The organism is uncultured Methanofollis sp., assembly GCF_937919355.1.
Taxonomy (GTDB): Archaea; Halobacteriota; Methanomicrobia; order Methanomicrobiales; family Methanofollaceae; genus Methanofollis.
This window is the reverse complement of record NZ_CALFSA010000016.1, coordinates 1-47,187: the sequence shown is the minus strand read 5'-3', so window position 1 is coordinate 47,187 and position 47,187 is coordinate 1. Positions and strand designations below refer to the sequence as shown.

General features: G+C 60.1%; 44 protein-coding genes and 2 tRNA genes. 26 read left to right on the top strand and 20 right to left on the bottom strand.

All coding sequences use genetic code 11. From position 1 onward, the window contains the following. Positions 1–231 precede the first annotated feature (231 nt). Positions 232–909 carry a TrkA family potassium uptake protein gene (locus Q0520_RS01025; RefSeq protein ID WP_298665527.1) on the bottom strand — a complete coding sequence of 226 codons (678 nt, stop codon included), beginning with the start codon at positions 907–909 and terminating at the stop codon, positions 232–234. A 56-nt stretch (positions 910–965) separates the two neighbouring features. Here Q0520_RS01025 and rnhB point away from each other — a divergent pair, with 56 nt between their 5' ends. The 4 genes from rnhB (at position 966) to Q0520_RS01005 (ending at position 4,090) form a co-directional block, all read left to right on the top strand. Further along, entirely contained in the window at positions 966–1,607 is a 642-nt protein-coding gene (gene rnhB / locus Q0520_RS01020; RefSeq protein WP_298665524.1) for a ribonuclease HII, read from the top strand. Positions 1,608–1,806: 199 nt separating this feature from the next. Then, positions 1,807–3,111, top strand: coding sequence for a site-2 protease family protein (locus Q0520_RS01015; protein ID WP_298665522.1), 1,305 nt, complete (start codon positions 1,807–1,809; stop codon positions 3,109–3,111). Between the two features lie 105 nt (positions 3,112–3,216). Next, on the top strand, positions 3,217–3,705 hold the full coding sequence (locus Q0520_RS01010) for a hypothetical protein (RefSeq protein ID WP_298665520.1): 489 nt from the start codon (positions 3,217–3,219) through the stop codon (positions 3,703–3,705). Positions 3,706–3,877: 172 nt separating this feature from the next. Next, positions 3,878–4,090, top strand: coding sequence for a KTSC domain-containing protein (locus Q0520_RS01005; RefSeq protein ID WP_298665517.1), 213 nt, complete (start codon positions 3,878–3,880; stop codon positions 4,088–4,090). Between the two features lie 341 nt (positions 4,091–4,431). On the opposite strand, the gene Q0520_RS01000 is transcribed toward Q0520_RS01005, so the two are convergent. Continuing rightward, positions 4,432–5,505, bottom strand: a complete 1,074-nt coding sequence (locus Q0520_RS01000) for an SPFH domain-containing protein (protein ID WP_298665515.1) — start codon at positions 5,503–5,505, stop codon at positions 4,432–4,434. Position 5,506: 1 nt separating this feature from the next. Then, positions 5,507–5,965 (bottom strand): NfeD family protein, encoded by a 459-nt coding sequence (locus Q0520_RS00995; RefSeq protein ID WP_298665512.1) that lies wholly within the window; start codon positions 5,963–5,965, stop codon positions 5,507–5,509. 263 nt (positions 5,966–6,228) lie between these two features. Between Q0520_RS00995 and Q0520_RS00990 the strand changes: the two genes are divergently transcribed. Then, positions 6,229–6,942, top strand: coding sequence for a tetratricopeptide repeat protein (locus Q0520_RS00990; protein ID WP_342765220.1), 714 nt, complete (start codon positions 6,229–6,231; stop codon positions 6,940–6,942). Here Q0520_RS00990 and Q0520_RS00985 read toward each other — a convergent pair. The 6 genes from Q0520_RS00985 to Q0520_RS00960 form a co-directional block, all read right to left on the bottom strand. After that, positions 6,932–7,792, bottom strand: coding sequence for a DUF89 domain-containing protein (locus Q0520_RS00985; protein ID WP_298665506.1), 861 nt, complete (start codon positions 7,790–7,792; stop codon positions 6,932–6,934). The two genes, Q0520_RS00990 and Q0520_RS00985, sit on opposite strands and share 11 nt — an antisense overlap. A gap of 21 nt (positions 7,793–7,813) precedes the next feature. Further along, a tRNA-Pro gene (locus tag Q0520_RS00980) sits at positions 7,814–7,890 on the bottom strand. Between the two features lie 389 nt (positions 7,891–8,279). Further along, a complete protein-coding gene (locus Q0520_RS00975; protein ID WP_298665504.1) occupies positions 8,280–8,486 on the bottom strand; it encodes a hypothetical protein in 207 nt (68 codons plus the stop codon). 1 nt (position 8,487) lies between these two features. Then, positions 8,488–9,273 (bottom strand): cell division ATPase MinD, encoded by a 786-nt coding sequence (minD, locus tag Q0520_RS00970; RefSeq protein WP_298665501.1) that lies wholly within the window; start codon positions 9,271–9,273, stop codon positions 8,488–8,490. A 57-nt stretch (positions 9,274–9,330) separates the two neighbouring features. Beyond that, positions 9,331–9,924 (bottom strand): hypothetical protein, encoded by a 594-nt coding sequence (locus tag Q0520_RS00965; protein ID WP_298665499.1) that lies wholly within the window; start codon positions 9,922–9,924, stop codon positions 9,331–9,333. 7 nt (positions 9,925–9,931) lie between these two features. Beyond that, positions 9,932–10,828 carry a hypothetical protein gene (locus Q0520_RS00960; protein ID WP_298665496.1) on the bottom strand — a complete coding sequence of 299 codons (897 nt, stop codon included), beginning with the start codon at positions 10,826–10,828 and terminating at the stop codon, positions 9,932–9,934. Positions 10,829–11,301: 473 nt separating this feature from the next. Here Q0520_RS00960 and Q0520_RS00955 point away from each other — a divergent pair, with 473 nt between their 5' ends. Both Q0520_RS00955 and Q0520_RS00950 read left to right on the top strand, forming a co-directional pair. Beyond that, positions 11,302–11,679, top strand: coding sequence for a roadblock/LC7 domain-containing protein (locus Q0520_RS00955; protein ID WP_298665494.1), 378 nt, complete (start codon positions 11,302–11,304; stop codon positions 11,677–11,679). Beyond that, positions 11,679–12,308 (top strand): response regulator, encoded by a 630-nt coding sequence (locus Q0520_RS00950; protein WP_298665491.1) that lies wholly within the window; start codon positions 11,679–11,681, stop codon positions 12,306–12,308. Before Q0520_RS00955 ends, Q0520_RS00950 begins: the two co-directional genes overlap by 1 nt. A gap of 24 nt (positions 12,309–12,332) precedes the next feature. Here Q0520_RS00950 and Q0520_RS00945 read toward each other — a convergent pair whose 3' ends face one another. Further along, entirely contained in the window at positions 12,333–12,740 is a 408-nt protein-coding gene (locus Q0520_RS00945; RefSeq protein ID WP_298665488.1) for a phosphate-starvation-inducible PsiE family protein, read from the bottom strand. Positions 12,741–12,916: 176 nt separating this feature from the next. Here Q0520_RS00945 and Q0520_RS00940 point away from each other — a divergent pair. The 10 genes from Q0520_RS00940 to Q0520_RS00895 all read left to right on the top strand — a co-directional run bounded on the left by Q0520_RS00940 (position 12,917) and on the right by Q0520_RS00895 (position 22,744). Next, positions 12,917–12,990: transfer RNA gene (locus Q0520_RS00940), tRNA-Lys, on the top strand. Positions 12,991–13,065: 75 nt separating this feature from the next. Beyond that, complete coding sequence (locus Q0520_RS00935; protein WP_298665485.1) at positions 13,066–13,317, top strand: DNA-directed RNA polymerase subunit H; 252 nt, start codon at positions 13,066–13,068, stop codon at positions 13,315–13,317. 15 nt (positions 13,318–13,332) lie between these two features. After that, positions 13,333–14,898, top strand: coding sequence for a DNA-directed RNA polymerase subunit B'' (locus tag Q0520_RS00930; RefSeq protein WP_298665539.1), 1,566 nt, complete (start codon positions 13,333–13,335; stop codon positions 14,896–14,898). After that, complete coding sequence (rpoB, locus tag Q0520_RS00925) at positions 14,895–16,709, top strand: DNA-directed RNA polymerase subunit B (RefSeq protein WP_298665482.1); 1,815 nt, start codon at positions 14,895–14,897, stop codon at positions 16,707–16,709. Before Q0520_RS00930 ends, rpoB begins: the two co-directional genes overlap by 4 nt. 12 nt (positions 16,710–16,721) lie before the next feature. Next, a complete protein-coding gene (locus Q0520_RS00920) occupies positions 16,722–19,376 on the top strand; it encodes a DNA-directed RNA polymerase subunit A' (protein WP_298665479.1) in 2,655 nt (884 codons plus the stop codon). After that, on the top strand, positions 19,376–20,545 hold the full coding sequence (gene rpoA2, locus Q0520_RS00915) for a DNA-directed RNA polymerase subunit A'' (protein ID WP_298665476.1): 1,170 nt from the start codon (positions 19,376–19,378) through the stop codon (positions 20,543–20,545). Before Q0520_RS00920 ends, rpoA2 begins: the two co-directional genes overlap by 1 nt. Positions 20,546–20,547: 2 nt before the next feature. Continuing rightward, positions 20,548–20,838 (top strand): 50S ribosomal protein L30e, encoded by a 291-nt coding sequence (locus tag Q0520_RS00910; protein ID WP_298665473.1) that lies wholly within the window; start codon positions 20,548–20,550, stop codon positions 20,836–20,838. After that, positions 20,839–21,291, top strand: coding sequence for a NusA-like transcription termination signal-binding factor (locus Q0520_RS00905; RefSeq protein WP_298665469.1), 453 nt, complete (start codon positions 20,839–20,841; stop codon positions 21,289–21,291). It begins immediately after the preceding gene. Positions 21,292–21,366: 75 nt separating this feature from the next. After that, complete coding sequence (locus tag Q0520_RS00900) at positions 21,367–21,855, top strand: VOC family protein (RefSeq protein WP_298665467.1); 489 nt, start codon at positions 21,367–21,369, stop codon at positions 21,853–21,855. 361 nt (positions 21,856–22,216) lie between these two features. Then, positions 22,217–22,744 (top strand): DUF6141 family protein, encoded by a 528-nt coding sequence (locus Q0520_RS00895; protein ID WP_298665464.1) that lies wholly within the window; start codon positions 22,217–22,219, stop codon positions 22,742–22,744. A 734-nt stretch (positions 22,745–23,478) separates the two neighbouring features. On the opposite strand, the gene Q0520_RS00890 is transcribed toward Q0520_RS00895, so the two are convergent. Together Q0520_RS00890 and Q0520_RS00885 are read right to left on the bottom strand one after the other, a co-directional pair. After that, positions 23,479–24,414 carry a DUF475 domain-containing protein gene (locus tag Q0520_RS00890; RefSeq protein ID WP_298665536.1) on the bottom strand — a complete coding sequence of 312 codons (936 nt, stop codon included), beginning with the start codon at positions 24,412–24,414 and terminating at the stop codon, positions 23,479–23,481. Between the two features lie 129 nt (positions 24,415–24,543). Beyond that, positions 24,544–25,722: a PLP-dependent aminotransferase family protein gene (locus Q0520_RS00885; RefSeq protein WP_298665533.1), complete on the bottom strand. Its 1,179-nt coding sequence runs from the start codon at positions 25,720–25,722 to the stop codon at positions 24,544–24,546. Positions 25,723–25,896: 174 nt separating this feature from the next. Here Q0520_RS00885 and Q0520_RS00880 point away from each other — a divergent pair, with 174 nt between their 5' ends. Together Q0520_RS00880 and Q0520_RS00875 are read left to right on the top strand one after the other, a co-directional pair. Then, the gene (locus tag Q0520_RS00880) at positions 25,897–26,253 is read left to right on the top strand and encodes a protease inhibitor I42 family protein (protein ID WP_298665462.1); all 357 of its coding nucleotides are present in this window, start codon (positions 25,897–25,899) and stop codon (positions 26,251–26,253) included. A 121-nt stretch (positions 26,254–26,374) separates the two neighbouring features. Then, a complete protein-coding gene (locus tag Q0520_RS00875; RefSeq protein ID WP_298665460.1) occupies positions 26,375–27,160 on the top strand; it encodes a glucose 1-dehydrogenase in 786 nt (261 codons plus the stop codon). On the opposite strand, the gene Q0520_RS00870 is transcribed toward Q0520_RS00875, so the two are convergent. The 3 genes from Q0520_RS00870 to Q0520_RS00860 are packed head-to-tail and all read right to left on the bottom strand — an operon-like array spanning position 27,107 to position 30,290. After that, on the bottom strand, positions 27,107–27,859 hold the full coding sequence (locus tag Q0520_RS00870; protein WP_298665458.1) for an ABC transporter ATP-binding protein: 753 nt from the start codon (positions 27,857–27,859) through the stop codon (positions 27,107–27,109). The two genes, Q0520_RS00875 and Q0520_RS00870, sit on opposite strands and share 54 nt — an antisense overlap. 2 nt (positions 27,860–27,861) lie before the next feature. Further along, positions 27,862–29,094, bottom strand: coding sequence for an ABC transporter permease (locus tag Q0520_RS00865; protein WP_298665456.1), 1,233 nt, complete (start codon positions 29,092–29,094; stop codon positions 27,862–27,864). Next, the gene (locus Q0520_RS00860) at positions 29,064–30,290 is read right to left on the bottom strand and encodes a COG1361 S-layer family protein (RefSeq protein ID WP_298665453.1); all 1,227 of its coding nucleotides are present in this window, start codon (positions 30,288–30,290) and stop codon (positions 29,064–29,066) included. Before Q0520_RS00860 ends, Q0520_RS00865 begins: the two co-directional genes overlap by 31 nt. A 96-nt stretch (positions 30,291–30,386) precedes the next feature. Between Q0520_RS00860 and Q0520_RS00855 the strand changes: the two genes are divergently transcribed. From Q0520_RS00855 to Q0520_RS00835, 5 genes are all read left to right on the top strand, one after another. Continuing rightward, a complete protein-coding gene (locus Q0520_RS00855) occupies positions 30,387–31,313 on the top strand; it encodes a phosphatase PAP2 family protein (protein ID WP_298665450.1) in 927 nt (308 codons plus the stop codon). 160 nt (positions 31,314–31,473) lie between these two features. Further along, on the top strand, positions 31,474–32,202 hold the full coding sequence (locus Q0520_RS00850; protein ID WP_298665448.1) for a hypothetical protein: 729 nt from the start codon (positions 31,474–31,476) through the stop codon (positions 32,200–32,202). Next, complete coding sequence (locus Q0520_RS00845; protein ID WP_298665446.1) at positions 32,199–35,372, top strand: tubulin-like doman-containing protein; 3,174 nt, start codon at positions 32,199–32,201, stop codon at positions 35,370–35,372. The genes Q0520_RS00850 and Q0520_RS00845 overlap by 4 nt, the downstream gene beginning before the upstream one ends. Continuing rightward, positions 35,369–36,757, top strand: coding sequence for a hypothetical protein (locus Q0520_RS00840; RefSeq protein WP_298665444.1), 1,389 nt, complete (start codon positions 35,369–35,371; stop codon positions 36,755–36,757). The genes Q0520_RS00845 and Q0520_RS00840 overlap by 4 nt, the downstream gene beginning before the upstream one ends. Before the next feature lie 8 nt (positions 36,758–36,765). Continuing rightward, entirely contained in the window at positions 36,766–37,281 is a 516-nt protein-coding gene (locus Q0520_RS00835) for a hypothetical protein (RefSeq protein WP_298665443.1), read from the top strand. A gap of 15 nt (positions 37,282–37,296) precedes the next feature. On the opposite strand, the gene Q0520_RS00830 is transcribed toward Q0520_RS00835, so the two are convergent. The 4 genes from Q0520_RS00830 to Q0520_RS00815 form a co-directional block, all read right to left on the bottom strand. After that, positions 37,297–38,079 (bottom strand): response regulator, encoded by a 783-nt coding sequence (locus Q0520_RS00830; protein ID WP_298665440.1) that lies wholly within the window; start codon positions 38,077–38,079, stop codon positions 37,297–37,299. A 197-nt stretch (positions 38,080–38,276) separates the two neighbouring features. After that, complete coding sequence (locus tag Q0520_RS00825; protein WP_298665438.1) at positions 38,277–39,305, bottom strand: DUF1786 domain-containing protein; 1,029 nt, start codon at positions 39,303–39,305, stop codon at positions 38,277–38,279. 2 nt (positions 39,306–39,307) lie between these two features. Next, complete coding sequence (gene nrdD, locus Q0520_RS00820; protein WP_298665530.1) at positions 39,308–42,466, bottom strand: anaerobic ribonucleoside-triphosphate reductase; 3,159 nt, start codon at positions 42,464–42,466, stop codon at positions 39,308–39,310. Positions 42,467–42,789: 323 nt separating this feature from the next. Then, the gene (locus tag Q0520_RS00815; protein WP_298665436.1) at positions 42,790–43,062 is read right to left on the bottom strand and encodes a glutaredoxin family protein; all 273 of its coding nucleotides are present in this window, start codon (positions 43,060–43,062) and stop codon (positions 42,790–42,792) included. Between the two features lie 175 nt (positions 43,063–43,237). On the opposite strand from Q0520_RS00815, the gene thpR reads away from it, so the two are divergent. Together thpR and cca are read left to right on the top strand one after the other, a co-directional pair. Continuing rightward, complete coding sequence (gene thpR, locus Q0520_RS00810; protein WP_298665433.1) at positions 43,238–43,786, top strand: RNA 2',3'-cyclic phosphodiesterase; 549 nt, start codon at positions 43,238–43,240, stop codon at positions 43,784–43,786. Then, a complete protein-coding gene (gene cca / locus Q0520_RS00805) occupies positions 43,776–45,143 on the top strand; it encodes a CCA tRNA nucleotidyltransferase (protein WP_298665430.1) in 1,368 nt (455 codons plus the stop codon). Before thpR ends, cca begins: the two co-directional genes overlap by 11 nt. Positions 45,144–45,593: 450 nt before the next feature. Here the strand turns inward: cca and Q0520_RS00800 are convergent, their stop codons facing one another. Continuing rightward, positions 45,594–47,009 carry an MFS transporter gene (locus tag Q0520_RS00800; protein WP_298665427.1) on the bottom strand — a complete coding sequence of 472 codons (1,416 nt, stop codon included), beginning with the start codon at positions 47,007–47,009 and terminating at the stop codon, positions 45,594–45,596. Positions 47,010–47,187 lie beyond the last annotated feature (178 nt).

The following is a 47,187-nucleotide window of genomic DNA, read 5'->3' as shown; positions in this document are numbered from 1 at the left end:
TCTTCTCATGCTCGCTGGAACTCGCACAGCGAAGATCAGAGATCTTCTCATGCTCGCTGGAACTCGCACAGCGAAGATCAGAGATCTTCTCATGCTCACTTCGGTCGTTCCCAAAATCAGGATAGGAGCGGGAAAGAATGATCGGGAAAATGTTGAGGTCTGAGATTGCCGTTCCCGGCCTATCCTGAACCCAGGGGACCGGGGACGATAGTCCCCCGGAAGAGTGTGGATCTACAGAGCCGGTTCCTCTGACTTTTTCAACTGCCTGTTGAGGATTTCAAGGCACTCGGACTCAGCTTCCTTCTTGGTGAAGACAGTAATATTGTCGCCCGGCCGGATCTTCACCTGCCCGCTCGGGATGATCAGTTCGCCACCTGCACGGCGTATAGCGATGAAGACGAAGTTCTTCACCTCGAGTTCCCTGATCTCGTGATCGATGATCGGCGCCCCGTCCTCCGCGACGATCTCGAAGATGGTCCCACCAGGTATGGAGGCGAGTTGCTGCATGTTTGGGTTCTCTGCCCAGTAATACAGGCGGTTTGCCACGAGTTCGTCCGGGTTCTCGCTGATCTTCACGCCAACCTCCTTGAAGAGCGCCGAGTGCTCTTTCTGGTTCACGATGGAAACGACGTTGGGGACATTGTAGCGTTTTGCCAGCCAGCAGGTCATCAGGTTGACGGCGTCGTCGCCCGTGGTGGCGACAAGACTCTGCGCACGGTCGATACCAGCGTCGTCCAGAACAGAACTATCGGTGGAGTCGCCGGTGATCGCAAGCACATCATAGTGGTCCAAGATATCATTGCACTTCGACTCGTCCTGGTCGATAACGACGACAGAATCTCCACGATCTGCAGATATCGCCGTCAGGTTCCGCCCGATCCCTCCGAGGCCCACAATGACGAGGTACATCTACACCTGTTTGCCGCCCCTGCCTTGAAATATCTTGTGCATCCTACTCTCTTCCCATGATATGCGGCGTCGATGAGGCCGGGAAAGGTGCGGTCCTCGGTCCGATGGTGGTCGGGACTGTCGGGTGCGAGAAGGAGACCGACCTGCCAGACGGTGTACGGGACTCGAAGGCCCTCACCCGGCGGCAGAGGGAGAGGCTCTATGCCGAGATCACGGAGTCTTTCCCCTGGGGTGTGGTCGAGATACCGGCGGCCGAGATCGACCGCCTGCGGCAGGAGATGACGATGAACGTCCTGGTGGCACATGGGCATGCCGATGCTATCCGCACCCTCGCACCCCTCCCGCCGACCGCCTATGTCGACGCCTGCGACGTGAACGAGGAGCGATACGGTTCGACAGTCGCCGCACTCCTCGGTGGGGCCTGCACGGTCATCTCCCGCAACCACGGCGACGCCCTCTTCCCTGTCGTCTCCGCCGCCTCCATCGTCGCGAAGGTGACGCGGGACCGTGCGATCGAGGCGCTGCACGCCAAAGAGGGGGAGATCGGGAGCGGCTACCCCTCAGACCCGGCGACCATCGCGTACCTCAAAGGCTATATCACGAGCCACGGCATGCCTCCCGCATGCGCCCGGCAGAGCTGGGAGACGGTGGTGCGGCTGATGGACCGTCGGCGCCAGACGACGCTCGGCGATTTCTGATCCCATCAAAAAAAGAGTTGACATAATACCCTTTGGGCAGACCGGCACCGGCCTTTCCTCTAATTTATATATAATGTCACAATTACATCCAGATAGCCGGGATTACGACGCAATACCCGAATAAAGACCCGGGGAGCAGCAGTGCCGCCTTCACCGGCGAGAACCCTTATCTGGGTGCGGCAACCACACTTATTCTCAGATGGACTGGGTAACGATCCTCATACTTCTTCTCGGCATCTATATCCTGGCAGCTGCATACGTGAAGGCGACCGGGAAATTTGCTGATCATATCGACTTCTACGGCCCGATCATGATGATCAAGACGGAGAACGTCGGGGTCTTCGACTGGTTCAGGCCGTTCTCCCGAATACTCCGCGTCTACGGGACGGTCGGGGTCGTCATGGTGGTCATCTCGGCCGTGCTGATGACCCTCATGCTCGTCTTCGCCTTCAACATCACCCTCGTCACCCAGCCCGAGCCGACAGGGATCTACAAGCCGCAGAATATCCTCCTCCTCCCCGGCATCAACGAGTACGTCCCCTCGACCGTCGCGGTCTGGCTCGCCTTCTTCCTCACTCTCGTGATCCACGAGGCAGGCCACGGCATCCTCTGCAGGATCGAGGACATCAAGGTGAAGAGCGCCGGCCTCCTCTATGCTGTCATCCCGATCGGCGCCTTTGTCGAGCCCGACGAGCAGGACGCGGAGCGTGTCCACGGCTGGCCGAAGGCGAGGATGCTTGGCGCCGGGATCACGAACAACATCGTCATCGGCGGCATCTGTTTCGTGCTCTTCATCCTGGTCGTGGGGATGGCGACGCCCCTCAACACCCCGGCGGTCTACGGGGTCTATGAAGGGGGCCCGGCATATGGCGCGGGCGTGCCGACACCGAGCGTCATAACAGAGGTGAACGGCGTCCCGGTCACGACGCGGGATGAGGTGACGGCGGCCCTCGACACGACGGAGCCGGGTGACCGTCTCGCCCTCACCGTCGAGAAAGACGGCGTCAGGACAGACCACACCCTCAACCTCACGGCATGGCCCGAGGCGATCACCGGACAGGTGGGACCGAGGACATCAGGCTACATGGGGATCTACTACTATGACGCCGCAAGCGTGCAGGGCATGGTCGGGCAGATGTTCTCGCCGATCGGCTGGCTGCGCTTCGTCACCATCCCCTTCGACATGTCCATCGGCGGGCAGCAGTTGAAGGTGCTCGCCTTCGAAACCCCGGCCGCGGCCTACTACGAGGAGCCCTTCCCCTTCTTCTGGGGGGTCGTCCACTTCCTCTTCTGGTCGGCCTGGATCAACATTAATGTCGGGATCTTCAATGCCATCCCGATGGTGCCCCTCGACGGCGGCTACATCCTCAAGGAAGGGCTCGACCGTGTCCTCGAACCGCGGGGATGGGGCCGGTACGGGCAGGCGATCGTCACCTTCGTCTCCTGGATCCTCCTCTCCATGATGATCGGGTTGATCGCCCTGCCCTATCTCCTCCATATCTGAGGGATCCTTTTTTTTGCAAACAGGCATGAAACCCCCCCTTGAGAGGGAGGGACACATGCAAAGATACAAGAGAGAATCCATCAATCATCTCCACGAGGATCCTGAATGGACATCGTCGAAGGCTTTCTCTTCCTCGTGATACTCTTTGAACTCGTCGCCTGCCTCATAGGGCTCGTGCTGCTCGGGTGTGTCCATACACTTCTCACACGGACGGGCGATCGCCTTCACCGCCTCGGGATACTCGTCCTCGTCACCGTGGTCGGTTTTACCCTGCTCATGCAGACCGACGCCCCGACACTTCTTATCGGGGCGCTGGCATTCGGGGTGCCTGTGGCGGTGCTCGTCCCACCCTTCGTCGTCTCCAATCGATCAGGCGAGACGCCCGGCTTCAGACGCGTTCTCGCCTGCAACATTCAGGTCTCCGTCGTCGGATTTTTCTTCCCGTTTCTCCTCGTCTCTTCTGGCCTCTCGATGGTGCCGGCCATCTACTGGCACACACCTCTCTCCAACGGCGTGATCTACGCCTGCGTGATGGCGCTGAATATCGGCCTTGCAACTCTTCTGTATCGGTTCCTTGGATGGAAAGGGGCTTGATGGCGGAGGAGACCTGACCGGGAACCAGAACTGAAATTCACCCAAAAAAGAAGACTATATTGACTCATTCTCCCCGGCCTTTACCACCCCGGGGGACCGCACGCTCTGCCTGACGGCGTTCAAAAACCCGGAGTAGAACGTTATATCAACAGACACGCACCATAGCAGATCTATGTTGCGGCAGGCGATCACTTCCGGCACCATCCAGTCGGTCGGGTACAGTTCTCTCTCCGGCACCCTGGAGATCGAGTTCACAAACGGCTCTCTCTACCAGTATTCAGACGTCCCGGAGTCGGTCTACCGGGAATTGATGACGGCCTCTTCCCACGGGACCTACTTCAACGAGCATATCAAAGAGTGGTACCGCACGAGAAAGATCCGATAAGAGGCAGGAAATATTCTGGAAACCGGAAAAATAGTTTTTGTACCAGAATAAGATCACGGGGCCTTTGAGACAGACCACGTCTTCAACCCCTCAATCGTCTCGCCGCTCTCCACCTCTTTTTCGCGGCGTTTACTCCTGTAATCTTTGACAACGCAATTGTTCTGGCCCTCATCAACCTCACCTCGACGTCAGCGGAACAGGAGGGGTTCGCATCTTTGTTGTGGAATTTTGTTGTGGAATTTCTCCCGCTACCCTGCCTCATGGATGACCATGTTGACAGCAATGGTGCGAGAGGGAAAAATGGGAATAGGTCCCGGAAATATTTCCAGACCCAAAAAAGATTAGAGTACCTCTTTCTTCCCGGCCTTCAGGTCCTCGACAGACTCCTCTTTCTCAAGTTTCTGTTCAAGGATTTCGAGGAGCTTTGAGACCTCCTCGGGCTTCGGGACCTCGCCAAGGATCGATGCGTCGATCTCCCCGACCTCTGCAGCGCCCTCCTCCTCCGGCATCTCGTCAGTCGCCCCGAGGAAACGTGCGCTCTGCTTGATGAGGCTCGACACCTCGAAGGGGAAGATGATCTTCGTCGCCTGCCCATCGGCCATCTGCTTCAGGGCGTCGAGGGAGAGGACGGTGATCGCCTTCTTGTCAAGAGGCCGGGAACCGAGGGAGAGGATGCGCAGTCCCTGGGCCTCGCCCTGCGCCTGGAGGATCTTCGAGAGACGTTCACCCTCGGCGCGGAGGACCTTGCTCTGTCTTTCGCCCTCGGCCTGGAGGATCATGGACTGCCTCTCCCCCTCGGCCCGGAGGATAGCCGAGCGCTTGTCGCCCTCCGCCCGGAGGATGGCCGCACGCCTCTCACGCTCCGCGGACGTCTGTTCGGTCATCGCCTGCTTCACCGCACCGACAGGGTCGACCTCCTTGATCTCCACGCGCTCGACCTTCACGCCCCACTGGTCGGTCTCCCGGTCCAGGATATCACGCAGTTTTGTGTTGATCAGGTCGCGGTTGTAGAGCACCTCGTCGAGTTCCATGTCGCCGATGATACCGCGAAGGCTGGTCTGGGCAAGGGCAACCGTTGCCATCCGGTAGTTCGCCACCTCGAAGAAGGCCTTCTCCGGGTCGACCACGCGGGTATACACGATGGCGTCGACATTCGTGGGGGAGTTGTCCTTCGTGATCACTTCCTGTGACGGGACGTCCATCACCTGTGTTCTGAGGTCGATCTTCTCGACGACCGTGATCAGGGGGACGACCCAGCGGAAACCGGGGTTGAGCCTTCCGATATATTTACCAAGCCTGATCTGAAGGCCCTGCTCATAGGGCTGGATGATCACGACGCCACGCGCCACGATGTAGATGATCACGAGGATCAGGAAGACCGTGATCAAGCTGTTGAGAACCTCTGCAAGTACCATGTCATTTCACCTCGTCGACAACGACGTGCACGCCCTCGGAACGGACGACGACAACCCTCGCTCCCTCCCTGAGGGGGCCGGAAACCGACTTCGCACTCCACTCGGTGCCGGCGATCAGGACCTTCCCTCCAATGGAGTCGGGGTCCACGGCCCTGACCACCCGCCCTTCGAGGCCGACGACCGAGTCACGACTGATCGTCGTCGGCTTTTCCTGCGGGGTGATCTGTGAGTAGAGCCAGACCGTGACGGCAGCGGTGATAAGGGCGGTCACCACGCCGACAACGACACCGAGGGTCGAACCGAAGACATCCACGCCGAGCACAAAGAGGACGCCGAGGATGATCATCACGGTCCCGGGGACGGCAACGAAGAAGCCGGGATTGGTGGCTTCGATGACGAGCAGGAGGGCCCCCAGCACGATAAGAATCCAGCCAAGGGAGATGCCGAGTACAGCGTCCATACGAAGAATACGGGGAGGCAGCATATAAACGTGTCTGGATGGGCGCAGAGTTCAGATCATGAAAATACTTATCTGAAGGCGTTTTTGGGCAACGGTGATCTCCTGATCAGGACTGGTGGAACAGTTCATCCGGAGAATACCATTCTATTCCAGTGGATTCCACGAATTTTAGAAAATATTACGAATTTACATCAATAGATATACTGGATCAGTAGAAATTTATAAATATAATTATACGTATTTGATCTCTCGTCGTACTGATCATGACCACCATGCACGAAATACCCAGACAGAAAAGATATGCTCTCGGTTGGTACAACGAGGGAGTCACACACCTTTCCATGCACGAATACAAGGAAGCCCTCTCTTTCTTCGACCGGGCACTCAGAGTGGTGCCCGACCACCCGGACTTTCTTGTCGGGAAGGGAGAGGTGATGATGGCGACAGGTCAGTACAGAGAGGCGTACCAGCACTTCCTTGCGGCCGCAACGCGGGAACCCGAGAACCTGAAGGCTCTTGTCCTCCTGGGGAGTTCACTCCTCAGACTGGACATGCCCGGACCCGCCGACGAGGCCTTCCTTGCAGCCCTCACACTCAACAGGTACGACGGCGAGGCCTGGTTCGGTCACGGTGTGGCGCTCTACCACCTCGGCAAGAAGGAGGAGGCGCGGGAAGCCTTCTGGCAGGCCCTGCGAAAAAAACCGGGCCAGCCTGAACTGATGTATTACCTCGCAAAAACGGCCAGGAACGACAGGGAGGCGCTCGGATTTCTGATCCGCGGATGCCGCCTCGACCCGGAGAACATCGACCTCCTCCATGAGATGGCCGAACGACTCATCGCAGTCGGCCACTACAAGGAAGCCACAGCCTTCTGCAAACGCGCTGAGGCACAGTGTCCGGATAATCCAGAGACAGAGGACCTCATCAGGCGGTGCATGGAAGGGATGATCAGGGAGAAAAACGACGTCAGTCCCTGAGCACTGCCACCTTCGAGCCCTTCGGGACGCCCACGATCTGTGCGATCGTCTCGCACTTGACGGCCATCAGGAAGGCGGTCGGCGGGAGATCATCATATTCGGTGAGGGCCTCGTAGTTTGCCATCCCCTTTGCAATGACAAGACTGCATCTTCCGAGGGCATCTGCAACATCGTCGGGGATAAGGGAGAGGTTCACCCCGAGTTCACGCTCACCGCAGGTCGTCGCGGTCACGCGGTCGACGACGGTGTCGAGGCCAAGGGCAAGGGCGTCCTCCATGGTGGCATCGTTGAGGATGGGAGCGCCGCGGACGACGACAGTCACCTTCGCACCCCGTGTCTTCAGGTACCTGAGGAGGAGACGGTCGAATACGATCTCCCCGCAGTTGTCGGTGAAATAGACGACGTCACGACAGAGCGGAAGGATCCTGTCGGTGTCGTCGACTGCAAGGCCTTTCGGGAACTCTTCCCCGAAGAAAGAGAGGAAATCACTGGTCACCTGGTGAGACTGGACGCCGTAGTCGAAGGTGTTGCCGATCACGGCGGCGGTGACATAGTCCCTGAACGTATGGAGGGCGGGCGCAACCTTTTCGGCGGCATGGAGTGCGTCCCTGCTGTTCTGCTTCTTGAGGTCCCGGTAGGGGTCGTCGACACCGATCAGGTCGTACGCACACCGGTGGACGGCACTTGCAAGCACCGATGCCGGGACCTCCGGGTCGTCCTTCCTCGCGGCGAGCATGGCCGTCGCCGCACGCCGCACCCTCTCGACCGCACCGGGGTCGTCGAGCACAAGCCCGGCCTCATATCCCACGCGGGAGAGAAGGCATTCAGTACACCGTGGCTGAAATTTCATAAAAAAACACCAAGAACAAGGTGGTGGGGTCACCGCGATTTGAACGCGGGTCAGAAGACCCCCAGTCTCCTAGGATGGCCAGGCTACCCTATGACCCCAACCGACTCTATACGTTTGGACGTCACGCTATATCTACTCTTCCGTCCTGAACACCCAAATGCAGGCCAGAGAGCGGTGAGAGGATCGACTCGCAGGCAGGGCGCAGGAGGGGGGGATTGGAGGAGACGAGGGTACTTCGTCGTTCCCTGAGGACACAGCAATACGGGAAAAGCAGTGCAGAGTATGGGCGAAATTTGTGGAAGGTTTTACCTCAGGACCATCAGAAAAGATTTTCTCATGCTCCCTTCATTCGCATCCCATCACCAGGATAAGGGGTGGATGGCAGTCTCTTCAGAATGTGAGGTCAAGACAGACGTGCGACAATGACCTCCCCCTGAAGCATTCTCATACAAGATATTTCAACAGATCCGAAAAAAGTAAATTGGGGTCAGATACGCAACTGCTTGAACTTCTCCACGTTCTTGGTGAGCGCTTCAAGTTCGTTGTCCGTGATCTTCATCCTGCTGCCCAGGGCGTCGACTTCTTTCAGCAGTTGCTGGATTCTGACGTACATGACATACATGATGAAGAGCTGGATGACAATCACGCAGCCCAGAATAATGAGGAGGATGCCTCCCATGTCGAATGGTTCCATTTTACCGATTCCCCCGGAATAGTGTTCTTGCTAGACGATCGATGAATCCTTCACGCGTTACAGCAACATCTTCGTGATACTCACAGCCGGCGAGTTCCGCAGCGATCTTCTTGATCGCACGCGCCGCACCCGACGTCGGGTGCTTGATCACCACTGGCATCTTGTACGCCGCCGATTCTCTGACAAAAGTGTCCTCGGGGATAACGCCCAGTGAGGTGACACCCAGAGACTTTTCGATCTTGTGCTCGACGAAATCAAGGTTGTCCCTGCCGGCCCTGTTGATGATCGCATGCTGTACATGACCGCCGACCAGTTCGGTGAGGATCTTGGTCTTCAGCGCATCGACGATGGAGGAGAGTTCGGGGTTGACAACCAGGATCACTTCGTCGGCAACTGCAAGCGGGACCACGCCGTCCCTGCTGATGCCAGCCGGCGCGTCGATCAGCAGGAAATCACACCGGTCAACAAGGTCATGCATCACTTCCCGCAGGCGGTCTGGATTTGAATCCTGGAATCCCTGGAGAGAGATGCCGCTCGGCACCACCTTCAGACCGGCGGGACCGTCATAGATCGCCTCGTCAATACTCGCTTTTCCAGCAAGTACCTCATGGAGGGTCACCGGCACATTCTCCAGTCCAAGCAGGATACCGATATTCGCCATCCCTACGTCGGCATCAAGAATATAGGTCTCTTTGCCAAGCTGGGCAAGTGCAGTACCGAGATTAACCGTGAAAGTCGTTTTTCCCGTCCCGCCCTTACCCGATGCTATCGTGTATGCTCGTATCATCTCATTCCTCGTATCACGTTTCGGTTCGACACTCTCTGTCCGACCTCCACACAATCCTCAGAGCCACTTTCTCAGAATGGACACCGCATCGCTCTCCATGTCTTTGACCCATGCATCGGGGATGTTGTGCTCGGTCCTGAGGATGCCGACAAGGTTCGAGCCCTTGTGCTGGATACCAAAGAGCATCACCTTCGGATCGTCGGGAAGTTTCCCCTCGGTGAAGAGGTAACTATACTTTGCCGCATCAGCAGACGCATCGTCCTCCGAGGAGGCGACCACGAGACCGTCATCGGTGGCAACCGTGAACGCATCCAGATAGTACTTCTCGCACATTGCCTGCATGCTCCCCGCAATATCGGCGCGCCCCTCAAAGAGGTCAAGGTTCAGGGGAGGTTTCTCCCATTCAACCTCACGGGACCGCTGGATATGCTTGAAGAGCTGGAACATGTCCACCGAGGTCTGCGCCGTCCCGCCAACGATGTTCCGCAGCTGGGTATACTGCTGCCTTTCCTGCGAATCCTTTCGTATCGCCACCAGTTGCTCCTGGACTCTCACCAGGTAGAGGACACACCCGGCAACACCCACACCAATCAGTGCAAGGAGGACGACAATGATTTGTCCCAGTGCAATGAATATCGTTCCGTCATCCATGTGACAATCACGCTTCCTTTTCCTTTTTTTCATTGACCAGATGCCCGAGCTGGAGACGGTCCAGTATCGAGACATAACTGGTCTTCAAGTTTGCAGCCATCTCCGCAGTGTCGATCGCATCAAGTGCGCTGAGGTCTCTCATGAGGGCATCATTCCCTACGGAGGGGGAAGCATCGGCAGCACCCTTCTGGTCCTCCCGCACCGCGGCCGGAGAGGGGCCAGCGGTCCCTGCCGTACCACCTTTGCGGGGCGGCGGGAACCGGTTCTTCATGGCAGGTGCCTCCGCACCTTTCTGAACCCGGGGTAGGCGGGTCTCTGGCCGGGGTGCGCTTTCAACGCGGTACTCCCCGTTGAACTCAATGGAGAGGGCGATCTGCTGGGGTGTGAGGGTGTAGAGACCGACATCCCCCGGAACGCTCAGGGCCTTCGCCTTCTCCAGAGCGGCTGAGCCGCGTTCCCCGCCATACCCGGCAAGGATACAGCTCCCGCCCGAAAAAACGAGGGTGAAACTGACCGAGGCAACTGTAAAGAGGCCATAACCCGTGAATGCGCGCTTCTTCAGGGACTCAAGGACCTCTGCGGTCGCCACATCCTTTTTCATCTCGAAAAGTTCTCCCCGGGGAACGACAAGGCGTTCTTTCCCGGGAGACGCCTTCGGCGGTTGTACCTTTCCGATGTTCCGTACGGCCTGCACCTCCTCACCCTTTGGAGGGGCCCGGGCTGAAACCCGGGCATTTGTGTTGAATTCATCTGCAAGTCGAAGTTGCTGACGGGTGAGGAGATAGAGCCCAATCTCTGCTTTCTCCTCTCCCATCGACTGAACCGCCTGCCATGCAGCGGCGCCCAGAAGGCTCTGGTACTCTGCGAGTATGCAGGTACCTTCGGAGAACACAAGAGAGATCATGCCGCCTCCGTGACTCACCATCGCATACCCGCTGAATGATGTATCCCGGATCTCTGTAAGAACAGCAGATATAGCGGTATCTCGTCTGATTGTAGAGAAGGTACCTCTCGGAATATCCATTAATATGGTTTAGTGTTTGTGAATATTATAACTCTATGTTAATTACACAAAATCGGCAGCTTGATAAATAATTGCAGGAAGGTATTGAAGTTGGCATAAAGATATAGCGATATCACATGCGGTAGGAAATACACCAGATTATGAAAACCACGCAATAAGGGCAAATTTAAACATCGCCCCTGCGAGATGGGCAGAATATCCCGCAAGGGCATATAGACAGGAAAAAAAATCAAAATGTTCGGGGCCTTTCGACCAGAACCTCATAAAAAGTCTATATCAATGAGATTACTCATTATCAGGCGCAAGAGAAACCAAAATATGATATATAAGATAAAGTAAGGTACACGGTGGGCATGACTGAACATCAGGGATTAAAGGAGAGAATAAATTCGTTCATCAGGGAGATCATGGAGGTCAGGGGCGTTTCGGCCTGCGTGCTCGCTTCCCGTGACGGGATCCTGATGGGCAAATCGTTCGCATCGGGAGAGGTATCTGTACCTTCCTTCGCTGCCATGAGCGCAACCATGCTGGCGTCGGCCGAGGCCGCAGCGAGCATATCACATATCCAGCCCCCGCAGAAGGTGCTGGTCACATCGGACGACGCCTCGGTTCTTGTCATGAGCGCCGGAGACAGGACGCTTCTTGCGGCCATACTCGACCCCACGGCAGACACAGAGGCAGTTTACAAGTTATTCACCAAGATCGCAGCTGAGATAGCGGAGGTACTGTAATGTACACGGTCCTGGTGGTAGACGACAGTCCGTTCGTCGTGGATGTCTTCGTCACCATGCTGGAACGGGGCGGTTACCAGTCGATCGCCGCATATGGCGGTGAGGAGGCCCTCGAGATCCTCACCACCGTCACCCCGGACCTCATCCTTCTTGACATCATGATGGAGCCGATGGACGGCTGGGAGACACTGGAGAATATCAAGATCAACCCGAAGACGCGTGACATACCGGTCTTGATGCTGACCGCAAAACAGCTCACTCCCGACGAGGCAGAAGGCTACGGATCCTATATCGAGGACTACATCCTAAAGCCCATCACCCACCGGGAACTCTACGATGCTATTGAGCGCGTGCTCAAGCGCCGTGAGATGATCAGGGACGACGTCGAGAGGGCAAAGGAAGTCGGACTCGACCGGCGCCTTATCGACGAATACGCGCGACTTGCAAAAGGCGTCGACGTGAACAACCGCCTCCTTCGCATACTTGAAACGACCTACAGCATTAACGACAGCACAGCAAGCGAGAAAGTCTCCCTTGCGATCAAGAACATGGAAAACAGCATCAAGTTCCAGCAGGAACGCCTTGCTCAGATCAAGGCCGAGATCGACGCCCATCAACAGAAAAAATAATTTGTTCCTCAGATGCCCGATCCTTTAAGGGCACTCTTCCTCTTTTCCAATCAGGACCACCGCAATCGTGAGCACCGCAATGACCGCCACCGTCCCTGCAACATCGATGATATCGGTCGGTTCAAGACCATAGACAAGCACCTTCCGCACCATCGCAGTGAGGCCCGCAATAAGGATCGGCCGCACCTGCAGACGGTTGGTCCGGAAATACGCGGTCACCGTCTCCAGGATCTCGATGATGATGATGGTGACAAGGAGGGCGTGGAGCACCGTGAGGATGCTGTCGGTCATCGGTACATCTGCCTTCAGGATATCCACAAACTGGAGGGCCACATCATAAAATGAGACCAGGGCAAGGAGGGCGAGTACAATAGCGATAAAGAGGTAGATCACATGGTTGACCCGCGTAATAGCGTTGATCGCCCACTGCATCTGTGGATTCTCATCAGGAGTAACGACCATCACAGATTCGTCTGAATCGTAGCAGTTAAATCTTATCATGACGCATAGAAAAAGCACCCCAGACATTCTCCTGTGACCGGACGGTCCCGACGGGGCCGAAAATTATATTAACTCAGGCATCATTGTAATAATGCCGTCTGCGTACGGGGCCCATAGCTCAGTTAGGTAGAGCGCCTGGCTTTTAACCAGGTGGTCGGGGGTTCAAATCCCTCTAGGCCCGCTGCCATGGCGCAGTCTGTGGTTTTTATGTGGTGATACATCTGAATTTAACTCTTTCTTGTCTGGGGGATTGAAGATGAGCACCAAGTTTAATGTTCTAGATCATGAAATGGTGCCGGATCATCAGAAGATGACCGATAGTGAGATTGCAGAACTCCTTTCCCACTATCAGATCACACTCGAACAACTTCCGCGTATCTACAGCGATGACCCGGCCGCCAAGGCCATAGGGGCAAAAATCGGGGATGTCATCAAGATTGTGAGAAAAAGCCAGACGGCTGGCCTCGCCGACTCGTATCGTAACGTGGTAAAGAGGCCAAAGAAGTGATCGGGGGCGATAGATCTGTTAGATAGAAGCGTTATATCGAGGGCATATTTCTCGGGAGAGCACGTCGCCCGTCACCAGCTGGACTCGTTCAACAATTTCCTTGAACACAACCTCCAGAAAGTGGTGGACGAACAGCGGATCATCGAGACCGACATTGAAAACAGGGGCAAGAACAGCGAGGCGGTCTGGGTCGAACTCGGCACGATCCGGATCCTGAAACCGATCGTCCGCGAGGCCGACGGTTCGAAGAGCATCCTCTACCCTGCAGAGGCGCGCCTGCGCAACCTCACCTATGCCGCACCTATAGAACTCGACATGACCCTCGTGCAGGGTGACATCAGGGGTGACCCGGTTACCACCGAGATCGGGCAGTTGCCCGTCATGATCGGGTCGGTCGCCTGTAACCTTGCAGAGCTTTCCGACAGCGAGCGGGTCGCCCACGGCGAGGACCCCTTCGACCCGGGCGGCTACTTCGTTGTGAACGGTTCCGAGCGGGTGCTCATGACTCTCGAGGACCTTGCCTCGAACAAGATCATGACCGAGTACACAGAGAGGTACAACGAGCGGATCTACGTGGCAAAGGTCTTCTCACAGTACAGGGGTTACCGTGCCCTTGTCGTCGTCGAGAAGAACAAGAAGAACCTGCTCGAAGTCTCCTTCCCATCAGTCGCCGGTCACCTCAAATTCGCCGATCTGATGCGTGCCCTCGGTCTCGGGAGTGACCGTGAGATCGTCGAGGCCGTTTCCACCGACGAGGAGATCCTCACTTACATGATGCAGAACCTCGAAGAGAGCGAGTGCGACTCGGTCGAGAGCGGCATCATGTACGTCGGTAAGAAACTCGCGCCGAACCAGACGAAAGAATACCAGAGGAGACGGGCCGAGTTCGTCATCGACAACTACCTCCTGCCCCACCTCAACTACCTCATGCCCGAGAACCTCAAGGAAGGCGATGAGGGCTATGAAGAGACAGTCACCGGCGTGCGCCTTGCGAAGGCACACTTCCTCGGCCGCATGGCAGAGGCCTGCTTCGACCTCGTGCTCGGCCGCCGGAAGATCGACGACAAGGACCATTACTCGAACAAGAGGCTGAAACTTGCAGGCGACCTGATGGAAGACCTCTTCCGTATCTCCCTCAACAGGTTGACCCGCGATATCAAGTACCAGCTCGAACGCGCCAGCATGCGCCACCGTGACCTCTCGATCAGCACGGCCGTGCGGGCCGACGTCCTGACCGAGCGCCTCCTCCACCCCCTTGCTACTGGTAACTGGGTCGGCGGACGGACAGGTGTCTCGCAACTCCTTGACCGGACAGACCGTATGAGCGTCCTCTCGCACCTGCGGCGTGTCATCTCGCCCCTTTCCCGGTCCCAGCCCCACTTCGAGGCCCGTGACCTGCACCCCACTCAGTGGGGCCGGATCTGCCCGTCGGAAACCCCGGAAGGCCCGAACTGTGGTCTTGTGAAGAACTTCGCACAAATGGTAGAAATTTCAAAAGGCTATGACAGCACTGAAGACATCAAGAATATCTTCTACAACCTCGGCGTGGAGCCGCTGATCATCGGGAGGGAACGCCGATGAAAAAGTCACGCGTATTCCTTGACGGGTCCCTTATCGGACTCGTCGAAAACCCGAAAGAGATCGTGGAAAAGGCGCGGGCCATGCGGCGTCACGGTGCAATTTCCTCAGAGGTGAACATCGCTTTCGAGGAGTTCAACGGCGACGTCGTCATCAACACCGACCGCGGCCGGGCAAGAAGACCTCTGATCGTCGTCAAGGACGGCAAACCCCTGATCACCAGTGCCGACATCGCCCAGCTCGCCGCTGGTGAGATTGCCTTCGACGACCTCGTCAGGAGGGGCTTCATCGAGTTTATCGACGCAGAAGAGGAGGAAAACCTCTACATTGCAATTAACGAAGCCGACCTGACCCCCGAACATACCCACCTTGAGATCGACCCATCCCTGATCCTGGGCATCGGTGCGGCACATGTACCTTTCCCGGAGCACAACGCATCGCCCCGTGTCACCATGGGTGCGGGCATGGTCAAGCAGGCCCTTGGATTTGCCACGGCCAACATGAAATTGCGGCCTGACACAAGGGGCAACCAGCTCCACTACTGCCAGAAGCCGATGGTCTACACCCAGGCCTCGGACCTGATCGGTTCCGACGACCGTCCTGCCGGCCAGAACTTCGTCGTCGGCATTCTCTCCTACGAGGGCTACAACATTGAAGATGCCCTCATCTTCAACAAGGCCTCGATCGACCGCGGCCTCGGGCGCTCCCACTTCTTCAGGACCTACGAAGGCGAAGAAAGGCGCTACCCGGGCGGTCAGGTGGACAGGATCGAGATCCCGGACGAAGAAGTCTCGGGCGCACATGGTGCCGAGTATTACCAGAACCTCGACGACGACGGGATCATCAACCCCGAGACGGTCGTCAAGGAGAAGGATGTCCTTATCGGGAAGACCTCACCGCCCCGTTTCCTCGAAGAACCGAGCGGAGAACTGATCTCAGTCGAGAAGAGGCGTGACACCTCGGTGACGATGCGGAGCAACGAGCACGGCATCGTGGACACCGTGATCATCACCGAGGGCGAGAACTCCTCGCGCCTCGTGAAAGTCCGGACCCGCGACCTCCGTGTGCCCGAAGTCGGCGACAAGTTCGCATCCAGGCACGGGCAGAAGGGTGTCATCGGCTGGATCGTCCCTCAGGAGGACATGCCCTTCAATGAGATGGGCATCGCCCCCGACCTCATCATCAACCCCCACGCCATCCCGTCCCGTATGACTGTCGGGCATATGCTCGAAATGCTCGGTGGCAAGGTGGGCGCCCTCGAAGGGCGGCGGATCGACTCCACTGCCTTCAAGGGTGCGAAGGAAGAAGACCTCCGCCATGCCCTGAAACAGTACGGCTTCTCGCACACCGGCCGTGAAGTGATGTACGACGGTTACACCGGCAAACAGTTCCACGCGGACATCTATGTCGGCGTGATCTACTACCAGAAACTGTACCACATGGTCTCGTCGAAGATGCACGCACGGTCCCGCGGCCCGATCCAGGTGCTCACCCGCCAGCCGACCGAAGGACGTGCCCGTGAAGGCGGTCTCCGTTTCGGTGAGATGGAGCGTGATGTGATGACCGGTCACGGCGCCGCGATGGCACTCAAAGAGCGCCTGCTCGACGAGTCCGACAAGGTGAACCAGTACGTCTGCGCCCGCTGTGGCATGGTGGCAATGCTCGACAAGAAGAGAAATGTCACCCGGTGCCTGAACTGTGGTAGCGAGACCGACATCTACTCCGTGGAGATGAGTTACGCGTTCAAACTCCTCCTCGACGAGATGAAGAGCATGGGCATCGCGCCGCGGCTGCGGCTTGAAGATATGGTATAAGGGGGGACAGATATGACAAGCCCGAAGAGAATTGGAAGAATCGAGTTCGGCATCCTCTCGCCCAAGGAGATCCGCCAGATGAGCGTGCGGAAGATCATCTGGGCCGACACCTATGACGACGACGGTTACCCGTACTCGCAGGGGTTGATGGACCTCCACCTCGGCGTCATTGACCCGGGGATGCGGTGCAAGACCTGTGGACAGAAGGCAAGCGACTGTCCCGGGCACTTCGGTCACATCGAACTCGCAAAGCCGGTGATCCACGTCGGCTACACGAGACTGATCAGGAAACTCCTCCGCGTGACCTGCCGGAGTTGTGGCAGGCTCCTCCTCTCCCCCGATGAGATCACGAAGATCGTTGGGACAGAAGAGGACGAGAGCGGTGAACTGGTCACCGAGAAAGACATCAAGAAGGAACGGGTCTGCCCGTACTGCGGCGAACAGCAGTTGAAGGTCAACTTCGAGAAGCCGACAACCTTCTCCGAGGTCGTCGTCACCACCGACGCACAGGGGAAGGAGAAGAAGGAGGAACACAAGCTGACGCCGGCCGACATCCGCGCCCGTCTTGAGCGTATCCCGAGCGATGACCTGAAACTCCTCGGCATCGACCCTGACGTAGCACGGCCCGAGTGGACGATCCTCACCGTGCTCCCTGTGCCACCGGTAACCATGCGCCCGTCGATCATCCTGGAAAACGGCCAGCGCTCCGAGGACGACCTGACCCACAAACTCGTGGACATTATCAGGATCAACCAGCGCTTCAAGGAGAACCAGGACGCCGGCGCACCACAGTTGATCATCGAGGACCTCTGGGAACTTCTTCAGTACCACGTCACCACCTATCTCGACAACGAGGTGGCAGGGTGCCCGCCGGCACGCCACCGCTCGGGTCGCCCGTTAAAGACTCTCTCCCAGAGACTGAAGGGTAAGGACGGCCGTTTCCGTGGCTCTCTCTCAGGCAAACGTGTGAACTTCTCGGCCCGTACCGTCATCTCGCCGAACCCCTTCCTCAGCGTGAACGAGGTCGGCATCCCCATGGCGATCGCAAACGAGATGACCATCCCGGTGCGGGTGACCACCCAGAACATCGACGTCGCCCGCTTCTACGTGCGGAACGGCACCAGCAGGAAGGCTCTCACCGATCCGCCCGGCGCGAACTACGTGATCAGGGCAGACGAACGGCGCATCCGTATCTCCGACGAGAACAAGGACGACGTCGCCGACCAGCTTGAAGTGGGCTGGACCGTGGAAAGGCAGATGCGGGACGGGGATATCGTGCTCTTCAACAGACAGCCGTCCCTGCACCGGATGTCGATCATGGGCCACCACATCAAGATCATGGACGGGAAGACCTTCAGGTTGAACCCGGCCGTCTGCCCGCCGTACAACGCCGACTTCGACGGTGACGAAATGAACCTGCACGTGCCGCAGACCGAGGAGGCAATGGCCGAGGTCGAGATCCTGGTCAATGTGCAGGAGAACATCCTCTCGCCCCGTTTCGGAGGCCCGATCATCGGCGGCATCCACGACCACATCTCAGGCATCTTCCTCCTGACCCATGGCGTGCGCTGGTTCACGAAGTCCGAAGCTCTCTACCTCCTCAGGCACACGGGTGTCGAGCACATGCCGGAGCCTGGCAAGGTCGAGAACGGTGTGCCTTACTGGAGCAACAAACAGGTCTTTTCCGTGATCCTCCCGGACGGCATCAACATGATCTTCAAGGCGTCGTCCTGCCAGCACTGCGAGACCTGTAAGAAGGAACTCTGTGACCGTGACACCTACGTAAAAGTCAGGGACGGCGAACTTATCACCGGCACCATCGATAAAAAGGCGATCGGTGCATTCGACGGTGAGATCGTGAACAGGATCATCCGCCAGTACTCGCAGAAGAGAGCGGCGCAGTTCATCAACGAGGTGACCCGCCTCTCGATCAGGTCCATCATGTTCGACGGGTTCTCCTTCGCCATCGACGACGAAGACCTGTCCAAGACTGATTACGGCCAGATCAACGAGGTGCTCGACAACGCCGAGCGCGACGTCCGCCGCCGTATCCAGATCTACGAGGAGGGTCAGCTCGAACCGATGCCAGGTCGTACCGAGGAGGAGACCCTGGAGATGCAGATCATGCAGGTGCTCGGCAAGGCCCGTGACAGCACCGGTGAGATCGCATCCCGCCACCTCGGTCTCTCAAACTCGGCAGTGGTGATGGCCGTCTCCGGTGCCCGTGGTTCTATCCTGAACCTGACCCAGATGGCTGGTTGTGTTGGACAGCAGTCAGTCCGTGGCGAGCGTATTGTCCGTGGGTACGACCAGCGTACCCTCCCGCACTTCAAGAGGGGCGACCGCGGCGCACCGGCACACGGTTTCGTCAGGTCGTCGTACAAGAAAGGCCTCAACCCGACCGAGTTCTTCTTCCACGCCATCGGCGGCCGTGAAGGTCTCGTCGATACCGCAGTCCGTACGTCCCAGAGCGGGTACCTGCAGAGACGGATGATCAACGCCCTGCAGGACCTGAAGGTAGAATATGACAGGTCTGTCAGGACGACCGGAGGCCGTATCCTCCAGTTCCAGTACGGGGAGGACGGCACCGACCCGACAAAGAGCAGTTACGGTGAACCTGTGGACGTGAAAGGCGTGATCGAGAACGTGCTCAAGGAGGAGGTCTGATGGACGAATCAATGCTGGCCGCGATCCACGCGGCCGAACTCCCGGAAAGGACAAAAGATGAACTGATCAAGGACCTCGACGGGAAGGAAGTCACCGCAGAGCAGTTTGCAGCGATCATGAAGGGTATGCAGCACGAGTATGAGCGGACCCGGATCGAGCCCTGCGAGGCCTGCGGTATTGTGGCCGCCCAGTCCCTGGGCGAGCCCGGCACCCAGATGACGATGCGTACTTTCCACTACGCCGGTGTGGCCGAGATCAACGTTACTCTCGGTCTGCCCCGTCTCATCGAGATCATGGACGCCAGGAAGGAACCCTCGACCCCGACGATGACGATCCACCTGGAGCCCGAGTACTCGGTTGACAGGGACAAGGCACGTGAAGTCTCCTGGCAGATCGAAGCGGCACCCCTCCACGAGTTCGGCGACATCATCACTGACATGGCGAACATGCGGGTGGAGATGCACATCAAAAAGGAGGTCTGCGACAAGAGGAAGATCGCCATGAGCGAGATCATGGAGAGAGCGCCGCAGAAGATCCGGGACCGCCGTCACTACCGCGACTTCGAGTCCGAAGGGAACGCCGCAGACGGGACGATCATCTTCACCCCCAAGAACGAGACGTACCAGAACCTCTTCCAGCTTGCCGATCATGTCAGGAACGTGATCGTGCAGGGTATCGACGACATCGAGCGGGTGGTTGTCAGGAAGGAAGGAGGAGAGTATATACTTTATACTGAAGGATCCAACCTAAAGGATGTGTTCGAGGTCGAGGGTGTCGACACCACCCGTACCCGCACCAACAATATCAACGAGATCTCCCAGATCCTCGGGATCGAGGCCGCCAGAAATGCGATCATCGACGAGATGAAGAGCACGCTCGGGGAGCAGGGTATCTCGGTTGACGTGCGGCATATCATGCTCATCGCTGACATGATGTGCATGGACGGAGAGGTCAAACAGATCGGCCGTCACGGTATCGCGGGCGAGAAGGAGAGTGTCCTCTCCCGTGCCGCCTTCGAAGTGACTGTCAACCACCTCCTCGACGCCGCGGTCGCAAGAGAATCTGATATTCTCAACGGCGTGACCGAGAACGTCATCGTCGGTCAGCCGATCCAGCTCGGAACAGGGGATATCAGGTTAATTGCAAAACCCTTAAACCAGGAGAATTAATTATGGACTTTAACGAGTCTTTGAGAAGAGCCATCAAAACCGGCAAGGTCTTCCTTGGACAGAACGCAACTGAAGAGTGTGTCAAGGCCGGTAAGGCCCAGCTTGTCGTCATCGCCAAAAACTGCCCCGCAGCATTCAAAGAGGCCATGCTGGCCAACGAGAGCGTTGCAAGTTACGTGTACAGCAATTCAGGTGTCGAACTCGGAAAGGCCTGCGGTAAGCCATTTGTCGTCAGTGCGCTTGCAGTCGTCGAACCCGGCGACTCAGATATCCTCAGCATCAAGAGGGCCTAGATGGCAGAAATTAAACTCACCGAAGACTGCATGCAGTTGATCTCCAAGTTCGAGAACATGACCGGCGCGGGCAGCCGGGACTGCATCATCGACGAGAGGAACGACCGCATCATCTTCGTCATCAATCCTGGCGACATGGGGCTTGCGATCGGGAAGAAGGGAGCGACGATCAAGAAGGCCTCCGAGGCCTTCGGCAAGAGGATCGAGGTCGTCGAGTACTCGAATGACCCCGAGCAGTTCCTGAAGAACTGCTTCCTCCCGGCGCAGGTCACCTCAATCACCTTCTCCACGAACGAGGATGGAGAGAAGGTCGCCCTCGTCGACGTGAAGCCCGATGACCGCGGTCTTGCAATTGGCAAGGAAGGAAAGAACATTTTCAAGGCAAAGAAACTCGCCGGCCGGCAGCATGACATCGCCGATGTGCAACTCGTCCAGGACGACGAGGGTTTCTAAACCTTTCTTTTTTTGGCAATTCGTCCTCCGCGATATATCGAATACCTTTTATCCTGCGGCGCAGATATCCTCGCCATGAATATAACCTTCAGGAGCACGGTCCTCTTTGTCGGGGACATGGAGAGAGCGAAGGCCTTCTATATCGACGTCCTCGGGCAGGAGATAGAACTGGACATCGGCGTGAATGTTGGGTTTGTCGGCGGGCTTGCCCTCTGGGACCTTGCCTACGTGAACAACCTGCTGTACGCGGGGAAGATGCCGCAGGGCGAGGTGCCGGCACCGCAGATAGAGGTCTACTTCGAGACGGCGGAGATCGAGGAGATGGCCGGGCGGGTCGCAGATGCGGGTGTCCGGCTCCTCCACCCTCTGAAAGAGCAACCATGGGCCCAGCGCGTGGTCCGGTTCTTCGACCCCGACGGTCACCTGGTCGAGGTGGCCGAACCGATGCCAGCGGTGGTCGCACGCCTCGCGGCGGAGGGGTTGTCCGATGCCGGGATCAGCGAGAGGACGACTCTCCCCCCGCAGGTCGTGGCGGCGATGCTGGGACGCGAGTGCTGCGACTGAGGCACCTCAAGCGTTGAGAGGCGGGTTACGGCGGCGGGTCCGCACGATAGTGAGGGTACAGAGACCGGAGACGGGCAAAAATCGACACTGGCGACGATAGCGCGTGATGTCACTGCCGGTTCCCGGGGACTCCCCTCAGGACTGATCGGGCCGGGGCTTTTCTGCGGGGGAGGTCTGGGGAGTATTGCGGGAGGCTGGTTGCTCGCGCAGGGGACGTACCAGACAATCTGGATGGCTTTCGGTGGTGCCCTCTGTGCCTTAACCTCGCCACCGCGAAGGTGAGGCCTGAATGAATAACCGGCATTCTTCTCCACGAGTATCATCATATATCCCCCGAAGACGACACTATTGAGAGATTTATATGGAAAGCGACGTCGACAAAGTCCCGGTCATCTTCAGGGAGAGGCAGCACTTCACCCAGGTCTGGCTCTGGGCAGTCCTCGCTCTCATTGCAGGAATCGCCTGGTGGGGGGCGGTGCAGCAGTTGCTCCTTGGCATCCCCTTCGGGAACAACCCGGCGCCCGACTGGGGGATGGCCGTCATCACCATCGTCTTCGGCACGCTCTTCCCCCTCTTCTTCGCCGTCCTTCACCTCACCGTCGAGGTGCGGGTCGACGGGATCGCCTACCGTTACTTCCCCCTCCACCTCAGGTTCAGGGTGATCCCCGCGGGGGAGATCGTCCGCCTGGAGGCCTGCACATACAGTCCCATGAAAGAGTTCGGCGGATGGGGCATCAGGCGGGGCGCCGGAGGCTGGCGGGCCTATACGACCGGGGGCGACCGCGGGGTGCGGGTGTACCTCAGGGACGGGAGGAAGGTCCTCTTCGGAAGCCGCGACCCGGAGGGTTTTGTCGCGGCGGCAAGGGCGTCGCAGGGGAGGCGGACGTAAGAGAATGGCCCTCATGGATGGTCAGGAAAATTTTTGATCGCCGACAACCCTGAACAAAATATTTCCGGGCTTTGTAGAATCGCTCATGAAACGAAGTTTCAGGCGGTTCTTTGAAAACCACCTTGGTGGTTTTCATGGTAAACTCTCACTTTTTCCGGGTACGAACGTGACTCAACCGCCTTCCTTCATCTTCGCGCGGGGGGATCCTCGAAGGTCTTCGACCTTCTCTAGCGCCCTCCGGTCACACCTCGAAGGTCTTCGACCCGCTGCACATCGAAGATGTGCGTGAACGGGAAATGCTTTGCATTTCCCGTATTCTCATGCTCCCTCCGGTCACACCTCTCTCGACTCCCTTCGGTTGTCCCTGGAATTGCGATAGGGCAGGGAAGGCGAAATCAACAATCGTGAGAGGGGGTTACCATCCCCGGTTCTATCCTGATGCGGGGAACGAGCGGTAGCGAGTTCGAGAAAGCCAGAGGCTTTCGAGGGACCGGGGAGAGGGAGCGATAGCGACCGTGAGAAATACGGGAAAATCGAAGATTTTCCTGTTCTGGCAAATCTCTGATTTACCGTTGACCGTGAGGTTTTCGAGTGACGACCAGAGGGAGTCGAGAAGACAGAGTCTTCAAGGCAGCCCCCCGGCAGAGGCACTCCGGAACAGGATTTCTTCAGAGAAAGAACGGCGACGAATGCCCGCCATGAAGGAGAGAGGGGGAGAGTCCTCCCGCAGTACCTCACTGCCCGTGCCGCAGGTCCATGTAGCGGGCGAACTTGATCGACTTGTAGAGGAAGTAGCCGACGACGCCGAAGGTGACCACCGGCGACACAAACGACGGGACGGGGACGCCGAAGGAGTGGAGGACCATGATCGCACCCAGACAGAGGATGGAATACATCGCACCGTTCTTGAGGAAGACGTAGCGCTTGATGTGTTCTATGTTCCTGATGGTGAGTTCACGCACCACAAAGGCGCCGAGACCGTTACCGATGATGATGAGGGGGACGGAGAGAGTGAACGCGAAGGCACCGAGGACGCCGTCGATGGAGAAGGTGGCGTCGATCACCTCAAGGTAGCAGAGTTTGCTGAAGTCAGAGAGATGCTGCTCCTTGAGCTGCTGTTCCTTCATGTCGGCGTTCATCCTGAAGCCCTGGACGATGAAGAAGGCCGTCGAGCCCACGACAGCGCCGAAGGCCATGAGGGGGCGTGTTTCGAGGGCGAACCAGACGAGGACTGCGAGGGTCACCGAGACGGCGGCGTAGAACCAGACCCCTTTCTCCGCAAAGTAGCGCTCGCCCCTGAGGCCGAACTCCTTGGGCTCCAGAAAGAGCCAGTGGAGGAAGAGAAAGAGGAGGAAGGTGCCGCCGCCGATGAGGAGAATGGGCGCCGAGTCATTGATCGATGCAATGACTGCCGGGTCATCGGAGAATGTGGCTGTCAGGGCACCGATCGGGCCGAGAGACGGGGTCGCCGCCCAGACAATGAGCCAGGGCATGATACCCCGCACCACAAAGACCGCAAAGAGGAGGCCCCAGACGAGGAACCACCGCCGCGCCCTCTCCCCCATCGTGCTGAGCACCTCAGCGTTGATGATGGCATTGTCGATCGACGATATCGTCTCAAAGAGGCAGAGACCGGCGATCGTGAGGAGAATGGCGAAGAGATCGAACATTGCCACATATCATTGACGTCATATTTTAAAGTCTTTGAGGGGGAGGTGGAGGAGCACCCTCAAAGACCTGCGGCTATCTCATGCCTGCTACCGGCGGAAAAAGTGGTGAATAGCAGGACAACCGTGCCTTCACACGCACGAGGCGATAACGCCCTTCAGCCTGGCCATCCCCTCGGCGATGCTTTCATCGTCGACGCAGGAGAAGTTCAGGCGGATGGTGTGCTCCCCGCCGCCGTTTGCGTAGAAGGGGACGCCCGGCAGGACGGCGACGCCTTTCCTGATCCCTTCATGGAAGACGTCCATCGCCGAGACGCCGTCGGGGAGGGAGACGAGCAGGAACATCCCCCCCTGTGGTGTCGTGTGGGTGACGCCGGCGGGGAAACCGTCGTCGAGGAGGTCGCACATGAGGCGGCAGCGCCTCCCGTACACCGCGGAGATCCGGCTGACATGCGCGTCGAGGTCGGTCTCTGTCAGGTAGCGGTGGAGGACCATCTGGCAGAGGAAGTTGGAGTGGAGGTCGGCCGCCTGCTTCGCCACATTGAACTGTTTCAGGACAGGTGCCGGGGCGAGTATCCACCCGATACGCATGCCCGGCGAGACTGTCTTCGAGAACGAACCGGAGAGCACGGCACCGTCGGGGAGGTATTTCTTCACCGGGAGGCGCGGGCGTCTGTCGAAGAAGAGTTCTCCAAAGGCGTCGTCCTCGTAGAAGACCGTGCCCGTCCCCTCGAGGATATCGGCGATCGCCTTCCTCTTCTCCTGTGAGTAGGTGAGGCCCGAGGGGTTCTGGGAGTTCGGGACACCGTAGAAGTATTTGGGAGCGTGCTCCCTGACGAGCGCCTCGAAGGCTTCGAGGTCAGGGCCGTCCTCTTCGAGGGGGACGGCACGGACCTGCGGTTCGTAGAGGGAGAAGGCCTCGATTGCGCCGAGGTACCCCGGTCCTTCCACCCCGGCGGTGTCGCCGGGGTTGAGGAAGATCTTCGCCATCAGGTCGAGGCACTGCTGCGAACCATTCACGATCTGGATCTCAGACGCCTCTGCCGGGATGCCGAGGCGTTTTCTGTAGCGTGCGGCGATGAACTCACGCAGGGGGAGGTAACCGTCTGTCGTCGAGTACTGGAGGGCGATCGCCCCCTCCTCCTCCATCACCTCGGAGGCCGCTTTTCCGATCCCCTCCACGTCGATGAGAGAGGGGTCGGGCAGCCCTCCGGCAAAGGAGATGACGCCGGGGACGCCAGAGACCCGGAAGAGTTCTTCGATAAACGATTCAGGGGCATGATACATACGGTCTGCAAAACGGTATTCCATCACAGTTCCGACCTTCTGGTGTGTCTCCGGCGTACCGAAAGAGGAGGGGGCCGGAGCGTCCGCGACCGCCCTCTTCAGGACGGTGCAGAATATACAGGTCTGGTTTGTGTACAGGGGGCAAAAACCTATCCCGGTGCCGCAAGTGTTATGACCGCGGCAGACAGATGCCGGGCGATGAAGTCCGGGACCGTCATCGTCCTCCTTGCACTTGCCGCCTGCATCGTGGGATGCACCGGCACCCCTGACACCGTGAGGGTGGGAGAGAAGGAGAACGGGACGACTGTCAGCGTCGGCGAAGGAGGGCGGGTGATCGTCGCCCTCCCGTACGACACCGTCGAGAAGTACGAGTGGAGGACTGACATGAGCGACGGCCTCGTCGTCACCGACGAGAAGACGGCGGCGGGGACGCAGGAGTGGACGGTCGAACCTCTGGGACCGGGGACGTACACCTTCAGGGCCCTGTGGGTGAGGGTCGGGGCACCTGACGCTGCGGCAGAGAAGACGTTCACCCTGACGATACGGGCGGTATGATACGCTGCCGGCGTCTTCCCCCGGATCAGATGAGGGAGAAGGCGGCGGATACGCGTACCCCCTCATGGCAGCAGGCGCCGCAAAGCAGATGAATGAAGAGAGTGAGGAGGGGGGGACAGATATGGGCGCAAGATACGGGGAGTTCAGGGACCGGGTCGCCCTCATTACCGGGGGGAGTTCGGGTATCGGGCGGGCCACGGCGGCCGCCTTCGCCGCGGAAGGTGCCAGGGTCGTGATCGGGAGTCGTCATAAGGAGACAGGTGAGCAGGCGGTGGCGACGGTCCGGGACGCCGGTGGCGAGGCGCTCTGGGTAGAGGCCGATGTCTCCAGAGACGAGGACGTCGAGAGGCTCGTCGCCGCCACGGTGGAAACATTCGGCGGGATCGACTACGCCTTCAATGCCGCCGGAGTCGCCGGCGCAATACAGTTCATCCCCATGCAGAGCGGTGGCGACTTCGACAGCACCGTCGGGACGAACTTCAGGGGTGTCTTCCTCTCCCTGAAGTACGAGATCCCGGCAATGGTCCAGCACGGTGGCGGGGCGATCGTGAACATCTCGGCTGTCTCCGCCATCCTCGGGTCACCGGGGGCCTCGATCTATGCGGCGACGAAGAGCGCCAACCTCGCCCTCACCCGTGCCGCCGCCCTCGAATTCGCGAGTTCGGGCATCAGGGTCAATGCCGTCTGCCCGGGCGTCATCCAGACAGAGGGGCTCGACCGGGCGTGGCAGACAATACCGGGCGTCTCCATCACGCAGGCAAAGATGCGGGCGATGCAGGAGATCCCGGCCGGGCGCTTCGGGCGTCCCGAGGAGGTGGCCGCCGCAGTTCTCTGGCTCTGCTCGGACGCCGCCTCATACATCACCGGGCAGGCGATCGTCGTCGACGGCGGTCTCTCGATCCGGTGACGCCCTCCGTCTTTTTTTCGTCCTGCACGGTTCTTCCCTCTCGACCAGGCCGTCGCGGAGATAGATCACCCGGCAGAAATACCTGATATGCCAGTCTTCATGCGTCACCATCACGATCGTCTGCCCGAACTCTTCGTTCAGGCGGGCAAAGAGGTCCAGGATCGTCGTCGAGGTCGCCGAGTCGAGGTTCGCGCAGGGCTCGTCGGCGAAGAGGATGGCCGGTCTGTTCACCAGGGCCCGCGCAATCGCCACCCTCTGCTGTTCGCCGCCGGAGAGTTCGGCCGGGCGGTGGTCCATCCGCCCCTCCAGTCCAACGTCCCTGAGAACTTCCCTGCTCAGGCCGAGGCACTCCTCGCGGGGCACGCCTCGCACCAGACAGGGGAGGACCACGTTCTCCTCCACCGTCAGTTCCGGGATGAGGGCGTAGTCCTGGAAGACGTAGCCAAGTCTGTTCAGCCGGAAACGCGTCTTCTCCCTCCCGGAGAGGGCGAGGACGTCTGTCCCGTCGATCTCGATCGTGCCCGCGGTCGGGACGTCGAGGAGGCCCATCGCGTGGAGGAGGGTGGACTTCCCCGACCCGCTGGCTCCCATGATCCCGACGAACTCCCCCCCCTCGATGGTGAAGGAGACGCCCCGCAGGGCGCGGACAGGCACCGCCCCGAGCATGTAGGTCCGGGCAAGGTCGCGGGCAACGATCATGCCTACCCCCTCACGGCGTCCAGGATCGGTTCCTGCGCCGTCTTCCATGCCGGGATATAACCGGAGACAAGAGAGACGGCAAAGAGTCCTGCAATGCTCCGGGAGATCTGCCCGGCTTCGAGCACCGGACTGACGGCGCCGCCCGGGAAGATGAGCGGGTTTGCAGTGAGGTACAGGGTGAGGAGAGCGGTAAAGACGAGACCGACGGCCGTCCCGAGAGAGGCGATGACCGCCACCTGGATCACGTAGGAGTTGATGATGATCCTCTCGTCGATCCCGATAGCCTTGAGGATCCCTATCTGCTTGCGCTTGCCCACCGTGCTGATGAAGATGACGATGAAGACGACGACGACGGCGATGACGAGGGAGACCAGGGTCGAGATCGCATTGATGATGTCGAAGCTCTGGATGGCGTCGGTCACGAAGCCCTGCGCCTTCTCCTCGTAGGTCTTGATCGTCTCCTGGACACCGAAACTCATGAGGGCGACCTTCATCTCCTCCTCGTTCCCCTCCTCCACGGTGCGGACCAGGATCTGGTTGGCCTGGTCCGAGATGCCGAGGACGTCCTCCATCTCGCCGGTGGTGACATACGCCTGCCTGTCGGCCTGGACCGCCATCGTCTCGATGATGCCCTTCACCCGCATATCCCGCGTCTCCCCGTTCGTGAAGGTGACGAGCACGGAGTCGCCGACCTTCACGCCGCCGAGGGACTCGATCCTGTCCTTCGACTCGTCCTCCTCACCGGCAAGGAGAACGCCGAGGACGATCTGGTCCCTGTCCCCGTCAGAGAGGAAGTCGCCCGATGTAACGGCGGTATGGAGAGCGGTCACCTCCTTCTCATACTGCGGCGTGAAGGCGACGACTGTGCCGGGGATCGCCTTTCCCCTGTAGGTGAAGGTGGCGCCGATCTGGATATGGGGGGACGACCCTGCGACGCCGGGGATGCGGTCGATCTTCCTCTTCAGGGCGGCGACGTCGTCGATATAGAGGTCATTCTCCTTCGGTTCGATGACCAGGTTGCCGTAGGTGTAATCGATCGACTGCCTGTTGAAGATCTCGACGACCCCGGAGATGATGGAGGGGAGAAAGACGAGGTTCACGAAGACCAGGGCGATGATCATGACGGTGAGGACGAAGGTCCCCCTGTTCCCCCGCCTGATCGACCGGGACGCAAGGAAGAGGGAGACGCCGATGTCCGACACCCTTATCCCCCCTCCTTCCTCCGCCGTAGCCACCAGACGGCCACGACGACGGCCGCGATCAGCACGACCACCCCGACGATGAGTGCCGTCCTGTCGGGCGCCTCGACGGAGATGCTGAGGTCTTCGGTCATGGTGTGCGCACCTCTGTCGTCGCGCCACTCAACGGTGAGAGCGTACGGCCTGTCGCCGGCCTCGCCTGCCCGGAGGTTGAAGACGGCGGGGGCGTCGTTGTCAGGCTCGATCGTCCCGACAAAGGCTTCTTTCGTCCCCTCGAAGGGGAGGTCGACTGTCGCCCGCACCGAGGTGGCGTCGTCGGTGCCGGTGTTCTCGATCCTGAAGACCAGGGTGAAGGGACTGCCGGCAGAGGGCCGCACCGGGTCGGTGGAGAGGGAGGCGATCCCCATCTCTGCCTGCCCTGTCACCTGCACGCCGACCGACTCAGTCCTGGCGACCTTCACGGAGTCGGGCGTGACGTAGGTTAGTGAGACCGGGACCACCTGCAGGCCCGTCGGCGTCTTCCTGTCTGTCGCAAAGGAGAGGTTGAAACGCACCGCGTCACCGGGTTCGAGTTGCTTGACATAGTAGTGTTCTGGGGAGAGGGAGACGATGGACGTCGTGTTGGACGGCGAGACCTGCACGGAGAGGTCGTTTGCCCGTGAGAGTCCGGTATTTTCGAGGAGGAGGGAGAGGGAGAAGGTCTCGCCGGGCACCACCCGATCGGGTGCGGTCCGCACGACGGAGATGGCGGGCTGTGCAATGAGGGCATACCGGGAGTTCACGTTCACGGGGACGGGATATTTGACACCTTGCGCACCCCTGACCCTGATCCAGACCTCGGGGAAGTAGAGGCCCTCCTCTTCAGGTGCCTGCACAAGGAAGGTGAGGGTAACGGACTGACCCGGCCCGACCTCGCCGACGTCCCCGTAGTCTCCGGAGATCACCGTCAGGCCGTCCCCCTTGAGGTAGACGCTCTCGACATAGGCGTTGATGGCGGTGCTCTTCGTCTCGGTCCTGGTCCCGCTCGCACCGCCAGTGTAGGTGTCGGTCTCTGTCATCGTCGCCTGTCTTGCGGTGTTCGTGAGGTTCACCTGGATCGTGCCCTGCCCGCCGGGCATGAGCACCTCCGGTGTGACGGTGTAGCCGGTGACGACCACGGTCGGGTCGCCGGCGACGGCATGGGTTGTCAACAGCAGGAGCAAGACGACCGCAACGATAACAGGTACTCTCAAAAATTCCCCCGCCCCCCGCATGGGCAGGGCGGACATATAGGGATTGCGACGCCGGGGGAAGCACTATAGCCGATCCCCTCCAAGGGAGGAGGGACCATGGACCCGGCGACAGCAGAGATCGGATGGGTCGTCCTGGCGCAGGCATATCTTGGCGGCCTCGAACCCCTGATGCACGCCGCCTCGGCGCTCAGCGTACCCTTTTTCTTCTTCGTGACCGCGGCGGTCTGGTGGTGCGCAAACCCGCGGGCAGGCCTGAGGCTCGGCCTTCTCCTCGCCGTCTCCGGTGGGGTCAATGCCGCCGCAAAACTCTTCTTCCACACGCCGCGGCCGTACTGGTTGAGCACGGATGTGCAGGCCCATGCCACCGAATCCTCCTTCTCCATGCCCTCGGGCCATGCCCAGAATGCCGTCTGTTTCTGGGGGTACGCGGCCACCCTCGTGCGGGAGAGGTGGTTTTCTGCCGCCGCAGTCGGCATCGTCGTCCTCACCGGGATCTCGCGCGTCGTCCTCGGGGTCCACTTTCCAAGCGACGTCATTGTCGGGTGGGTCCTCGGGGCCGCGGTCCTCCTCCTCTTTCTCGCCCTCGAAGGCCCTGCTGAAGCATGGGCCGGGAAATTTTCCCCGGCGAAGCAGGCAGGGCTTGCATGCGCCGGGTCTCTCCTCCTCCTTGCACCGTCGGTAGTCGCCCTCCTCCTGGGGCCGGCCCCGGGGGTCGTGACGGCCGCAGGTCCCTGGGACCTCTCGAATGCCCTTTATGCATCCGGCGCCGTCCTCGGCATCGGCGCCGGGGCGGCGTGGGAGGGGGGGAGGTTCGCGGCCGGAGGCGGTCTCCGGCAGCGGGCGGCGCGGTTGGCCGCCGGGTATGGCGGTGCGGCCCTCATCTGGGCCATAACGATCCCTCTCACGGCGGCCGCACCCGGACCGGCGACATCGGTCGTCGTCTACCTCCAGGCCGCGGCCCTCGGCCTCTGGATCTCGGCCGCCGCCCCCCGCCTCTTCGCCCGCATCGGTATTGCAGGGTAGGGCGGTCTGCAGAAGATTTTCAACAGCCTCAAGCAGGCAGATCTCCGGAAAACGAAGGAATGATCCCTGATACATGAGAGAGAATCCGGCGCGGGGAGAGAAATGATTTAATCCATGATGCTCCTTTCACGGGTATGTTCTGGATGGGGGGGTATGTACCATGACGGCACGAGCGGTCACCACAGGAGCACACCTGCTTCTTCTCGTGGCCCTGCTCTGCATGCCGGCGGGGGTAACGGGTCTACAGGTCGGCGTCGAGGAGGCGCCACCCGACACCGTGACAGAGGGGGAGGTCGTCGACTTCACGATGACACTCTCGGGCATCCCCCCCGCCGCCGACACTGTCATCGTCGACACCGACCTTGTACAGCAGGGAGACACGCCCCTCCTCTCGCCGTCTGGAGGGGGGAACGCCACCAACACCACGCCCGCCACCCTTGCCGTGCCGACAGGGGGAGACGGCCTTTCCATCCGCATCCACGGCCAGGCCCCGACGGTCACGAAGGTCACCCAGTGCGGCGCCGTGACCCTCACCACCTACGACCCGAAAAGGAGCGGCTATGCCTATTACCGGGTGCGGTTCACCGATGACAGGGGGCGTCCCCTGGCGGAGAGCGACACCAGACTCTTTTCCATCGCAGTCGACGCCGTGGACGAGTTCAGGGCCAAACTGAACCAGATATCAGATCCCTTCATGAGGACGTACCTCCAGGACCTCTTCGAGAAGGGCCTTGTCAATGAAGCGAACGCCCTTGCCGACTACGAAATTTCACGCGGCGCAGGGGTGCCGCTCATCTGGACGGTCGGCGGGATCGTCCTCACCGCCGTCCTGGCCCTGATCGCCGGGATATGGATAGGCGGACGGGAATCAGGGGGGAATGAAGAATGAACGGGGCACAACCTTCAGGACCGCCCCTCCAGTTGCCGACAGACCTGACGATCTGCGGACTCGGAGGGTGCGGAAAGAAACTTGTCGGGGAGATCTGCAGGCAGGAATGGTTCCTGCAGCACTATTCCCTGGGCGGCAGGCACCTCTCCGTCTACACGATGGACACCGACGCCAACGAGAGGTATCAGGACGAAAAGCAGCGCGACGAGGTGCTCGGCAGAGTGGAGTCCTTCGGCGGGCGGGGCAACGTCGAATACGAAGCCCTGTACCTCCCGAACCTGGCAAACATCAGTCAGGTCTCCGACCTTGCCGGCCTCGACATCGCCGAGAAGATCAAGGCCACCAAGTCCGAACCGGGGACGAGGGTCTGGTGGCTGAACGACCCGTCCGAGAAAGGTCTGCACTTCGACGAACTCAGGACGATCGACCCCTTCGTCACCGACGACTTCGGCGGCGGGGTGCACAGGCGCCGGGCGATCTCCAAGGCGATCTTCTACAAGGTGATCAACGAGGGCCAGGCCGGCGGCTTTCCCATGTTCTCGACGATGGGGACGACCGCCATCGTCGTCGGCCTCGGCGGCGGGACAGGGTCGGGCATGTTCATCGACCTCGCCCGTTATATCAGGGGGCAGAGGGGCGAGACCGCTCAGATCTGGCTCTTCGTCGTCCTCCCGACCACCGTCGAGGGGGAGAAGGAGCAGTTGAACGCCGCCGTCGCCCTGACAGAACTCGAATACCTCAACCAGACCGAACGCCTCTTCAACTACATCGTGCTCACCTCCCTCGGCCCGACAGGGTACAAAAAGGGAGAGGAGGCCCGTGAGGAGGTGCACGAGTTCGACGCCGTCTTCCCGTACATCTTCACGAACTTCCTCCACCTCGAAAAGGGGGACATCAACATCGGGGACGCCAAAAAACCGTATTCATCGTTCATCCTCGCCGACGCACATATCATCACCTATCCTGTCGAGGCGCTGCGGACCTTCAAAGACCAGTACGAGGTGATCATCGGCGAGATGGAGGAGATCACCGCAAGCAGGAAACGGCTGAACCTGGCGGTCGGGGACCTCCTTGACGAGATCGGGCGGACGAAAGAGGCCCCGCCGACAAGGAGCGACTTCGACTACATCAAAAAGGAGTTCGGCACCATCGAGAAGGTCTGGCGGAACGAGATCGGCAGACTTCTTGACTACCAGACTAACATCGCCGTCGAGTTCTTCATCGAGAACAACATCCCCGCGGAACTCCGCCTGGACATGGTCAGGACATTCGACGACCTTGTCGGGTTCATCTCGCGGGTCAAGAACTTCGCCCAGGCGGTCAAGGAGGAGGAACTGAAGGACGACATCGACAGAAAACTCTTCAGGATCCTGCCCGAGGCCTTCCAGGCCCTGGAGACGACGGCGCGGACCTTCAAGAGGATCGCGGCTATCGAGGACGAGGCGATGCATGCCGCCCTGATGGAGACCCTGAAAGGGAGGGAGGAGGTCGCACCCTATATCCGCGACCTCGCCGCCCGACGGAAGGAGGTGCAGGAGGAGATCCACCTCCTCGACGCGGAGATGCAGGAGAAACAGGGCGACCTTGACCGGATGAACGCCCGCAGGGAGAGCATGGAGAAATCAGCAGACCAGACACTCTCCGGGACAGACATCCTCCTCGACCAGTACGTCACCCTGAAAGAGAAGGTCCAGGCGGTCGAAGGGCCGGAAAAAGGGTTGCAGGAGGCGATCAACAGGGGCATCACGGCCCTCAGGAAAGGGGAGGTGAAGGCCGCGGACAGGGACACCTGGCTCCGGGCCGCGGGGGTCTCCGATGTCCAGCGCGACATCGCCGCCGTCGCCCACGACATCGACGAGAACCTCTCCGGCCTCGCTGACATTGTCGAGGCGGTCGCCCTCTATTACTACCACGACATGCGGGTCAGGAGGATCGAGGCAGGCGGCATCGGGTCGAAGATCATCGGGATCATCAACAAAAAACCGGCACGGGAGAAGAAGAAATACGACGCTCTCCGGAGGGAGAACGAGGAGTTCATCAAGGCGAACGCACGCTACTGGAACCTCAGGATCGACGCCCCCTTCGACCTCTACCTCCCCCCTGACTTCATCAGTTCGAGTCTCAGGAAGAGGGCCGACGAGTTCAGGAAAAAGATCACCGATGCAGTCTTTGCACACGTCCCTGTCGACGACCCCGCAGGGATTGTGGAGATCTTCGAGAGAGGCGACCGCGGCACGATCCGCACCGCCCTCAGGGAGCGCCTTGTCGCCGGTCTCCTCGCACAGGAGCAGTTTTCGGAGAAATACTCGGGGCAGGAAGGGGAGGTGCTGGAGATCAAGAGGCGTCTCGACGCGAAGAAGATGTTCCAGAACGCCCTGATACGCACGGAGGAGGTGGCCGACGGCACATTCCCGCACCGCCGGGACATCAACAGGCACTACAAGGTCTTCTTCTCGACGGTCGTGCGCGTCAACGAGCAGAAGAGCCACGACACCATGACCAAAAAGGGGATGTACATGACGAGGTTCGGGGAGATCAACCCGCGTATTCTCTCCCTGATCCGCGAGGACTCTTCCCTCCGCGACCTGGACTGGGACGACAACGGACGGCGGGAACTGGACAAACTCATCGCCGAGATAACGGCGACCTACAAGCACCTCATCGACAACTACAAACTGGGCATCCACAACCTGATGATCCCGATCAGCGCCACAGAGAGGTGGAACTTCGGGAAGGCGGGGTTGGTGATAGCAACGCCATCTGACTATATCGCACGGACTATCGCCAGTGCCCGTGTCGGCGACCAGATGACCCGCGAGATCAACGAGACTCTCGCCCTGCGGAACATCAACGACTCGCGCCTGGTCACGCACGGCCACGCACGCCCATGGGAGGTCGCCCTCACCTTCGTCGTCGCCGCCGGGTTCCTGGACAATATCTCGCCCCTCATCGCCGGCGGGGGGTACTGGGAGATCTACGAGAAGAACAGGGACAACATCCTCCACCATGTCCTCAGGATGCACGAAGGTGAATATATCACGAGAAAAGCGATCCTGGACCTGAAAGACGCGGGCAAAATGTCGAACCAGGAGAAGAAAGGGGAGAATATATCGGGCACGGTCCTGGGGATGTACACGATCCGGGGGATCAGGGAGGCGCTCCCCAGATGAGGGTGCGCTACAGGGACAGGTTGATCCGGGAGGGGGCCATCGCCGCAGTCGGTCTCGCACTCTCGGGGGCGCTGTTCCTGGTCGTCCCTCTCGCCCTCGCCGGGCCCCTGCCACCCCTCCTGTCATACGCCCTCGGCATCCTCCTCGGCTTTCTCGTCCCGGCATCCTGCGGCCTCCTGATCGAGGAGAGGTCCAGGAAAGGAGGAGAGATCGTCCTTGCGATTGTGGTACCCGTCGCCGTCGCACACTTCGCCGGGGCACCGGCGGCCGCGGCCGTCGCCGCTGGAATGCTCGCCGGCGTGACGGCAACGGCACTCTCCTTCTTCCAGAACCGCTTCGACACCCTTGCCGACGCCGTCCGCCTCACAGCAAAAATCCTCCTGGTCACCCTTGGGGTGTCAGTCCTCCTCCTTGCGTCGTGGGACCGGGCCCTCCTGACGGCCGGCGGGATAGCCATCCTCCTCGCCCTCGGCATCCTTGTGGGGTGGGGTGTCAGGGGTACCGGGGCCTCAGATATCGTCATCCTCGGCCCAACCGGGTCGGGGAAGACCCTTCTTTTCCTCGCCCTGTACACTCTCTTCGTGGGCGAGTTCGCCGGCAGGCGGCAGGAGGTGATACTCGGGCCAGACGAGGAGGCGATGCGGCTCGAAGACCTCCTTTCGGGTCTGGAAGGGGGGCGCCTCCCGAAACCCACAGGGGAGGAGGACCTGGCCTTCTACCTCCTGTCAGGAAAGAAATATGGTTTCGTCCCCATCGAGGCAGGAGTCATCGACTATGCCGGGCGGTACACGACCATGCTCGACCCGGCGCACTATGCAGAGGCCGTCGCCAGGGTCGCCGCCGCAAGCGGGGCCGACGAGGAGAGTGTCAGGGCAAGGTTTGGGAGTTTCAGGTACCTCAAACGGTTGAAGGAGGAGCATGCCGACGCCCTCGCCGGTGTCATGGACGCCGTCGTCGCCGCCTGCCTGTACCGCCGCATGGAGACGGCCGGGAAGATCCTCTTCCTCATCGACGGCGACTATATCGTCGACTTCCACGGGCGGGGGAGGGAGGCGCTGACACACCTCTTCGGTCACTACTCGCGGTTGATGGACCTCTTCGGGGGTGACCGGGCATACGGGTTTGTCGTGACAAAGACCGACAGGGTCAGGCGTATCAAGGACGTCGAAGAGACATCGGAGGAGGCGGCGCGGACCGAGAGGGAGATCTACGACTTCCTCCTCGGGGTCAGCACATTCCACGAGATCCACAACCGCGCTCTCTCTGTCCCGGTCTCCTTCTTTGCGGTCAGTGTCGACGCAATGCTGGAACCCGGAGAGGGGAGGGACGCCCTCCGCCAGATCTATCCCTGGAGGGTGGGTGAGGTCGTGAGGTTCGGGTTCTGAGGGAGGAGATGAAAAGAAGAACAGAGACCGCCGTCGCCATCCTCTTCGGGGTGCTCCTCCTCGCCGCAACCCTGGCCACCGCCCCGCCATGGGGAGGAGGAGGCACCGTAGATGATACACCGGGGCCGTCGACGCCGACACCTCTCCCCACGCCGGCGATGCTTTCAGCCGGCGAGGTCTTCAGGTACACATCGGACGACTTTGAGAACCGGACCTTCACCGTGCCGGTGGACCTGACGACGCCGCCGATGGAGATCGAGTACACCGTGCAGCCGCGGCTGGTCGCCCGGACAGGGGACTCATCCCGCCTCTCCCCCTCGCCGGACTCCTGGTTCGTCGTCAGGGTCTTCGACGGCGAGGGCGACCTTGTCGCAGAGGACGGGTATGGCCTGCCGGCAGGGGAGAAGGGGTCATTCGGCCAGAAAGAAAAAGGAAGCATAACCGTCTACGCGTCAGGGCGGTACACCGTCGACATCAGGTTCAACGAGATGATCGTGGACGTCATCGCCACGCTGGGGGCGTGACGTACACACAGGATCTCAGACCGCGACGGTGCCGAAGACCTGCTCCAAGCGGACCACATATCCGATCACGGCACTCTCCCTGTTCTTCACCATGCGGACCGAGATTTTTGCATTCCTGGACTTCCCGCCGGAAGACTGGACCGCCACCAGATGGGTCTGGTTCAGCATGGCAGTGTGCGTGATGTCCTGGGAATAGGTCAGACTGCTGAATCGGTTGCCCGCCTGCCTGTCCCGCATCTGAAGGACACCCGGGAGAGGTTTCAGGAAAGAAATCCCGTACTCCCTGCCGGTGAGGTGCTCGGCATAGCGGTTCATAAAGATCACCCTGCCGCGAACATCAACGATGATATATCCCTCATCTCCGCTCAGGAGAGAGAGGAACTTCTCCTTCCCCTTCTGGAGGGCGGGGTTGGCGGCACAGTACGCATTGAAGGCCACCTCGATGGTGGCATAGAGGCCGTCCTTTGTGAAGGGCTTGACCACGTAGCCAAACGGATCCGCACCTTTCGCCCGCTCAATGACTTCAAAATCAGTATTTCCGGTCAGGAACACAACAGGGGTGTAGAAAAAATGGTAGACATAGTCTGCGGCATCGATACCGTCGAACTCGGTGCCAAGATAGATGTCCATGAGGACGAGGTCAGGGACTGTCTCTGTAATCTGCCTGAAGGCGTCCGTGACCGTCGAGACCTGGCCGGCGACGTCATATCCCAGTCTCCCGAGCATCATTGCCGTAAAGCCGGAGAGGATGGCATCGTCTTCAACGACCAGAATTTTCTTTTTTGCGCACAACATCATAGGAGGGGACTCGAAAAATCCGTATAGTCATAGGATATTCACCTATTGCACAATATACAGTTTTCGATGTTATGGTTGAGAATATGTCATTTCAAAAGTTCCAGAAACAAAAAATAACCGTAAATGTTGTGATATCCGGGAAAGAACACGAAAAATTGGAAAATAGTAGAGGAATGAGTTCTGCAGAGGGGGGAGGATCAGATCCCGCCCCGTCTCTTCTTCCAGACCTCCAGGAGACCGAAGCACCCGGTGAGCATCATGTCGCCGAAGGGCGACGCCTGATAGGCGTCGGGGAGGAGGCGCTTCCTGTTCGGCCCTGTGACGGCGACCGGTGTCGCACCCGTCGCCTCCCTGACCGCGGCGCCGTGCCCGCCGTCATCGAAGATCTCCTGGTTCGTCAGGGTGCCGTCCTGGAGTTTCCTGATGTAGAGTTTCAGTTTCTCCGGGTCGAGAGAGGAGGTGTGGTGCTCGAAGATGCCAGAGACACGGCCGCCCTTCAGGGTGAAGGCGAGGGTGTGGCCGTTGCCGGCGTTCACGAGCGTGACACCCGTCTCCGCCATCTCCGCGACCCTCGGGTCAAGGAGGGTGCCGATCGCCGCCACAGGTCCTGTGTCGGTGACGAGGGCACCGGGGGCACCTTCAAGGACCGCCTGTATCCGGGACATCGAGGGGTGCGGCGGGTCCGGGGCGAGGGCGAAGAGGTCCCAGTCCCCCTTCTCCAGAAGGTCCAGGAAGACCGCAAAGCGGTGGACGCGGTTGGAGGTCTTCGGCGCGAAACCGTGGTCCTGCACGGCGATCGCGATCCTTTCGGGATAGGGCACGCCGAAGAGGGAGAGGGCCGACCGGAGTTCTTTCTCCATATAGTCGGCAGTCCGCACCGTCACCGCGTCTGCCGGCGCCGTGTCGGTGATGGCGACACCGAGCGCCCGCACGCGGTCGGGGTCGTCGTGGATGGTGAGCGCCGCCGCAGGGGTGGCGCTGACAGGGACGCCAGCAACAAGGGCCTTCTGCACCGCCGTGACGGTCCCGCCGCCGCCCATGCACCTGCCTTCCAGGTGGACGGGACGGCCGGAGCGTGCTGCCTCGCGTATGGCGTTGCCGACGACGACCGTCGGGGAGGGGAGGACGAGTTTGACCGAATTCTCGGTCGGTTGGTCGGGGTCGTAGAGGAGGACGTCCTGCGTCCCCCGTCCCACATCGATCGCAAGAATGCGGCGGTCGCTCATCCTCACGCTCCCAGTTTCCCCTTTGTCAGCGGTTCGCCGTGGTACTCCCTGAAGCGCTTCAGGGAGACGGTCAGGTCGCGGGTGAAGGCGAAGTAGCCGATCTGCGTCTTTTTGCAGAGGTTCATTGCCATGTCATAGAGGCCGCGGGGGTCTGGCCGCGCCTCGCCGAGCCAGATGTGGAAGATGTTGCCGCCGTCGACGATCGGGAAGAAGACGTGCTCGATCTCCATCCTCTTTGTGAGGGGGACGTCGGCGCCCGGTGCAACATGGGTGCCGTTCGTGTAATAGACCGGAAGGTCGCGGGTGTTCCCGCACTCTGCGACGGCCGTCTCGACGTCGCCCTGCATCACAGCCAGGGCCGCATCCCTGAAGCGGTCGTCGAGCATGTCGGCGACGGCGAAGCGCTGGCCCGTCGTCTCCGCAGGCGTCCGGGCGAGGGCGATGGTCATCCCGGTCTTCTCCGAGATCTCGCGGGCATGGAGTTCCATCTCCGTCATCGCACGGACGGCGAGTTTGAATGCCCTCTTGCTCTCGTGGATCTGCTGGCCCGTGTGGTGCTGGACCATCTCGTTCACACCGACGACGCCGATGGTGTAGACAAGACTGTCCAGGTCGACGGCCACCGCACCCCTCTCGCCGGTGTTCGGGTCTTTCGGCCTCTGCATCGCAAAGGGCATCCGGCCGTTCGTCCGGATCGTCTCCATCCACCGTCTCTTGATCGTGAAGACCTCGGCGGCGACGTCCATCAGGGCCCTCAGTTCGGCGAAAAGGCGCTCGTCGTTGCCTTCAGCCTTGAAAGCGGCCCGCGGGCAGTTGACCGAGACGACCTGCCAGGAGCCCATCGAGAAGTGCTTTGAATCCCTGAAATAGAGTTTGTCCTCGAAGGAGGCGTCCTTCTCGATGGTGGAAGAGAACTGGTAGGCGCAGCAGTTGCCGGTGACGATGCCGAGGACGCTCGCGAACGAATGAGTCCCCTCGACCTCGACGAGGTCATAGACATAGCCGTCGTAGTCCTCGGCGGTGATCTTCCCCACCCTGAGAGGGCAGACAGCGGCGGCAGTGCTTGAGGGTTTCTGGAGGAGGGCGGTGCTGACGCTGGCAGAGCCGCCCTCTGTCCCGTACTGAGATGAAAAGGCGGTCGCAGCCGCAAATCTCTTGGCCTGGTCCTGTGAGGGGATCTGACAGGTGTAGGCGGTGAAGGAATTGACCTCGCCGGTCTGCGAGTTCTTTGCGGTCCCGGTACTCTCGCCATAGTTCATCTGGACGCCGAGCCGCGTGGCGAGGAGGACGAGGCGCCGGGCCGCACCTGGTGAGAGGAATATCTTTCTGGACCCGACGGTGCAGATGTTCCCAATGTCGTCACCGGCACATGCCGCACCAAGGTACTCACCGACAAGGGCGGACGGGAGGTTGAATGCGAGGTCAGGGACGGACCTGTCCTGTGTATTCTTCCCGCACCCAAGCGCCTCCATCAGGAGGTAGAGGAGTTTGCTGCTGACGACGACGTCTGTTATGGTCTCTCCGTCTGAGAGCCGCGGCTCAAAGCCGATCTCCCTGATAGAGGAGACAGCGTCTGCGATCCGGGATTCCTCCTTCCTCTCGAAGGATAACCTGACAATATAACGCCTGTCTGTATGGTCGCTGCGCCCTCTGGCAAGGTAATAGCCCAGGAACCGGGCGAGGGCCGGGGTCACCGGCAGGAGCTGGGGGAGAATGGGACGCTTTGCATGGGCGATCCTGACCGATCCGTCCTTCACCACAACGCCTTCTGTACCGGCAAAGAGGGAGGCAAGGTCGACCGTGGCGACATCGGGAATGTCACCGGGGAGAGTGGTCAGCACAGGGAGATGGTCGCCGGCGGCAAGGTCGCCTGCCCTTCCCCTGATATACCGACCGTCCTTCAGGAGATAGACCGGGTGGTCGGGGGTCACCCGCAGACGCCGACCTGATTCGAGGACGATGGAGAGGACCTTCCCCGTGTACCTCTTCCTCATCACACCCAGGAACTCGCGGGGCGAGGCCTCAAGGGTGGTGAAGTCCACCGAGGGCGCCTTCCAGGGGAGGGGTGCAAACTCGGTGCCCGTGTGGTCGACCTGCCTGCCGTTCTTCCGCGCAAGAGCGAAGAGGTCGTCGAGACGACGCACCCGCATCCGGCCCTCTGTGTCGACGACCGGGACGAGTTCGTCGCCAGGGAGGCACTGGTAGCACGAGATCCCCTTCCCGGCCCCGCGGTACGGCGGCAACTGGTTGTCGTAGTAGGGCGTCCCGAACTTGGAGGCGAGTTCAAAGGTGAGCAGGTAGAGGTCGCGGTACGTCGGCAGGTCGGGGTGTTGCCTGTTGAACTCCTTGTCCTCCTCCATGAAGTCGGGCTCGATGGAGATCTCGGGCTTCGGGAAGGAGAAGGGTTTGCCCCAGTAGTCGCCCTCGAGCATCACCTCTATCAGGGCCTTGAAGAGGAGGCGGACCTCGCGCTCGAACTCGCCGTAGGTCCGGAGAGGGGCCTGGGTGCCGTCCCAGACCTTCCCCTTGTACACGCAGGGCTTGTCCCGCCAGAGGGTCGGGACGCCCGGCGAGAGCTGTACCGAGGAGAAGACGAGTTGTCCGCCGCGGGCGACCATCATCTGGGTCATCTCGTAGACGAACATCTGCATCAACTGCTTCATCTCGTCGTACTCCATGCCCTCGAAGTACGGGGACATGAAGGTGAGGAAGTTGTAGTAGCCCTGGCCACCGGCAAAGTTCGTCTGCGCACTCCCGAGGGCCTTGACCGCGTGGAGGACGGCGACCTCGGCGCGTTTCGCCGGACCGGCGACCGATGCCTTCGTGCCGTTGCCGTCGGGCATCAGCCCGTAGTAGAAGAAGTACCGGAGGTCCCAATCTTGACAAAACGGCCGCGATCCAAAGTATTCGAGGTCGTGGATATGGAGGTCGCCCGCCAGGTGGCGGTCGGCGAGTTCCGGGGGGAGCTGGAGGAGGTACTGCTCCTTCGAGATCTTGTCGGCCTTCTTCTTGTGCGAGGTCTCGGCATTCTCCTGGAGGTTGGCGTTGTCGTGGGCCTCGAAACCGCGGCCGACGTCGATGAGGTGGGCGTCGAAGACCGGGGTGCCGACGCGGGTGCAGACGTTCCTGTACTGGACCATCCCCTTCTCCAGGAAGGTCATATTCACGATCTCGCGGATCAGGGGGCCGGAGAGGGAGCGGAGGCCCAGTTTCCTGATCCTCTCCTCGACCTCCTTTGCGATCTCCGCAGCCTGCTCGGGCGTCGCCCCGGCATAGCCGTAGAAGTTCTCGACAAGTTTCGTCTCCTTCTCGATCTGGGCGATGATCTTCGACCTGTCCCACTCGAATATGTGGCCCTCAGACGACCTGACCTTGGGGAGAGGGGGGAGGAAGACGCCGTCAAGGGTTGCCTGGCGGGACGGCGAAGATCCGGGGTTGCCCTTTCCGGACGTGCCGGGGCCCTGCCTCTTCTGTGTCTCCACCGTCACTCACCCGAGGCAATCCGGTCGACGACGTCCTCACGCAGCAGACCCTTCTCGAAGAGGTCTGAAGAGGTGTAAAAATCGTCTTCGCCGCGCTGCAGGACAGGCGCTTCGCTCACAAAGACACCGTTCACCCGGAGTTCGGTGAGGGACTCGGCCGAGGACATGTCCTCCTCGACAAAGGGATAGCCCCGTGCCGTGAGATAGTCCTTCAGGAGTTCGCAGTGCGGACAGCATTCAAGAGTATATACGATGAGTTGTGGATAATCAGCCATGAAAACACTACTCCCACGATCCTGGTTCAGGCGATCGGTTCAGCCCGTATAGTATCGGGACGATCCCATATGGATTGATCCCACAGGATGGAAAGACCTTCACTGTCAGAGGGAATCAAGGTTATGATTTGTGCGATGGTGCTTTGTAGCATGGTTGCGATATAGTGGAGATACTATGGTGCGGGCTTTTGTCGCGATCGAACTCTCCGACGAGGTCAGGGAGGGCCTGCGCGCCGCGCAGGACCGGCTCCGCATGAGCACGGCCAGGTTGAGCCTGGTGGACCCGGCGCTGGCGCACATCACGCTCAAGTTCCTCGGCGAGGTGGAGGAGGAGCGGATCGGAGCCGTGAAGGACGCCCTGCGCAGGGTGAAGGGGAGAGCATATGCCCTGACAGTCGGTGGCGTCGGCGGGAACAACCCCAGGCGGCCGCGGGTCGTCTGGTGCGCGGTGGACGACGGGGGAGAGACCGTGCGTCTTGCCGACAGGGTCGAGAAGGCCCTCGGGCCTCTCGGTTTCCCGCGGGAGAAGAGAGCCTTCACGCCGCACGTCACCCTGGCGCGGGTAAAGGAGTTCGACCCGTCCCTGCTTGAGGTGGTCCGGGACCTTGCCGAAAAAGGGACGGGCACCTGTACGATCGACCGTATCACCCTGAAAAAATCGACCCTGACTCCGAAAGGCCCGGTCTACGAGACACTGCTGGAGGTGCCTCTCGGTGAGGAGTGAGATCGAGGAGAGGGTGCTCTCCCGGATCAGGCCAGGGCCGGGAGAGGAGGAGGAGATCCTCGGCGTCGCGGAGGAGATCATCGACGCAGTCAACCGCTCGGGGAGGGCTGAGGCTATGCTCGTCGGGTCGGTGGCGCGGGGCACCTGGGTGCGGGGCGACCGCGACCTCGACATCTTCATGCTCCACGACCCGGCGCTACCGCGGGAATACCTGGAGGAGGAGGGGCTTGCGCTGGCACGGGACGTCGCAAAAAAGTTCGGTGAGAGCTGGCGGGAGAAGTACGCCGAGCACCCGTACATCAACGCAACAATCCGTGGCCTCGACGTCGACCTGGTCCCCTGTTATAAGGTGGCGAGCGGGGCCGAGATCAGGAGCGCGGTGGACAGGACGCCCTTCCACACCCGGTATATCAGGGAGAGGATCAGGCCGTTCGTCGACGACGTCCTCCTGCTGAAACAGTTCGCAAAGGCGGGCGGGGTCTATGGCTCTGACCAGATGACAGAGGGCTTCGCGGGTTATCTCTGCGAACTTCTTGTCCTGCACTTCGGCGGTTTCACGCCCCTTGTGACGGCGGCGGCGCGGTGGAAACCGGGCCTCTTCATCGATATCGAGCACCACGCCCTGCGCGAGTTCACGGAACCGATGATCGTCGTCGACCCGGTGGACCCGAAGAGGAATGTGGCGGCGTCTGTCTCGATCTCCCAGATGTTCTCTTTCGTCGAACTCTGCCGGGGGTACCTGGAGAGGCCGGCGGAGTCGTTCTTCTTCCCGCCCCACCGCAAGGCGCTCGACAGGGAGGGCTTTGCCGCGGAACTCGCACGGCGGGGGACGAAGATCTGTGCGGTCTCCTTCGCGACGCCGCCCTTCATCCCGGACGTCGTCGTCCCGCAACTCCGCCGGAGCCTGGACGGTATCCGCGCCCTCCTCGAACGCTCGGGCTTTGTGGTGAACAGGGCCGAGGAGGCGATGGGGGAGAAGAGGTGCATCCTCGTCTTCGAACTCTTCTGCGACGAGATGCCGGGGGTCGTGCGGCACTTCGGCCCGCCTGTCTGGAGCCGCGAGAACGCGGCGAAGTTCGCCGCAAAGTGGCGTGAAGAGGAGAGGTTTGCCGGGCCGTACATCGAAGACGGTCGTTATGTCGTCGAGATCGCCCGGAAGTACACGCGGGCCGCCGACCTCCTGCGGTCGCCCGAGGTGCTCGGCGTGGGTCTCGGCAAGCACGTCAAGAAGGCGATGGACGACGAGTGGCAGGTGCTCGAAGGGACGGCGTGCTGGGACGAGGAGTTCGCCGCCTTCCTCACGTCATTCCTGTGGAAGGAGACGGCATTGACAGGGATACTGCGAGGGAGAAACTGAGAGGAGTTAGGGAGACGTCCGACCAATGAGTCTCTGGTGAAAGTATCTTTTTTTGGAGAAAAGAACATGGGGAGATCTCATTCCCGATTTAATCTCGCCTCCAGATGAAAAGAGGGATTTCCACTTCCATTCTTACTTCCAGAGTCTCTCCAGAGGAGGGAGAAAGTAATCCTCCTCTATCCTAATATAGGGGGTCCGGGGGCCCCCGATGGAGAGCGCCGATCCAACGCCTTCCCCATAATCTAGACTGGGGGACTGCTCGAAGACTTCGTCTTCTCGTTGCCCCCAGACCCCCGAATCAGGATAGGAGCAGGGAAGACAGAACAGGGGACCTGAGGAGAGGACTACTCTCCCCCTGCCTATCCTGTACCGGGGAGTCGGGAAAGGGCGAACACGAGATCCTGAGGCGGAATTTCCATACCTCCGCTTATCCCGATGGCAGGCAAGAGTTCACGCCGTATGCCTGCTCTCGTCTCTGACGACTGCGGAGAGCACCAGCGAGAGTACCGAGAGGATGATCCCGATACAGATCGTGAGATGGAACCCGGAAAGGAAGGTTGCGGAGTCAAGGTCGGTGAACGCCACAGAACCGCCGGCGGCGGTTGCGAAGGTGAAGAGCGTCGCATACAGGGCAGTCCCGAGGACGCTGCCAAGGTAGATGGTGGTGATCATGAGCGAGGACCCGGTCCCCTCCTCGCCGTCGGGAGCGTTTTCAATGATCCTGCTCGAAGCAGGCCCGCCGACAATCCCGAAGGCGGCGCCCATCAGGACAAGGGCGATGAGCAGAGGGACAACCCCTGCTTCCGGGACAAATGTGCTGAATATACAGTTAAAAACAATAATCAGCAGGCACGCGGCGACAACAAACCACCTGCGACCGTACCTGTCAGACAACCTGCCGAAGGGGATGCCGAGGAGGGCGGTGATGAACGGGGGGATCAGGAGGTACATGCCGCTCGTCGCCATGCTGAACTCCATTTCTGCGGAGAGATAGAAGGGCAGGAGGTACAGCACCCCCATATATACGACATTGATAAGCAGAAACGCGGTCAGGACGGATGAGAACTGCCACCTGCCGAAGACGCGGATGTTGATGAGGGGCGCTGGCGTCTTCAGTTCCCTGAGGATGAAGAGCGACGCAAAGAGGACGCAGAGTGCTGCGGAGGCGAGGATCAGCGGGTCGTTTATGCCGAGGGCCGCGACTTCCTCCAGCGCGAAGATGCCGGAGACCATCGTCCCGAAGAGCAGCGTGGCTCCGGCGAAGTCGAACTGCGTCCTGTTCTCTCCAGGACGGTCTGCCGGGATGACCCTGCAGGCGAAGAGGATGCCGATGATCCCGATCGGGATGTTGATCAGGAAGATCCAGTGCCAGGAGAGGTAGTGGGTGAGAATCCCTCCGATAGCAGGCCCTGCGGCAAAGCCGATCGAGTTCGTGGCGGTGAGGACGCCAAGAGCGATGCCGAGCATCCGCGGTGGGAGGCACCTGACACAGAGGAGCGGCGCAACGGCGGCGATCATGGCGGCGCCTATCCCCTGGACGATCCGCGAGGCAAAGAGGGCGTTGAGGGCGGGGGAAACGCCGCAGGCGGCGGATGCAAGGGTGAATACGACCAATCCACCGATGAAGATCTTTTTCATGAGACCGCGGTCTGCTATCTTCCCGAAGACGACGAGGAGACCTGCCATCATGAGAAGATAGGTGATGATGACCCACGCGATCGTCCCTACATCGGTATTGAAGTCTGCGGCGATTGTGGGGAGGGCGACGTTCACGATCGAACCGTCGAGTCCGTCCATAACTGTCCCGAGAGCGACCGCCCCGAGGAGGAGTTTCTGGTGGAGGGGGTCAGTGATTACCGATGTCATTAAATTATAGCGTAAAGTGGAGAATTTCATATATTTTTAGGCAAAATCAGGTTTTGCCCGAAAAATGCAGTGATTATATCTCCCTGCATGGACAGGGAGCGCATGGGTCTGGCCGGGGTCAGGTGCTCTCCTCGACCACGCCCTCCAGGAAGTTCCCGAGGATCCGGCCGGAGGCGCA

What these genes read in the sequence shown, in the direction of transcription:
- thpR (WP_298665433.1), top strand. Translation starts at nt 43,238, where the DNA reads ATGGTGCGGGCTTTTGTCGCGATCGAACTCTCCGACGAGGTCAGGGAG.
- Q0520_RS01025 (WP_298665527.1), bottom strand. Translation starts at nt 909, where the DNA reads ATGTACCTCGTCATTGTGGGCCTCGGAGGGATCGGGCGGAACCTGACG.
- Q0520_RS00845 (WP_298665446.1), top strand. Translation starts at nt 32,199, where the DNA reads ATGAACGGGGCACAACCTTCAGGACCGCCCCTCCAGTTGCCGACAGAC.
- Q0520_RS00870 (WP_298665458.1), bottom strand. Translation starts at nt 27,859, where the DNA reads ATGATCGTTGCCCGCGACCTTGCCCGGACCTACATGCTCGGGGCGGTG.
- Q0520_RS00815 (WP_298665436.1), bottom strand. Translation starts at nt 43,062, where the DNA reads ATGGCTGATTATCCACAACTCATCGTATATACTCTTGAATGCTGTCCG.
- Q0520_RS00990 (WP_342765220.1), top strand. Translation starts at nt 6,229, where the DNA reads ATGACCACCATGCACGAAATACCCAGACAGAAAAGATATGCTCTCGGT.
- Q0520_RS00975 (WP_298665504.1), bottom strand. Translation starts at nt 8,486, where the DNA reads ATGGAACCATTCGACATGGGAGGCATCCTCCTCATTATTCTGGGCTGC.
- rnhB (WP_298665524.1), top strand. Translation starts at nt 966, where the DNA reads ATGATATGCGGCGTCGATGAGGCCGGGAAAGGTGCGGTCCTCGGTCCG.
- Q0520_RS00945 (WP_298665488.1), bottom strand. Translation starts at nt 12,740, where the DNA reads ATGCAGTGGGCGATCAACGCTATTACGCGGGTCAACCATGTGATCTAC.
- Q0520_RS00920 (WP_298665479.1), top strand. Translation starts at nt 16,722, where the DNA reads ATGACAAGCCCGAAGAGAATTGGAAGAATCGAGTTCGGCATCCTCTCG.
- Q0520_RS01005 (WP_298665517.1), top strand. Translation starts at nt 3,878, where the DNA reads ATGTTGCGGCAGGCGATCACTTCCGGCACCATCCAGTCGGTCGGGTAC.
- Q0520_RS00955 (WP_298665494.1), top strand. Translation starts at nt 11,302, where the DNA reads ATGACTGAACATCAGGGATTAAAGGAGAGAATAAATTCGTTCATCAGG.
- Q0520_RS00985 (WP_298665506.1), bottom strand. Translation starts at nt 7,792, where the DNA reads ATGAAATTTCAGCCACGGTGTACTGAATGCCTTCTCTCCCGCGTGGGA.
- Q0520_RS00855 (WP_298665450.1), top strand. Translation starts at nt 30,387, where the DNA reads ATGGACCCGGCGACAGCAGAGATCGGATGGGTCGTCCTGGCGCAGGCA.
- nrdD (WP_298665530.1), bottom strand. Translation starts at nt 42,466, where the DNA reads ATGACCTTCCTGGAGAAGGGGATGGTCCAGTACAGGAACGTCTGCACC.
- Q0520_RS00875 (WP_298665460.1), top strand. Translation starts at nt 26,375, where the DNA reads ATGGGCGCAAGATACGGGGAGTTCAGGGACCGGGTCGCCCTCATTACC.
- Q0520_RS00960 (WP_298665496.1), bottom strand. Translation starts at nt 10,828, where the DNA reads ATGATCTCTCTTGTGTTCTCCGAAGGTACCTGCATACTCGCAGAGTAC.
- Q0520_RS00800 (WP_298665427.1), bottom strand. Translation starts at nt 47,009, where the DNA reads ATGACATCGGTAATCACTGACCCCCTCCACCAGAAACTCCTCCTCGGG.
- Q0520_RS00950 (WP_298665491.1), top strand. Translation starts at nt 11,679, where the DNA reads ATGTACACGGTCCTGGTGGTAGACGACAGTCCGTTCGTCGTGGATGTC.
- Q0520_RS00830 (WP_298665440.1), bottom strand. Translation starts at nt 38,079, where the DNA reads ATGATGTTGTGCGCAAAAAAGAAAATTCTGGTCGTTGAAGACGATGCC.
- Q0520_RS01010 (WP_298665520.1), top strand. Translation starts at nt 3,217, where the DNA reads ATGGACATCGTCGAAGGCTTTCTCTTCCTCGTGATACTCTTTGAACTC.
- Q0520_RS01000 (WP_298665515.1), bottom strand. Translation starts at nt 5,505, where the DNA reads ATGGTACTTGCAGAGGTTCTCAACAGCTTGATCACGGTCTTCCTGATC.
- Q0520_RS00890 (WP_298665536.1), bottom strand. Translation starts at nt 24,414, where the DNA reads ATGTTCGATCTCTTCGCCATTCTCCTCACGATCGCCGGTCTCTGCCTC.
- Q0520_RS00905 (WP_298665469.1), top strand. Translation starts at nt 20,839, where the DNA reads ATGGCAGAAATTAAACTCACCGAAGACTGCATGCAGTTGATCTCCAAG.
- rpoA2 (WP_298665476.1), top strand. Translation starts at nt 19,376, where the DNA reads ATGGACGAATCAATGCTGGCCGCGATCCACGCGGCCGAACTCCCGGAA.
- Q0520_RS00840 (WP_298665444.1), top strand. Translation starts at nt 35,369, where the DNA reads ATGAGGGTGCGCTACAGGGACAGGTTGATCCGGGAGGGGGCCATCGCC.
- Q0520_RS00850 (WP_298665448.1), top strand. Translation starts at nt 31,474, where the DNA reads ATGACGGCACGAGCGGTCACCACAGGAGCACACCTGCTTCTTCTCGTG.
- Q0520_RS00910 (WP_298665473.1), top strand. Translation starts at nt 20,548, where the DNA reads ATGGACTTTAACGAGTCTTTGAGAAGAGCCATCAAAACCGGCAAGGTC.
- Q0520_RS00835 (WP_298665443.1), top strand. Translation starts at nt 36,766, where the DNA reads ATGAAAAGAAGAACAGAGACCGCCGTCGCCATCCTCTTCGGGGTGCTC.
- minD (WP_298665501.1), bottom strand. Translation starts at nt 9,273, where the DNA reads ATGATACGAGCATACACGATAGCATCGGGTAAGGGCGGGACGGGAAAA.
- Q0520_RS00895 (WP_298665464.1), top strand. Translation starts at nt 22,217, where the DNA reads ATGGAAAGCGACGTCGACAAAGTCCCGGTCATCTTCAGGGAGAGGCAG.
- Q0520_RS00880 (WP_298665462.1), top strand. Translation starts at nt 25,897, where the DNA reads ATGAAGTCCGGGACCGTCATCGTCCTCCTTGCACTTGCCGCCTGCATC.
- rpoB (WP_298665482.1), top strand. Translation starts at nt 14,895, where the DNA reads ATGAAAAAGTCACGCGTATTCCTTGACGGGTCCCTTATCGGACTCGTC.
- Q0520_RS00885 (WP_298665533.1), bottom strand. Translation starts at nt 25,722, where the DNA reads ATGGAATACCGTTTTGCAGACCGTATGTATCATGCCCCTGAATCGTTT.
- Q0520_RS00965 (WP_298665499.1), bottom strand. Translation starts at nt 9,924, where the DNA reads ATGGATGACGGAACGATATTCATTGCACTGGGACAAATCATTGTCGTC.
- Q0520_RS01015 (WP_298665522.1), top strand. Translation starts at nt 1,807, where the DNA reads ATGGACTGGGTAACGATCCTCATACTTCTTCTCGGCATCTATATCCTG.
- Q0520_RS00900 (WP_298665467.1), top strand. Translation starts at nt 21,367, where the DNA reads ATGAATATAACCTTCAGGAGCACGGTCCTCTTTGTCGGGGACATGGAG.
- Q0520_RS00935 (WP_298665485.1), top strand. Translation starts at nt 13,066, where the DNA reads ATGAGCACCAAGTTTAATGTTCTAGATCATGAAATGGTGCCGGATCAT.
- Q0520_RS00995 (WP_298665512.1), bottom strand. Translation starts at nt 5,965, where the DNA reads ATGGACGCTGTACTCGGCATCTCCCTTGGCTGGATTCTTATCGTGCTG.
- Q0520_RS00825 (WP_298665438.1), bottom strand. Translation starts at nt 39,305, where the DNA reads ATGAGCGACCGCCGCATTCTTGCGATCGATGTGGGACGGGGGACGCAG.